Source organism: Ralstonia sp. TCR112 (assembly GCF_007997035.1).
GTDB classification, from domain to species: domain Bacteria; phylum Pseudomonadota; class Gammaproteobacteria; order Burkholderiales; family Burkholderiaceae; genus Ralstonia; species Ralstonia edaphi.
This window is the reverse complement of record NZ_VOSS01000049.1, coordinates 1-41,965: the sequence shown is the minus strand read 5'-3', so window position 1 is coordinate 41,965 and position 41,965 is coordinate 1. Positions and strand designations below refer to the sequence as shown.

41 protein-coding genes and 1 pseudogene are annotated in these 41,965 nt (G+C 60.2%); 22 read left to right on the top strand and 20 right to left on the bottom strand.

The window, feature by feature from the left end:
* Positions 1–65: 65 nt before the first annotated feature.
* From secF to queA, 5 genes are all read right to left on the bottom strand, one after another.
* Entirely contained in the window at positions 66–1,037 is a 972-nt protein-coding gene (gene secF / locus FUT88_RS14520) for a protein translocase subunit SecF (protein WP_147216132.1), read from the bottom strand.
* 78 nt (positions 1,038–1,115) lie between these two features.
* Positions 1,116–3,005 (bottom strand): protein translocase subunit SecD, encoded by a 1,890-nt coding sequence (gene secD / locus FUT88_RS14515; RefSeq protein WP_147216130.1) that lies wholly within the window; start codon positions 3,003–3,005, stop codon positions 1,116–1,118.
* A gap of 113 nt (positions 3,006–3,118) precedes the next feature.
* The gene (gene yajC / locus FUT88_RS14510; RefSeq protein ID WP_004632835.1) at positions 3,119–3,451 is read right to left on the bottom strand and encodes a preprotein translocase subunit YajC; all 333 of its coding nucleotides are present in this window, start codon (positions 3,449–3,451) and stop codon (positions 3,119–3,121) included.
* A gap of 105 nt (positions 3,452–3,556) precedes the next feature.
* The gene (gene tgt / locus FUT88_RS14505; RefSeq protein ID WP_147216127.1) at positions 3,557–4,708 is read right to left on the bottom strand and encodes a tRNA guanosine(34) transglycosylase Tgt; all 1,152 of its coding nucleotides are present in this window, start codon (positions 4,706–4,708) and stop codon (positions 3,557–3,559) included.
* A gap of 2 nt (positions 4,709–4,710) precedes the next feature.
* Positions 4,711–5,763: a tRNA preQ1(34) S-adenosylmethionine ribosyltransferase-isomerase QueA gene (gene queA, locus FUT88_RS14500; RefSeq protein ID WP_147216124.1), complete on the bottom strand. Its 1,053-nt coding sequence runs from the start codon at positions 5,761–5,763 to the stop codon at positions 4,711–4,713.
* A 132-nt stretch (positions 5,764–5,895) separates the two neighbouring features.
* On the opposite strand from queA, the gene recG reads away from it, so the two are divergent.
* Positions 5,896–8,043, top strand: coding sequence for an ATP-dependent DNA helicase RecG (gene recG / locus FUT88_RS14495; RefSeq protein ID WP_261797169.1), 2,148 nt, complete (start codon positions 5,896–5,898; stop codon positions 8,041–8,043).
* A gap of 140 nt (positions 8,044–8,183) precedes the next feature.
* On the opposite strand, the gene FUT88_RS14490 is transcribed toward recG, so the two are convergent.
* Positions 8,184–9,353: a metallophosphoesterase gene (locus FUT88_RS14490; RefSeq protein WP_147216120.1), complete on the bottom strand. Its 1,170-nt coding sequence runs from the start codon at positions 9,351–9,353 to the stop codon at positions 8,184–8,186.
* Positions 9,354–9,505: 152 nt separating this feature from the next.
* Here FUT88_RS14490 and FUT88_RS14485 point away from each other — a divergent pair, with 152 nt between their 5' ends.
* Both FUT88_RS14485 and FUT88_RS26235 read left to right on the top strand, forming a co-directional pair.
* Positions 9,506–10,444: a LysR substrate-binding domain-containing protein gene (locus tag FUT88_RS14485; protein WP_147216118.1), complete on the top strand. Its 939-nt coding sequence runs from the start codon at positions 9,506–9,508 to the stop codon at positions 10,442–10,444.
* Positions 10,445–10,677: 233 nt separating this feature from the next.
* Positions 10,678–10,845 (top strand): hypothetical protein, encoded by a 168-nt coding sequence (locus FUT88_RS26235; RefSeq protein ID WP_186829312.1) that lies wholly within the window; start codon positions 10,678–10,680, stop codon positions 10,843–10,845.
* 337 nt (positions 10,846–11,182) lie between these two features.
* Here the strand turns inward: FUT88_RS26235 and FUT88_RS14480 are convergent, their stop codons facing one another.
* Entirely contained in the window at positions 11,183–11,647 is a 465-nt protein-coding gene (locus FUT88_RS14480) for a hypothetical protein (RefSeq protein ID WP_124383260.1), read from the bottom strand.
* A gap of 728 nt (positions 11,648–12,375) precedes the next feature.
* Between FUT88_RS14480 and FUT88_RS14475 the strand changes: the two genes are divergently transcribed.
* Together FUT88_RS14475 and FUT88_RS14470 are read left to right on the top strand one after the other, a co-directional pair.
* Complete coding sequence (locus tag FUT88_RS14475; protein WP_147216116.1) at positions 12,376–12,660, top strand: hypothetical protein; 285 nt, start codon at positions 12,376–12,378, stop codon at positions 12,658–12,660.
* A gap of 105 nt (positions 12,661–12,765) precedes the next feature.
* The gene (locus FUT88_RS14470) at positions 12,766–13,626 is read left to right on the top strand and encodes a transglutaminase-like domain-containing protein (protein ID WP_147216114.1); all 861 of its coding nucleotides are present in this window, start codon (positions 12,766–12,768) and stop codon (positions 13,624–13,626) included.
* 17 nt (positions 13,627–13,643) lie between these two features.
* Here FUT88_RS14470 and FUT88_RS14465 read toward each other — a convergent pair whose 3' ends face one another.
* Complete coding sequence (locus FUT88_RS14465; protein WP_124383262.1) at positions 13,644–13,904, bottom strand: hypothetical protein; 261 nt, start codon at positions 13,902–13,904, stop codon at positions 13,644–13,646.
* Positions 13,905–14,331: 427 nt separating this feature from the next.
* On the opposite strand from FUT88_RS14465, the gene FUT88_RS14460 reads away from it, so the two are divergent.
* From FUT88_RS14460 to FUT88_RS27180, 4 genes are all read left to right on the top strand, one after another.
* On the top strand, positions 14,332–14,490 hold the full coding sequence (locus FUT88_RS14460) for a DUF3309 family protein (RefSeq protein WP_134927001.1): 159 nt from the start codon (positions 14,332–14,334) through the stop codon (positions 14,488–14,490).
* 60 nt (positions 14,491–14,550) lie between these two features.
* The gene (locus FUT88_RS14455; RefSeq protein ID WP_102066782.1) at positions 14,551–14,868 is read left to right on the top strand and encodes a hypothetical protein; all 318 of its coding nucleotides are present in this window, start codon (positions 14,551–14,553) and stop codon (positions 14,866–14,868) included.
* Between the two features lie 208 nt (positions 14,869–15,076).
* The gene (locus FUT88_RS14450; RefSeq protein WP_147216112.1) at positions 15,077–16,363 is read left to right on the top strand and encodes an NRAMP family divalent metal transporter; all 1,287 of its coding nucleotides are present in this window, start codon (positions 15,077–15,079) and stop codon (positions 16,361–16,363) included.
* A gap of 694 nt (positions 16,364–17,057) precedes the next feature.
* The gene (locus tag FUT88_RS27180) at positions 17,058–17,273 is read left to right on the top strand and encodes a glycine zipper 2TM domain-containing protein (protein WP_124383264.1); all 216 of its coding nucleotides are present in this window, start codon (positions 17,058–17,060) and stop codon (positions 17,271–17,273) included.
* Between the two features lie 69 nt (positions 17,274–17,342).
* On the opposite strand, the gene FUT88_RS14440 is transcribed toward FUT88_RS27180, so the two are convergent.
* The 4 genes from FUT88_RS14440 to FUT88_RS14420 form a co-directional block, all read right to left on the bottom strand.
* Positions 17,343–18,224 carry a slipin family protein gene (locus FUT88_RS14440; protein ID WP_147216110.1) on the bottom strand — a complete coding sequence of 294 codons (882 nt, stop codon included), beginning with the start codon at positions 18,222–18,224 and terminating at the stop codon, positions 17,343–17,345.
* A gap of 88 nt (positions 18,225–18,312) precedes the next feature.
* Positions 18,313–18,570, bottom strand: a complete 258-nt coding sequence (locus FUT88_RS14435; protein WP_124383265.1) for a hypothetical protein — start codon at positions 18,568–18,570, stop codon at positions 18,313–18,315.
* Positions 18,571–18,643: 73 nt separating this feature from the next.
* Positions 18,644–18,802, bottom strand: coding sequence for a DUF3309 family protein (locus FUT88_RS14430; protein WP_124383266.1), 159 nt, complete (start codon positions 18,800–18,802; stop codon positions 18,644–18,646).
* A 546-nt stretch (positions 18,803–19,348) separates the two neighbouring features.
* On the bottom strand, positions 19,349–19,939 hold the full coding sequence (locus FUT88_RS14420) for a YSC84-related protein (protein ID WP_147216106.1): 591 nt from the start codon (positions 19,937–19,939) through the stop codon (positions 19,349–19,351).
* Positions 19,940–20,308: 369 nt separating this feature from the next.
* Here FUT88_RS14420 and FUT88_RS14415 point away from each other — a divergent pair, with 369 nt between their 5' ends.
* Positions 20,309–20,491 (top strand): CsbD family protein, encoded by a 183-nt coding sequence (locus FUT88_RS14415; protein WP_147216104.1) that lies wholly within the window; start codon positions 20,309–20,311, stop codon positions 20,489–20,491.
* A gap of 44 nt (positions 20,492–20,535) precedes the next feature.
* Here the strand turns inward: FUT88_RS14415 and FUT88_RS14410 are convergent, their stop codons facing one another.
* The 4 genes from FUT88_RS14410 to FUT88_RS14395 all read right to left on the bottom strand — a co-directional run bounded on the left by FUT88_RS14410 (position 20,536) and on the right by FUT88_RS14395 (position 23,304).
* On the bottom strand, positions 20,536–21,255 hold the full coding sequence (locus FUT88_RS14410) for a Crp/Fnr family transcriptional regulator (protein WP_147216102.1): 720 nt from the start codon (positions 21,253–21,255) through the stop codon (positions 20,536–20,538).
* An 82-nt stretch (positions 21,256–21,337) separates the two neighbouring features.
* Positions 21,338–22,390 carry an AI-2E family transporter gene (locus tag FUT88_RS14405; protein ID WP_147216100.1) on the bottom strand — a complete coding sequence of 351 codons (1,053 nt, stop codon included), beginning with the start codon at positions 22,388–22,390 and terminating at the stop codon, positions 21,338–21,340.
* Between the two features lie 45 nt (positions 22,391–22,435).
* Complete coding sequence (locus FUT88_RS14400) at positions 22,436–22,957, bottom strand: hypothetical protein (protein WP_102066930.1); 522 nt, start codon at positions 22,955–22,957, stop codon at positions 22,436–22,438.
* Between the two features lie 86 nt (positions 22,958–23,043).
* Positions 23,044–23,304 (bottom strand): transcriptional regulator, encoded by a 261-nt coding sequence (locus FUT88_RS14395; RefSeq protein ID WP_147216098.1) that lies wholly within the window; start codon positions 23,302–23,304, stop codon positions 23,044–23,046.
* Positions 23,305–23,869: 565 nt separating this feature from the next.
* On the opposite strand from FUT88_RS14395, the gene FUT88_RS14390 reads away from it, so the two are divergent.
* Genes FUT88_RS14390 through FUT88_RS14375 form a run of 4 tightly spaced genes read left to right on the top strand, consistent with a single transcriptional unit; the run spans position 23,870 to position 28,408 of the window.
* Positions 23,870–24,517, top strand: a complete 648-nt coding sequence (locus FUT88_RS14390; RefSeq protein ID WP_147216096.1) for a TnsA endonuclease N-terminal domain-containing protein — start codon at positions 23,870–23,872, stop codon at positions 24,515–24,517.
* A gap of 3 nt (positions 24,518–24,520) precedes the next feature.
* Positions 24,521–26,443: a Mu transposase C-terminal domain-containing protein gene (locus tag FUT88_RS14385; protein ID WP_147216094.1), complete on the top strand. Its 1,923-nt coding sequence runs from the start codon at positions 24,521–24,523 to the stop codon at positions 26,441–26,443.
* Positions 26,436–27,341 carry a TniB family NTP-binding protein gene (locus FUT88_RS14380; RefSeq protein WP_147216092.1) on the top strand — a complete coding sequence of 302 codons (906 nt, stop codon included), beginning with the start codon at positions 26,436–26,438 and terminating at the stop codon, positions 27,339–27,341. Before FUT88_RS14385 ends, FUT88_RS14380 begins: the two co-directional genes overlap by 8 nt.
* Positions 27,338–28,408 carry a TniQ family protein gene (locus tag FUT88_RS14375; protein WP_147216090.1) on the top strand — a complete coding sequence of 357 codons (1,071 nt, stop codon included), beginning with the start codon at positions 27,338–27,340 and terminating at the stop codon, positions 28,406–28,408. Before FUT88_RS14380 ends, FUT88_RS14375 begins: the two co-directional genes overlap by 4 nt.
* On the opposite strand, the gene FUT88_RS14370 is transcribed toward FUT88_RS14375, so the two are convergent.
* Positions 28,367–29,827: a hypothetical protein gene (locus FUT88_RS14370; protein WP_261797168.1), complete on the bottom strand. Its 1,461-nt coding sequence runs from the start codon at positions 29,825–29,827 to the stop codon at positions 28,367–28,369. The two genes, FUT88_RS14375 and FUT88_RS14370, sit on opposite strands and share 42 nt — an antisense overlap.
* A gap of 312 nt (positions 29,828–30,139) precedes the next feature.
* Complete coding sequence (locus tag FUT88_RS14365) at positions 30,140–30,490, bottom strand: hypothetical protein (RefSeq protein ID WP_147216086.1); 351 nt, start codon at positions 30,488–30,490, stop codon at positions 30,140–30,142.
* Positions 30,491–30,916: 426 nt separating this feature from the next.
* On the opposite strand from FUT88_RS14365, the gene tcmP reads away from it, so the two are divergent.
* The 4 genes and pseudogenes from tcmP to FUT88_RS14345 all read left to right on the top strand — a co-directional run bounded on the left by tcmP (position 30,917) and on the right by FUT88_RS14345 (position 34,644).
* Complete coding sequence (gene tcmP / locus FUT88_RS14360; RefSeq protein ID WP_261797167.1) at positions 30,917–31,810, top strand: three-Cys-motif partner protein TcmP; 894 nt, start codon at positions 30,917–30,919, stop codon at positions 31,808–31,810.
* Between the two features lie 100 nt (positions 31,811–31,910).
* Positions 31,911–32,566, top strand: a pseudogene (locus FUT88_RS27175) (LexA family protein).
* The gene (locus FUT88_RS14350; RefSeq protein ID WP_147216084.1) at positions 32,544–33,302 is read left to right on the top strand and encodes a DUF5131 family protein; all 759 of its coding nucleotides are present in this window, start codon (positions 32,544–32,546) and stop codon (positions 33,300–33,302) included. The pseudogene FUT88_RS27175 and the gene FUT88_RS14350 overlap by 23 nt, the downstream one beginning before the upstream one ends.
* A gap of 79 nt (positions 33,303–33,381) precedes the next feature.
* Complete coding sequence (locus tag FUT88_RS14345) at positions 33,382–34,644, top strand: three-Cys-motif partner protein TcmP (protein WP_147216082.1); 1,263 nt, start codon at positions 33,382–33,384, stop codon at positions 34,642–34,644.
* Between the two features lie 34 nt (positions 34,645–34,678).
* Here FUT88_RS14345 and FUT88_RS14340 read toward each other — a convergent pair whose 3' ends face one another.
* Together FUT88_RS14340 and FUT88_RS14330 are read right to left on the bottom strand one after the other, a co-directional pair.
* Positions 34,679–35,455 carry a metallophosphoesterase gene (locus FUT88_RS14340; RefSeq protein WP_261797164.1) on the bottom strand — a complete coding sequence of 259 codons (777 nt, stop codon included), beginning with the start codon at positions 35,453–35,455 and terminating at the stop codon, positions 34,679–34,681.
* Positions 35,456–35,802: 347 nt separating this feature from the next.
* Positions 35,803–37,011, bottom strand: coding sequence for an AAA family ATPase (locus FUT88_RS14330; RefSeq protein ID WP_147216076.1), 1,209 nt, complete (start codon positions 37,009–37,011; stop codon positions 35,803–35,805).
* A 760-nt stretch (positions 37,012–37,771) separates the two neighbouring features.
* Here FUT88_RS14330 and FUT88_RS14325 point away from each other — a divergent pair.
* The 4 genes from FUT88_RS14325 (at position 37,772) to ubiA (ending at position 41,925) form a co-directional block, all read left to right on the top strand.
* The gene (locus FUT88_RS14325) at positions 37,772–38,014 is read left to right on the top strand and encodes a hypothetical protein (protein WP_147216074.1); all 243 of its coding nucleotides are present in this window, start codon (positions 37,772–37,774) and stop codon (positions 38,012–38,014) included.
* 174 nt (positions 38,015–38,188) lie between these two features.
* Entirely contained in the window at positions 38,189–38,689 is a 501-nt protein-coding gene (locus FUT88_RS14320) for a Dps family protein (RefSeq protein ID WP_147216072.1), read from the top strand.
* Positions 38,690–38,816: 127 nt separating this feature from the next.
* Complete coding sequence (katG, locus tag FUT88_RS14315; protein ID WP_147216070.1) at positions 38,817–40,982, top strand: catalase/peroxidase HPI; 2,166 nt, start codon at positions 38,817–38,819, stop codon at positions 40,980–40,982.
* A gap of 67 nt (positions 40,983–41,049) precedes the next feature.
* A complete protein-coding gene (gene ubiA / locus FUT88_RS14310) occupies positions 41,050–41,925 on the top strand; it encodes a 4-hydroxybenzoate octaprenyltransferase (RefSeq protein WP_147216068.1) in 876 nt (291 codons plus the stop codon).
* Positions 41,926–41,965 lie beyond the last annotated feature (40 nt).

Here is a 41,965-nt window from a genome sequence, read left to right as displayed (position 1 = left end):
CGCAATTGCGGGGCTTTTTTGTTGCCCGAAGAACGGAGTCGTCCGGGCAGCGCGGAGCAGGGTCTTCAGACCTGCGCGCCGAAGTTCGGATCGTCTTCCTTCGGACCACCGGCCTTTTTATCGGCCTTGACCAGATCTTCGCGTTTGACGCCCAGCCACATGCACAGCGCAGCGGCCACGAACACCGACGAGTAGATGCCGAACAGAATACCGATCGTCAGCGCCAGGGCGAAGTAGTGCAGCGTCGGACCGCCGAACACCAGCATCGACACCACCATCATTTCGGTCGAGCCGTGGGTGATGATCGTGCGCGAGATGGTGCTGGTAATCGCGTGATCAATCACCTCGTGCGTGTTCATCTTGCGGTACTTGCGGAACGCTTCGCGGATCCGGTCGAAAATCACCACGGATTCGTTGACCGAATAGCCCAGCACCGCGAGCACCCCTGCCAGCACCGACAGCGAGAACTCCCACTGGAAGAAGGCGAAGAAGCCCAGGATGATCACGACGTCGTGCAGGTTGGCGATCACGCCCGCCACGGCAAACTTCCATTCGAAGCGGATCGACAGGTAGATCACGATGCCGATCACCACGAACAGCAGCGCCAGCAGGCCATCCGTGGCGAGTTCCTTGCCGACCTGCGGGCCGACGAACTCAACGCGCTGGAGCTTGGCGTCGGGGTTCACGGCGGTCAGCGCCGTCATCACCTGTTGGCTCTGGACTGCCGAGGCGATGGGTTTGCCGTCCGGACCGTTCTTGAGCGGCAGGCGGATCATCACGTCGCGCGAGGTGCCGAAGTTCTGCACCTGGGCGTCGGCGTAGCCGAGCTTCTCAACGTCGCCGCGGATCTTCGGCAGATCGGCGGCCTGGGTGTAAGCGACTTCCATCACCGTACCGCCGGTGAACTCCACCGACAGGTGCAGTCCCTTGTGGAACAGGAAGAAGACAGCGGCGATAAACGTCAGGAACGACAGCGCGTTGAGGATCAACGCGTGCTTCATGAACGGAATGTCGCGGCGGATGCGGAAAAACTCCATGGTCTGCCCTTTGTGGCGGCCGCCCCTTCGTGTCGGGGCAGCGCCGGTTCTATGCGAGATTCGTTGTGGGAGGCGTGATTACTTGGCGGGCGATTCCGTGTTCGTATTGCCCGGCTTCCACACTTGGCCGATGGCGACGCTCTGCAGCTTCTTCTTGCGGCCGTACCAGAGGTTCACGAGACCGCGGTTGAAGAACACCGCCGAGAACATGGACGTGCCAATCCCCAGGCAGTGCACGATCGCGAAGCCGCGCACGGGGCCCGAGCCGAAGGCAATCAGCGCCAGACCAGCGATGAGCGTCGTCACGTTCGAATCGAGGATGGTCGCCCAGGCGCGGTCAAAGCCGGCGGAGATGGCCATCTGCGCCGAGGCGCCGTTGCGCAGCTCTTCACGCACGCGCTCGTTGATCAGCACGTTCGCGTCAATGGCCATACCGAGCGCCAGTGCGATAGCCGCAATGCCGGGCAGCGTGAGCGTGGCCTGCAGCATGGAGAGCAGCGCGATCAGCAGGAACACGTTCACGCCCAGCGCTGCCACCGAGAACGCACCGAACAGCATGTAGTACAGCACCATGAACACCGAGATGGCAAGGAAGCCGTACAGCGCCGAATCGAAGCCCTTCCTGATGTTGTCGGCACCCAGCGACGGGCCGATGGTGCGTTCTTCGATGATCTCCATCGGCGCGGCCAGCGAGCCTGCACGCAGCAGCAGCGCGAGGTCGGAAGCTGCCTCGGTCGAGCCCATGCCGGTGATCTGGAAGCGCGAGCCGAGTTCGGACTGGATGGTCGCCACCGTCAGCACTTCGCCCTTGCCCTTTTCAAAGAGCACGATGCCCATGCGCTTGCCGATGTTGTCACGCGAGACATCGCGCAGCATGCGGCCACCCTGGCCGTCGAGCGTGATGTCGACCGACGAATTGTGGTTCTGGTCGAAGCCTGCCGAGGCGCTCGTGATGCGGTCACCCGTGAAGATCACCTGCTTCTGCAGCAGAACGGGCGCGCTGCGGCCTTGCGTGAACAGCTCGTCGCCCAGCGGTACCGGGTCGCCGGCGCGCGGCACGAGCGGCGCGTTGGGATCGGCAAGGCGCGCTTCCAGCGTTGCCGTGCGGCCGATGATGTCCTTTGCCTTGGCCGTATCCTGCACGCCCGGCAATTGCACGACGATGCGGTCCGGGCCCTGCTGCTGGATCACCGGCTCAGCCACGCCGAGTTCGTTCACGCGGTTGTGCAGCGTGACGATGTTCTGCTTGACCGCGTTGTCCTGCACTTCCTTCATCGCGGCGGCGGTGAAGGTGCCGGTGAGCGTGGCGCCGTCGGCGCTCTTGTCGACGGTGTAGGCCAGTTCGCGCGTGGAGTCGGCCAGCAGCCCGCGGGCGCGATCGGCGTCGTCCGGGTTGGCGAACTTGATCGTGATTGTGTTGTTGTTGCGGTCGATGCCGCTGTGGCGGATGCCCTTGTCACGCAGCTGCGTACGGATGTCGCCAGCCAGCGAGTCGAGCTTTTTCGTCACGGCGCCGTTCATGTCGACCTGCAGCAGGAAGTGCACGCCACCGCGCAAATCCAGGCCCAGGAACATCGGCTTGGCAAAGAACGGTGCGCCGCTCAACCAGCGCGGCGAACCGGGAAGCAGGTTCAGCGCCACGATGTAGGTCGGGTCGGCCTGATCGGTGTTCAGGCCGCGGGCCAGCACGTCCTTGGCCTTGAGCTGCGTGTCGGTGTCGGCAAAGCGCACGCGCACGCTGGCGGAGGTGCCGTTGTTGTCGAAGAACACGCCGTCGGGCTGAATGCTGGCCGCAGCCAGCAGGCTCTCGACCTGCTTTTGCACGTTCAGGTCGACCTTGACGGTGGCCTTGCCAGAAGACACCTGCACGGCAGGGGCCTCGCCGAAGAAGTTCGGCAGCGTATAGAGGAACCCAATGGCAAGCGCCACCAGGATCACAATGTATTTCCAGAGCGGATAGCGATTCATCTTGGAATGCAGAGAGGCGACGCCTAGGGGCGCGGGCGCGGATTCTTAGAATAGGCGCTGCCTGGGGTGCCGGCGCCGGCGCAATCGTGCGCGGCGGCGCCGGGAGGGGCCGATTACAGCGCCTTGAGCGTGCCCTTGGGCAGCACGGTGGTCACGGCGCTCTTCTGGACAGTGATTTCGGTGTTGGCAGCGATTTCCACGGTGACGTACTGCTCAGCCACCTTGCTGACCTTGCCGAGAATGCCGCCGGCGGTGACGACTTCGTCGCCCTTGGCCAGGGCTTCGAGCATCGCCTTGGTTTCTTTCTGGCGCTTCATTTGCGGGCGGATCATGATGAACCACAGCACCACGAACATCAGGATGATCGGCAGGAAGCTCATCAGGCCACCCGCGGCACCACCAGCTGCCGGTGCAGTTTGCGCGTAAGCGTCGGAAATCAGGAACACGTCAGAACTCCGTAATGGTTCGTCAATCGGTCAAAAATCGGACCGGACATTCTACCATTGCGATGCTGCGGCAAATGGGCGCGCCCGGCGCCCTTCGAAGGCGGCTTACAGGGCCCCGCGCGCGCGGTCTGCGGCAAAGCGCGCCTGGAAGGCAGCAAAGCCGTGCGACTCGATGGCGGCGCGCATTTCGGCCATCAATTCCAGGTAGTAATACAGGTTGTGGATGGTGTTCAGGCGGGCACCCAGGATTTCGCCGACGCGCTGCAGGTGGTGCAGGTAGGCGCGCGAGAAATTGCTGCAGGTGTAGCAGCCGCAGGTCTCGTCCAGCGGGCGCGGATCGTTGCGGTGTACCGCGTTCTTGATCTTGATGTCGCCAAAGCGGGTGAAGAGCCAGCCGTTGCGCGCGTTGCGGGTCGGCATCACGCAGTCAAACATGTCGACGCCCGCGGCGACGCCTGCCACCAGATCTTCCGGCGTACCCACGCCCATCAGGTAATGCGGCTTGTTGGCCGGCAGACGCGGCGCCACGTGCTGCAGCACGCGCATCATGTCTTCCTTGGGCTCGCCGACCGACAGGCCGCCGATGGCGTAGCCGCCGAAACCCGCGCCGCCCGCATCGGCGTCAATGGCTTGCAAGCCGGCCAGCGATTCATCGCGCAGGTTCTCGAACATGCCGCCCTGGACGATAGCGAACAGCGCGTTGGGATTGTTCTCGCGCTCGAACTCGTTGCGAGAACGTTGCGCCCAGCGCAGGCTCATGCGCATGGAAGCGGCGGCTTCCGCTTCGGTGGCCGGGCGATCGCCAATCTTGTACGGCGTGCATTCGTCGAACTGCATGACGATGTCGGAGTTCAGCCGGCGCTGGATCTGCATCGAGATTTCGGGCGAGAGGAACAGCTTGTCGCCATTGATCGGCGATGCAAACGTCACGCCTTCTTCGGTGATCTTGCGCAGATCGCCCAGTGAAAACACCTGAAAACCGCCGGAATCGGTCAGAATGGGCTTATCCCAGCCATTGAAACCGTGCAGGCCTTTGTGCGCGTCCATCACTTCCAGGCCCGGGCGCAGCCACAGGTGGAACGTGTTGCCAAGGATGATCTGCGCGCCGATGTCTTTCAGCTCCGCCGGGGACATCGCCTTGACCGCGCCATAGGTGCCCACCGGCATGAAGATGGGCGTTTCGACCACGCCGTGGTTCAGGGTCATGCGGCCGCGTCGGGCGAGGCCATCGGTGGTGAGCAGTTCGTACTTGAGCATGGTCAGGCGGAAATGGAGTCTGGTTCAGCGCGGGTGAGCAGCATGGCGTCGCCGTAACTGAAGAAGCGGTAGCGCTGGGCGATGGCGTGCTGATACGCCTCACGGATGGCGCTCATGCCGGCAAACGCCGATACCAGCATCAGCAAGGTCGACTTGGGCAGGTGGAAGTTCGTCACCAGCAGGTCGACGGCGCGGAAACGGTAGCCGGGGGTGATGAAGATGTCGGTCTCGCCGCTGCAGGCATTGAGCGTGCCGTCCGGCTGCGCGGCCGACTCCAGCGCCCGCATCGATGTGGTGCCGACCGCGATGATGCGGCCGCCGGCCGCGCGCGTGGCGCGGATGGCTTCGGCCAGTTCAGCCGTAATTTCGTACCACTCGCTGTGCATGCGGTGCTCGGCGATGTTTTCCACGCGCACCGGCTGGAACGTGCCCGCACCGACGTGCAGCGTGAGAAAACCGCGCCGGATGCCCATGGCGTCCAGCTTTGCGAACAGCGCATCGTCGAAATGCAGGCCCGCCGTGGGTGCCGCGACGGCGCCCGGGTTGCGCGCATAGACAGTCTGGTAGCGCGTCTCGTCAAAGCTGTCCGGGTCGTGCTCGATGTAGGGCGGCAGCGGCAGGCGGCCGTATTGCTCGATCAGATCCAGCGCCGGCTGCGGGAAGCGCAGCGTGAAGAACGGCTCGGCGCGCGGTCCGACCGTCACGTCAAAGGCGTCGGCCAGGCGCAGCGTGGTGCCCTCGACGGGCGACTTGCTGGAGCGGATCTGCGCCAGCACCGTGTGTTCGTCCAGCAGGCGCTCGACGAGCACTTCCACCTTGCCGCCGCTGGCTTTGTGGCCAAAAAAGCGTGCCTTGATGACGCGCGTGTCGTTAAAGACCAGCAGGTCGCCGGGGCGCAGGTAGTCGACCAGGTCAGCAAACTGGCGGTCTTCAAAGTGCACGGCGTCATCCGCGGGGCGTACGGCCAGCAGGCGGCTCGCGGTGCGGTCGGGCAGGGCGGTTTGCGCGATCAGCTCGGGCGGCAGATCGAAATCGAAATCGGACAGCGTCAGCATGAAAAGTGGCGCAGACGTGGATTGCGCCAAGTGATGGTCGCGGGCGCCGGTACAATCGGGCGAAACCGCAAAGTTCGCCATTGTAAACGCCCTGTGCCGCCTCGCGCCCGTTCCGCCACTGATGCTGCTCCTATGCCCGACGCTGATACTGCGCCGGCGCCGAAGCCAAAACGCGCAACCGCGACGGACCAGCCTGCCAAGGCAGCGGCCAAGGCGGCCCGCCCCGCAGACAAACTCGCCAAGCTTGGCCTGCACCGCGACGTCGATCTCGTCCTGCATCTGCCGATGCGCTACGAGGATGAAACCACGCTGCTGACCATTGCCGAGGCCACAGCCCGCGCCAACACCGGGTGGGCTGCGCAGGTCGAGGGCACGGTCACGCGCAACGAAGTGGCGTTCCGGCCGCGCCGGCAGCTGGTCGTGCATATCGCCGATGACTCGGGCGAACTGGTTCTGCGTTTTCTGAATTTCTACGGCAGCCAGGTCAAGCAGATGGCCGAGGGCGTGCGCTTGCGCGTGCGCGGCGAAGTGCGCGGCGGCTTTTTCGGCGCCGAGATGGTGCACCCGACCGTGCGCGCCGTGGCGGACGATGAACCGCTGCCCGATCGCCTGACGCCGGTCTATCCGAGCACGGCGGGCGTCGCACAGGCTTATCTGCGCAAAGCGATCCTGAACGCGCTCACGCGCACGCCGCTGCCGGAAACGCTGCCGAACAGCCTCGTCACCGGCCCGCTCGCGCCGCTCAAGCTGATGACGCCGGCCGATGCCGTGCGCCTGCTGCATCAGCCGACGCCCGATGTCGATGAGCACAGCCTCGTCGAGCGCACGCACCCGGCGTGGCTGCGCATCAAGTTTGATGAGCTGCTCTCCCAGCAGCTCTCGCTCAAGCGTGCGCAGGCCGCGCGCCGCATGCGCAACGCGCCCGTCCTGCGCGGCAGCGGCAAGGATGGGCTGCTCGCGCGCTTCATGAAAGCGCTGCCGTTCAAGCTGACCGGCGCCCAGGCCCGCGTGTGGGAAGAGATTCGCGCCGACCTCGCGCACCCGTACCCGATGCAGCGGTTGCTGCAGGGCGACGTGGGCAGCGGCAAGACCGTCATCGCCGCGCTGGCGGCCTGCCAGGCCATCGATGCCGGCTGGCAGGCTGCGCTGATGGCGCCGACCGAACTGCTGGCCGAGCAGCACTATCGCAAGCTTTCTGCGTGGCTCGAACCGCTGGGCGTCGACATCGTCTGGCTGGCCGGCAGCCTCAAGCGCAAGCAGAAGGACGAGGCGGCCGCACGCGTGGCGGGCGGCACGGCGCAACTCGTGATCGGTACGCACGCGCTGATCCAGGATGCGGTCACGTTCGCGCGGCTGGGCCTGGCGGTGGTGGATGAGCAGCATCGCTTTGGCGTCGCGCAGCGCCTGGCTTTGCGCGGCAAGGCAAGCAACGGCGATGCACCTGCCGCCAACGCCCAGGTGCCGCACCAGCTGATGATGTCCGCCACGCCGATCCCGCGCACGCTCGCAATGACGTACTACGCCGACCTCGACGTCTCGGCGATCGACGAGTTGCCGCCCGGCCGTACGCCCATCGTCACCCGCCTGGTCAACGATGCGCGGCGCGACGAAGTGATTGAACGCATCTACGCCGCCGCACGCGAGGGGCGACAGGTCTACTGGGTTTGCCCGCTGATCGAGGAAAGCGAAGCGCTGCAACTGCAGACCGCCGTTGAAACCTTCGAGACGCTCTCGCAAAGTCTGCAAGGCCTAAAAGTGGGCCTTGTACACGGACGCCTGCCATCCGCCGAGAAGGCCGCCGTGATGAGCGCCTTCGCCGGCGGCGACCTGCACGTGCTGGTCGCCACCACCGTCATCGAAGTGGGTGTGGATGTGCCCAATGCCTCGCTGATGGTGATCGAGCACGCCGAGCGCTTTGGCCTTGCGCAGCTGCACCAGCTACGCGGGCGGGTGGGACGCGGCACTGCGGAATCGGTCTGTGTGCTGCTGTATCAGGCGCCGCTGTCGCCGACGGCCAAGCAGCGCCTGCAAACCATGCGCGAGACCACCGATGGTTTCGAAATCGCCCGGCGCGACCTGGAGATCCGCGGGCCCGGTGAATTCCTCGGCGCGCGGCAATCAGGCGAAGCGATGCTGCGTTTTGCCGATCTGAACCACGATGCGTGGCTCGTCGAATTTGCGCAGGGCGCTGCAGACGAGATGCTCGCGCGCTTTCCTGAAGCCGTGGACACCCACCTTAAGCGCTGGCTGGGCGAGCGCGAGCACTACCTGCGCGTCTAAGACCGGCGGCGCACGGCTTTTTAGTGCGCTAGCCGAGCCTGCTTGCGTAAGCGCTTGGCGGTATACACCGCACGATCGGCCTGGTCCATCAGTGCGGGGACCTCCGTCAACTGAACGTTTTCTTCGTCGGATATCAGTTCTCAGGTTTGGCCGACGGCCGGCTCCAGACGCAGCAGCGTGATTTCCGACGGCGCACCGAATCGCTTGGGCGGGCCCCAATATCCGGTGCCGCGGCTGGTGTAGATCCACAGGCGTCCCAGCCTGTGTAATCCCGCCGTAAAAGGCTGCTGCAGCGGGACAAAGAGGCTCCATGGCCAGAACTGGCCGCCATGGGTGTGCCCAGAAAGCTGCAGGTCGAAGCCGGCCTCCGCAGCGGCGGGAGCGGTGCGGGGTTGGTGCGCGAGCAGGACGGTCGGCGTCACCCCAGGCGGCGACCCTGCCAACGCCCGGGCCGGATCGCTCGTGTGCGCAGCGTCGAACTTGCCTGCGCTGAAATCGGTCACGCCCGCAATCACCAGCGGCGCGCCGTCGTGTTCCAGCACCGCATGCTCGTTCATCAAGACCCGCATGCCGAGCCGCTCGAACTCCGACACCCACGGTCCGACGCCCGAGTAGTACTCGTGATTGCCGGTCACCGCAAAAACGCCGTGCCTTGCCGACATGCCGGCAAGCGGCGCGATGTGTGGACGCAGCACTTCCACCTCGCCGTCCACCAGATCGCCCGTCACGGCAATCACATCGGGCTGCAATGCATTGAGCCGTTCGACCACGCCAGCCACATAGGCGCGCTTGATGGTGGGGCCGACATGCAGGTCGGTGATCTGCGCGATGGTGAAACCGTGCAGCGCCGCCGGCAGGCCTGCGATGGGCACCGTCACCCGCGCCACGCGCGGAATGCGGCGCGCGTTGATATAGCCGATCACGGTCACCAGCACGGTGAGGCCGACGACAAGCAGGGCCGAATCGTGGCGATAGGCGTGTGGAAGCACGATCAGCGCGATGTCGCGCAGCAGCGTCAGCACCAGCAGCGACGAGAACAGGCCCATCAGCAACGCGCCAAACCAGGTGACGCGGTCCGCCAGCGAGATGGGCCGGATCACGAAGCGCGCCGCCATCCCGGTAGGAATCATCACCGTCGATATGAGCAGAAAGATGATGCCCGCAGCCCAGCCGGTGCCATTCCAGCCCAGATCCGGCAGCAGCCGCCATCCGATGTAGAGGTGCAGCGCTGCCATCAGCGCCACGACCGTCGTCAGAAAGCGGCGCCTGCCGCGGGGCAGGGATCGGCTGCCGTTAGGTTCGTCACGCATGCTGGGGCGGCTCCTTTGGGTCTTGGTGAGACGTGTCCACGGAAGATGGGGTGACTGGCAGCGTTGTCAATGCCGGGCACCCGTTCGAAGCGCAAGCAACATCGCACGTCCCTTGGTAAAATCTATCGATATCCCCAAGCCGATTGATCGTCATGACGCTCACCGAACTCAAATACATCGTCGCCGTCGCCCGGGAACGCCACTTTGGGCGTGCCGCCGAGGCCTGCTTCGTCTCGCAACCGACGCTGTCGGTCGCCATCAAGAAGCTGGAAGACGAACTGGCCGTGCAGATCTTCGAGCGCGGCGCGTCGGAAGTGAGCGTCACGCCCGTCGGCGAGCAGATCGTCACCCAGGCGCAGCGCGTGCTCGAGCAGACGATGGCGATCCGCGAGATCGCCAAGCAGGGGATGGACCCGCTGGCCGGGCCGCTGCGGCTCGGGGTGATTTATACGATCGGCCCGTACTTGCTGCCGGCGCTGGTCAAGCAGATGATCGACACCGTCCCGCAGATGCCGCTGATGCTGCAGGAGAACTTCACCGTGCGGCTGGTGGAGCTGCTCAAGCAAGGCGAGATCGACTGCGCCATCATGGCCGAGCCGTTTCCCGAAGCCGGCCTCATGACGGTGCCGCTGTATGACGAGCCCTTTGTCGTGGCGGTGCCGCGCGGCCACGAGCTGGCGAAGGCGTCGTCGGTAGACCCGGAGGCGCTCAAGCAGCAGACCATGCTGCTGCTCGGCAACGGCCATTGCTTCCGCGACCACGTGCTGGGCGTGTGCCCGGAGCTGTCGCGCTTCTCGCAGAACGCAGACGGCATCCAGAAAACCTTCGAGGGTTCGTCGCTGGAAACGATCCGGCATATGGTGGCCAGCGGCGTGGGCATTACCGTGCTGCCGCGTACGTCGGTGCCGAACATGCAGCCCGCCGCCAATGATCTGCTGACGTACGTGCCATTTCAGGAGCCGGTGCCCGACCGCCGCGTTGTGCTGGCCTGGCGCAAGAGTTTCACCCGCATCGCCGCGATCGAAGCGGTGGCCAAGGCGGTCGCGCAATGCGACTGCCCGGCATCAAGCTGTTGCCGCCCACGCCGCTGATTCACTGATCCCCGAGCCCTGAGCGGGCCGTCTGTCGCCATAGCGAAGAAAATTAGAAAAAACGCTATCTTGCTTAGAGAAAATAGCGAAGTAAGTTAGAAAAAATAGCGAAGTTTGCTGAACTGGATGGCGTAGATCGTGTTGCGGTGTCAATGCTGGGCCATTCCGGCTTGCTTCGCTCGTGCTAGTACAGGCTTCGCGCTCGCGCCGGGACTCGACACTGGCAACCCTCCATGGCCGCCTGTAACCTAGCTCGACAAGCTTGGCAACGCGATATCCAAATGCATGCCGTGCTCGACATCAAGGATCACGCATGGCAAAGCCTGTATCACTTTACCGTTGGCTGCGCCATGATCGATCAACGCTTGTCGACGCTTGCTCCGTATGAGGTTCAGGCTTGACACGGATGTTCTGCTCCGGGAAAGCTCCGCCAATCCATCAGCTTTCGGACTCCGCTTGGCAAGGACACCGCAATCCAGGCTTCGGAACTCGTGTGGGTTGCGGGGGCAGAATTGTGGAGGCGCGTTGGCGCGCCACGCGCGACGCACCACATCCCGGCCTGTCAGAGCTTTCCAGGAGTCTGCGACTATGCATATGGCAGCGCCCCCAAGCCTCGGCCAGGCAAATCCACCACGGCGGGTGTATGGTCGCCTTGGCCTGCGGGCCAAATATTCGTGATGCTGTGTGTGTTGGCGTTGTAAGGGCCTAGCTCCACCACCATGGGCTGCGATCGAGCAGTCAGCCCGCAAAGGATTTCGCAAGGCACTCCACGATCAGATCGCGCAAAGAATTCGCAGTCAGGTCGCTCAGATCAAGGGTGATCTCAGAGGTTGACGCCGTTCCGCTACGGTTGGAAACCACCATGTGCACGTGAACTTTTTGGTCGAGCGCGTCGCCTATCAACGTGATCTTGGGGTATTGGTTGGCGTGCCCTGAGTCATACTCCTGTGCCTCCCTGCCGGCGGGAAAAACATGGAGCGTCGTGCTCAGTGCCGTCATTTCGACTTTGAAGCCATGGCCGCGTTTCTGCAGATGGGCGCCGATGTCTTCAAAGACGGGATGCGCTGTCTTCATTCGGAACGCCGCGAAATCGGTCCGAAATTTTTCCACTGCGATCTGCTTGTCGGCAGCGTCTTCCTTCTCTTCGGCCTTGCGCTTGTCGAACGCATTCATTGCTGCGTCAAGCTTGTCATAAGAGCTCATATTCGTCCCTCGCTAGGATGGGGATCTACACCGCGAGCCGGCTCAGGATTGTCCTGGACTGGACTGCCACATCGATCATGGGCGCTGACGCCATGGCGATGTTCCTATCATTGTAGGCATCGACACGCAAACACATTGTGCGCATCTCGACGCTGACCTCTTGCAATGGGTTGGCGCCGTGCCTCCCTCAATGGCACTGCCTGCTTCAGCGCGCAAACTCAGCGCACTGTTGCCCCGGTCGTATCCCAGCGCTGAATGCGATGCCAGAGGAAATGGATCCTTCCGGGATAGCGGCCCCTGCCCAGCCTGTGGCACGTCCATCATTGGGCGTGAAGCGATATTCGGAAAACCATCGCCGGTCACTACGCTGCGTCGTGCGCACTTCGAGTGCTCCGTTGGGCAGGTCAAGCGAGCTAATTATGGAGATCCTCGTTGCGGTCACCCTGGTATGCCGGAACGTGCCGGTTCACTGTTATTTGTGATTCCAACGTAGTTTGCTGGTGAGGACCTGTCGGCTCGGTACCGTACAGAAGTTGGTCGGTTGTTGGTCCCTTAGATCGAAGCTGTTGCACCGCCCCGTCATGCACAAACACATCGGAGCAGACCACGCGATCAATGCGTCTGCTGCCGTACCGACACCTTCCCAGCGATCAAGGATCTTGGTTCTTGGGACATTCGCGCGACACATGCCTATTGCCGCACGGGTGCCCCCTCCAACGGAGATCGCCATGGATGCCTATCCGACTTGCCAATACAAGGGGTACGACGTTTATCCCTTGATCTACCTGTTTGACCCGCCTCGGGAATGGCACGAGCGTCGTCCAGATCGGTCATACAGCGCCTCTGTGATGATCTGCCTCGAAGGCGCATTTCCGGATGCGGCGCATTCCCGTATTTTTCGCCTGAGCGGTGAACCATGGGAGAGCATCGGTACGGCCAAGCGTGCCGCCATGAAGGGCGCTGAAGAGATCATCAACGGCTTCGTTCCCGTTCAGTCCATGGCCTTCGCGTGATCGCCCACCAGTTTTTGGGCAACGGTCGGGACTCCGCGACGCGGCTATTCACCCATCACTTTTTTTCCAACAACCATGTGGCTCCGGGGGCTACAGGAGGGTCGTATGGTTCGCATGCGCTACTCAGTCCGCTTGGCCTATGAGGTACGTGATCCAACTGCGGATTTCATTTTTAATGTTCACGCCGCGAAGACGTCTCGCCAGACGATCGTCGCCGAGTCACTGCATCTGACGCCGGCGATGTCGACCGTGCCTCATACCGAACCGACCTTGCGCAATCGCCGTTTGCGTGTACGGGCGCCTCGGGGCAACTTCACCTTGACCTATGAAGCGACGGTGGACATAGAACACCTATTGACGCCCGCCGAACTGCTGCACGAAGTCCCTATTGCGGATTTACCGCTGTACGTTGTCCCATTCTTGACCCCTAGTCGCTATTGCGAGTCGGACCGGCTCATGGAGTTTGCGCAGCAGGAATTTGGCGGCTGCCAACGTGGCTATCCGCTGGTTATCCGGATTCGTGACTGGGTCTGTCGTTACGTGCGATTTGTACCGCAGTCAACGAGCGAGCGAACGTCTGCGGTCGGCACGCTCGTGGAGCGAAAGGGCGTGTGCCGCGACTATGCGCACTTGATGATTGCATTGTGCCGCGCGCTGAGCATACCGGCGCGCTTCGCAACCAGTCTCGACTATGGTGCCGATCCATCGCTGGGATTGCCTGACTTCCACGCCTTCGTGGAGGTTTTTCTGGGAAACCAATGGTATCTGGTCGACCCCTCGCAGGCGGCGGTGCCCATGGGGCTTCTGCGAATCGGTACCGGACGCGATGCGGCGGACGTGCCCATTGCCCTGGTGTTTGGTAACGTCAAATTGTCGCGGCCGATCGTGGAAGTTCAGGCCCTTGAGAACGCGGATCTGAAAACCAGCATGCCAATTGACACTGTCCAAGGAATCAGTACGTGGTGAGAGGTGGATGTGGCGACTTATCGCTCGTCCGTCGCGGGAGACTCCTCTTCTGGGCCGAGAATCACGTCTACTGCGGCGCGGCCTGCCAGTTCGCCAATCAGGTGCGCCCAGCGTCGAGAAAAAGGGCTGCCGTGGACCTTGATGCGCTTGCCTATCGCAGCGACACCAGGCGGCTTCATGGGGCCGTCGATGCTGAACCACAGATCGAACATGTCCTTCTGCGTCCCAATCAATTGCAGATGAATTTCGAAGCCTCGGTACTCGGTTGTACGGGTCATGCTGCGCCTCCATTCTTCGCTGCCGCCTCTGCAAGCGTAGTGCATCAAACGGGGAGAAATGACCGTTATTGCAACGGTCGTGCGCATCTTATGCGGCAAACCAGAATGGATCGTGCAGTTCGGAGCGCCAAGTAGGCCCAATCCAAGCGGTAGTTCGATCGCTTCCTGCCGGACGTTTAGGCAGCCTGAACTGCCTTCTTCCAGCTTGTCTCGGTTCTTCCCACCACGATCCTTTAAGCTTCCCGTCGGTAGGACGTTACGTACGGTACCGGACCGTCTTTACGCTCCCAAGCACTTACCCTGGATCAAGGTGGAACTACGTATTCTCAATGAGAGTTCTTGCGGCTCCGGGCTCGATTTGGCACTGGAAGCGTGTTGGACGCGGGTTCGCCAGGATGTGCACGGGAGCCTGCCAGAGGAGCGCGTCATGTCTGTCGGTGTCCTGCTACTTACCATCTTGGCTATCGCTCTCGTCGGGGCGATTCCGGTGTGGCCCTACAGCGCTGAGTGGACTTACGGGCCAAGCGGAGCCATTGGCGTTCTTGTTCTTTTCGTGCTCGTGCTGATGCTCACGGGGCAAATCTGAACGCGCGCGGCAGAGTTTCGTCAATGAGTTTCCAAAATAATCAGTTATGCGAGGGATGTCATGCCAGATACGAACGTAAGGCGTACTTTTCGAGGGCTCCCGTTGACCGCTGCCCAGGATGCCGAGATCCGTCATTACATCAAAGCCAAAACGCGGCGGCATGAACCGTGGGACACGCCAGAGTTGGAGGCCATGCTCAAAGACATGCTGACGCCTCCTATTGGTGCGCAAGAGGAGTCGGTGGAATTTCTGGAGCAAGCGAAGGCATCCGCAGAGCGTGCCGAATCTTCAGTGGACGAGGCAATGGACCCTACCGAGGCCTATGAGGAGCGAAACGCGGCCAAAGAAGCGGAGGCAATGAAAAGGCCACGGGGGTGAACCCTTTCGTCCCCAAGCCGGGCGCTTGCAGCGCTTCCTGTGCCTCCGGTGTTGCTTGCTGGTCTTGGATGCGCTTCTCTTCATTCAATGCGCAGACCAATGCACAGGGATGTTGCAGAACAGCTTTTGCGGACCCGCGATGCTTCTGGTCCTCGGTAGAGCGCTATGATCATCTCCAGCCGACCTTCGGTGAACAAGGACTCCCAGAATGGATGCCAGTGGACACCACCGGGTCAATCTTTATCGCACCTTGCGGGCGCGGTTGAGAGATCATCCCTTGTCCCGCGTTGGCCCTGGCCTCATCACCGGGGTGGCCGATGACGATCCGAGCGGGGTCGCGACCTATTCGCAGGCCGGCGCACAGTTTGGGTTGGACATGCTTTGGACGATGCCGCTCGCTTTCCCCTTGATGGCCGCGATTCAATCCATGTGCGCAAACATGGGACGTGTCACCGGAAAGGGGCTCGCCGCCAACATCAAGGATGTCTTCCCGCCGAGTGTGCTGCGCGGCGTCGTGCTGCTATTGCTGGTCGCAAACACACTGAATATCGCCGCAGACGTCGCGGCGATGGGCGAGGTCGCAGAACTTGTTTCCGGTGTCGACCGGCACCTCATGACGGCATTCGTCGTGTTTGGCACGCTGGCGCTGCAGATATTCGTTCCTTACCATCGTTACGTCTTCTTTCTGAAGTGGCTGACAGCTTCCTTGCTGGCCTACGCGGCCGTCTTGTTTACAGTGCATGTGCCGTGGGGCCAAGTTGCGCTGCATACGGTGTGGCCCCACTTCAAGCTCAACGCGAGCGCCGCATCCATGGTCGTCGCGGTCTTCGGGACCACTATCAGCCCCTATCTCTTCTTTTGGCAGGCTTCCGAGGAGGTTGAGGACATGCATGCGCGCCCATCGCTGAAACGCGATGGCGCCAAGGCTCGCACGGAGCTACGGCGCATCCGGTGGGACACGTGGAGCGGCATGCTTTATTCGAACGTGACCGCGTATTTCATCATCCTGGCGACAGGCGTGACCCTTCATGTGTCCGGCGTCACCGACATCACGACGGCGGCACAGGCCGCCAGTGCATTACGGCCGCTTGCAGGAGACTTTGCGTACCTGCTGTTCACCATCGGCATTTTGGGCGTCGGCCTCATCGGCGTACCCGTGCTGGCCGGCTCGGGCGCCTACGCGCTTTCCGAAACCATGGGTTGGAAGGAGGGGCTGGAACGCAAGGTAAGCGACGCACGTGGGTTCTACAGCATCATCGCGGTCAGCGTACTTGCAGGGCTTGCAATTCAGTACTCTCCGATCAGCCCGATGAAAGCGCTCTTTTGGAGCGCAGTCATCAATGGCGTGGTGGCGGTACCGCTGATGGTGGTCATCATCCTGCTGGTCTCGAAACCCGCTGTCATGGGGCCTTACACCGCAAGCCGACCCATGATCGTTCTGGGCTGGACCGCCACGGCGATCATGGGCGCTGCCGCCATGGCGATGTTCCTATGATACGAGTCGACACGTAGACACATTGTGAGCATGCCGATGTTGATCTCGTGCGGCGGTACCTCTCCCACAATGGCACTGCCTGCTTCAGCGGGTAAGCTCAGCGCATTGTTGCCCCAGTAGTATCCCCGCGCTGAATGCAAGACCAGAAGAAACGAATCCTTCCGGAATCGCAGCCTGTGCCCAAGCGGTGACACGTCCATTGTTGGGCGTAAAGCGATATTCAGAAAACCATCGCCTGTCACTACGCTGCGTCGTGCGTATTTCAAGCATTCCGTTTGACAGGCTAAGTGAACTGTTCATAGAGATCCTTGTTGCGATTCCCTCGGTATGCCGGGATGTGCCGGCTCACTGCAATTTGTGACTGCAGCGTAACGTGATGGGGGAGTCGCTGTCGGCCCGGTACCGTACAGAACTCGCTCTTTCTATTCCCTGCTCGAACCCGCGGCACCGCCGACAAGATGCGCGAACACAATCGAGCATCGAGCCCCGTGCATTTGCGTCTGCCGCCGTACCGACACCGTTGCTGTGACCGGGGATATTGATCCTTGAGGCATTCGCGCGACACCTACCTATTGCCGCAGGGGTGCCCTGATGGGCTGTACGCCGTTCATGGTCTGTACAGAAAATTCAAGTCTCGCGTCAGCGTTCTCTGCAACAAGATGCTTGGGGTGCGATCGAGACGGAGGTGCACAAAATGCGTAACGATCGAATAGCAGGACTGTGCGGCGCGATGGTGTTGATCGCGACGCTTGCGACTGGGTGTGCCGGGATGTCTCGACGCGGTACGGATACCGCAATCGGTGCGGGTGTCGGCGGTGTCGCCGGCGCAGTGCTGACAGGCGGGAGTGCCGTGGGAACAGTGGGTGGTGCAGTCGTTGGCGGGGTGGTGGGCAACCAAGTTGGCAAATAGGGCTTAGCTGCGACCATGGAAGCCGAACACGGCATTCCCACATCTGCGGGAATGCCGTGTTCCGTATCGCTACGCCACAGCTACCGCCGTCTTGATGGGCACGACAGGACTCACCGGCTCTGTACTGCTGGAAACCCCGAACGCGACCGCAACGGGATTCATGCTGTCGACCATCGACGTTGGCATCAAGATCGTCGCACCGCGCTCCTTAGTGGTCTCGTAGATGATGTTCATTGCGCGCAACTGCAGCGCTTGTGGATGCCCCTCGTACATGCCGGCAGCCTCGACAAACTTGGCTGCAATGGCCGCTTCGGCCGAGCCCAGAATGACGCGGGCTTGCTTTTCGCGTTCCGCCTGCGCTTGCCTGGACATCGCATCCTGGAGTGCCACGGGGATGGCCACGTCGCGCACCTCCACCGAGGATACGGTCACGCCCCATGCTGCAGTCTTCTCGCCGATCTCGGCGCGCAACTGCTCATCTGCCGCTTTGCGATCGGATAGCAATGCCGACAGCATCGAGGCCCCAATCATTTCACGCAACGACGTCTGCGCGACGCGGTCGATTGCCTGGCGATAGTCGGTAATGGCCAATGCGGCTTTCTGTGCGTCATGGACGTGCCAGAAGATGATCGCGTCAACGTTGACTGGCACGGTGTCTTTCGTCAATGCCTGCTCCGCATTGAATCCGGTAGTCTGGATGCGTTCATCTATGACTGCCGTCACGCTGTCGACAATCGGCAGGATCATGAACAACCCGGGCCCTTTTACGCTTTGCAGCTTGCCCGCACGCAAGATGACGAACTTCTGCCATGCGTTGGCCATCTTGAGTGTTGCGGCGAGCAGGATTGCGGCGATGGCAAACAGGGGCGCCAGCAGAACAGAGACGAATACGCCGGTGGCAGCCCCCAGGAACAGGAGAAGCACAACGAGGAATGCGGTGATGGGATTCATATAGGGCCTCGCAAGCGAATGAAGCTGCAACCGATGGCCTAAAGACACGCTCTTTAGGACCGGGGATCCGATATGCCCGACCCCCTACCTATCCGAAAACGCGTGACCGGATATCGTCCTCAAAATCGATGACCCATTCCGGGCCCAGTGCTCCGTCGTACTCGCGGGCAGTCTTGCCCATCCGTACAGTGATGCAGCGGTCTAGCGCCGCGCCGGCCGAGGCGCTCGAAAAATGCTCGACGGAGGACACGTCGAAGCCATCGGGCGCCAGGCCGTTTCGCAAGCAGACCTCACGAAATGCATCGCGCTCCACCTCCGGGAATTGGTGAATGGTTTGATCGAGCATCACGTTCTCCTCATGCTTGCGCTGTGCCGCCGCCTATGCTTCGGACCCCTTGGGGTGTACCGAAACATGCGCTTTAGAGTCGCCCCATGAGCAATAGCACGAGAACGATGAGCAGACCCAAGCCGAGCGCACCGCTTGGCGCGTAGCCCCAACCATTGCTGTAGGACCACCTTGGAAACGCCCCAACCACCAAAATGGCTAGGACGATTAGCAGTAGGATTCCGAGAGACATGATGTCCTCCTCGTTGAGTAGATTCCCCCCCACCCGTGTGCCCAACGCTGGGCGAAAAGCGCTCCACGGTTGTTTCATCATGAGGTTGACGCTCGCCTCTTCTTGATCGCTGTTCGTGGGGGCTGAGCGCGCCTCATCTCCTTAAAGGATAGATGGGAACGGGCTTGAAAACGGTCCGGTAGCGTACGCACTGGCACGCCAGATTGCGTACCTTGTGCCGTCGAAAAGCGATGATCACCCGGTAGCCAGCCGGGGCGTCGAGTGATGGCTCCCCTAGCGATGCTCATGATCTCTGGACTCCTCATGGTCACGTTCGTAGCCACCGTGGCGATTCCCCTCGTATCCGCCACGTTGGCCATTTTCATAGCCACCCTGTCGAGCGTCGTGGTAACCGCCATCAGGAACCCACAGGCAACCAGCCAACGAGGCGATCCAGATCCCCATGGCCGTATAGATAACCGCGCGCATGATGTCCTCCTGACAACGTAGCCCTACGATGAGGCGATGACACAAGCCGCACAGACGGCCGGCGGCCTCACTTTTTCGCTACAGCGATTTGAGCTTTGTGACCTTCGTGCCCTCTAGCGTCACGCCTGCCATCAATCCACTGTTTGTGAGCACGAATGCCTGGATTGGCCCAGTCGCGGTCGAGCTATCAACGGTGCCGTTTGTACCCACCTTCAGCACGGCAACCGACGCGTCACCACCCACGGACCAGCCCTCGCTATTGCGAAATCGGTCAAGCGAATCCTGGGTCATGAAGAGGAAGATGATGGCTTTCGATTGCGCGCCAATCTGCCATCCAATCGAAGCCGTTGTCGTGCTGTAGTACCCAGTCGTGCCGCCGCCGGCGCGCAGTGATCCTTCACCATACTGGCCACCGATGCCAAAACCGGCGGCAATGACCGATGGGAACACCAGTACGCCTCGGGCTTTGCCAACCAGTTCACGTGAGCCATTGGCAGCGGTATACAGGCGCGCAAGTGTCGAGTCGACGGCCGTATCGATCGTGTGTCGCTTGTCGGGTTGGTGCGCGGCTGCTTCCGATGCCCCGGTCGTTGTGCGGCCGGGCGTCATGAAACTGATTGTCGTAGCGACAGCCATCGTCGTCATTGCTACCAAACGGTCTTTCCGCATCTCTGTCTCCACCATGTCTCAAAGTACATTGAGCCTATGCGACGGCGGCGGCGGTGACGGTACGACAGCGTACCGAGACGTATGACTTGAGCAGAGGTTGTGAGGGAGGCGTCGTGCGCTACACGTCGGCAGTTTCGGTCCAACGTTGCTGATCAAGCGATTCGAAGCGGCAAGTGAGGGCGTCAACATGTCGCCTTCGTTCGCCGCCGTACAGACGGTATGCCGACGTTGGACTAAGAATGGTCATTCGTTGGACAGGGTCTTCGTCTGCGCAGGTCGCGTGGCAGTTTGGCGCTCCAAGCATGGCGCGGTTAAGACGTGATGTACCTGGCGATCAACGCAGGTGCCGAGTTTGGAAGGAGCGTTGTCATGAACAAGGATCAAGTGAAGGGCCGCATTGAAGAAGCGAAGGGAAAGATGAAGGAAGCCGTCGGTAAGGTCACCGGAAAAGACGCAACCGCAGCGAAAGGAAAGGTCCAACAGATTGCAGGAAAAGCGCAAGCCGCGTACGGCGACGCGAAGGAAGCTCTCAAGAAGCAGCGCAAGCCCTGAGCGACCGTTGCGGTCGCCACCGTTCAGGGACGACGGACCGACGATCAGAGCGCCTGAAGGTCTGGGAGCAGGCGGTCAAACTCCCGCTTGACCACGGCGTAGCATTCACAGACGCGGCCTTCTAGGCCTGGCCGGTCCAGCACTTCAATATTCCCGTGGCTATAGCGGATCAATCCGGCGGTCTGCAGCTTCAGCGCCGCCTCGGTGACGCCGGACCTGCGCACACCCAGCATGTTGGCGATCAGTTCCTGTGTCATGCGCAGCTCGTTGGACGGCAGGCGGTCCAGGCTCAGCAGCAGCCAACGACACAACTGCTGGTCGATCGAGTGGTGGCGATTGCAGACAGCCGTTTGCGCCATCTGCGTAATGAGTGCCTGGGTGTAGCGCAACAAAAGACGTTGCATGGCACCGGCGCGGGCGAACTCCTGTTTGAGGACGCGAGCGCTCAGGCGATACGCGGCTCCCGCGCTTTGAACCACTGCGCGGCTGGGCGTGGTTTCGCCGCCCATGAAGATGGCGATGCCGATCAGCCCTTCGTTCCCGACAATCGCGATTTCTCCTGACGAGCCGTTCTCCATGACATAGAGCAGGGACACGATGGCCGTGATGGGAAAGTAGACGTACTCAGGTCGGTCGCCCGATTCGTAGACAACTTGCCCCAGCGGCATGTCGACCAGGACAAGCTCTGGCGAGATTCTCGACCAGTCGTCAGGAGGAAGCACGGACAGCAGATGGTTCCGCTTCGGATTTGGTTGCGCCACCATGGCAGCCTCCTTTCCACTCGCCGTAGATTCGTATCCCAGCCATCAATGACTGTAGGGTTACAGAAACGATGGCTGCCGTGGGTCAACGCACCTCGTTGCCTAGGCTTTGTGCGGCCCACGCTCGTGACAGCACAATTTTAAGCGCGGCGATCACGGGTACCGACAAAAAAATGCCCGCAACCCCACCGAGTTGTTCGCCTGCGAGCAGCCCCACAATGACGAGGAGTGGACTGACCTTCACCCCCTCGCTCATCAGATAGGGGTTCAGCGCGTAGTCTTGGAACAGGCGGTAGGCGACGATGAATCCGATCAGCCAGAGCAAGTGCGGATACCCGCTAAAGCCGGCGACCGTGACTGTCGCCACCACCGCGGCCAACGGCCCAGCGAACGGAATGAACTCCAGCACTGCGGCCGTGGTTGCCAGCAGCAGCGCATAGGGCACACCCAGCAGGTAAAACGCGATGCTGTAGACAACCAGCGTGGCCAGCGATAACAGCAAGAGCGCCCGGACATAGCGAGACAGGAGCGTGTCCAAATCCTCAATGATGCCCGCCCACAGGCGCCTATCGGAAGAGCGTATCCACGAAAGCAGCGCGGCATGAATCGATGGCGCTTCGTTGATCATCAGAAAGCTCATGATGGGGATGAGCACGAGATAGACGAGATTGCTAGCCGCGTGCATGACACCCAATCCAACGCTGCGAACCAGCGGCATGGCCTGGTCTGAACTCGTCGAGAGTTGCTCACGTACGAATTCCAGGATGCGCGCACGCAATGGTTCCAGGAAGCTCGGCAGCGAAAGACGATCTGCCATGGTGCTGGTATCAAGCAACTTTGGGAGTTGATCGGCGAGCCTGCCCGCTTCGTCCTGGACCGTCACACCAAACACCGAGCCAGCGACGATCGCCACGACAACGACCAGGATGAAGACGATACCGATCGATACGCTACGTGGTACCTTGCGCGGCATGTGCCGTTCCAGTCGCTCGACCAGCGGGTACAGCAAGTAGCTGAAGAACACAGCGAACACCGTGACCATCAGCACGGAGGCAATCTTGTAGACGATCAGTACGGCAAGCGCGAATAAGAAAACTGTCCAGACAATTTTGCCGGCACGTGGGTCAAATCCGAGCATGACGATTCCTCCTTGTCGGGGCTGTAGCAAAGCGAACCCCGATCGTTAGATTTGGCTCACGTGCGTCGCAATGCTTACACTGATTTTAGTGATCACCGCGTGGACCTTCGTCAGCGTGTCTAAGAACTCGCTGAAATGCGCCGCGTCCATACGATGATGCGTCGCGATTGCATTGGCCAGTTGTTCTCTAAGCTGACGAATGTTGGCAAGCAATGCGATGACATCGCGCACGAGTTCAGGGGTACTGAGGTTGTGCAACTGAATTGCGGCGATCGCAGCTTCAAGCTCATCAATCGCGCGAATATCGAATGACCTTTCTCCTGTGGCGATCGCGCTGACGGCTTGCTTATCGGGCAGCTCGCTGATAACGCGTCGTACCAGCTCCTCTGCCGCCATGGCAATTTCGCTCACCGCTTTCGCCAATGTGCGCCTCTCCATTCGCCTTTCCGTGCGCTGAAGGAGCCAACCTGCCAGCCACGTTCCCGCAATCGCGACAATGATGGCGACTGCCTGTACCCACGCCGCTAGCGCGGGATGCTTTTCGATCCAATCCAGAAGGCTGCTCATGAGAGAGTTTTCGGTTCTTGACCCAAACGCAAACTGTCTCGTTTTCACGTGGGGTAGGTGGCCAGCGTCAAAACGGCATGCGAGACTCATTCCAACTGATTGAACGCGCCGGCTTCGATATCTTTCCTGAAATGCTGGACCCAATCGGCTCCATCGCCGAGTGGGTATTCCCTTGTAATTTTGGTTGATAGTCGGGTTACCGTCACGTAGCCCTGCAAACCGAGGTTCTCGTCGCCTTTTGGGTCAGTCGTATCTACTTCAAGAAGTTCGAAGTCATCTTCTGCCTGACCGTTGCGCTGCAAGGTTGCAAGAAATTCCCGTTGTTCATCCGGTTCGATCAGTCGCACGATTGGTACCTCATCTGTTCAAAAGGGGGGGAGTCCCAGAGCTTTTGGGTAGGTCATTAGGCGCCTTTCCATGCCGGCAGTCGTCCCGATGCTCGACTGCGCTTTCTCGATTGAACAGTTCGATCCGCCGTGTGTGTTTGTCAACCGCCCGCGAAAATTGTCGGACTGACCAGTGAAGTTGATGCAGTGGAGTGACCCGGCGACAAACGGTTGTCCAGACCGATGACGGGATGACGAAGGGGCACCTCCAGAGAGCCGCGCAGAGCCCATTTCGGCAGATCTTTCATCGCCGCTTGCTCAATTTATGCAACTTTCGCCGCTTGTTTGCACCATTTATAGGGCATTCATCGAAGCGATTCAGCCGTCTTGCTGATGCAGACCTGCCATGTTGGCTAGGCGCCAGCTTGCACCTGCAATGGCTTGACTGCCATATGCGCACTACATAAGCACCGTTGCCCGACCTAGACTGCAATGCGCTCATTACGTGAGCCCCTCGCGATGGAGGGTCGACAAGTCAGGGTGGGGAAAGCAAGATTCCACGGATGTGTGATTTTTGGAGCGCTTTATGCCGGTCCGCCGGATCCCCAAGAATTACCTGTTTGTCACTGGACGCCACGCCTCGCCGCACGCGGACGAGGTCTTCGAGTTCGAGTCGATCTTGGAAAAGGAGTACATGCTCATGTTGGACTCGGATCCTCACCTCGAATCGTACGACGTGCAGCCCGTCGAAATCCCATTGTCCCGAGGTCGAAGCTATGTCCCAGATCTGCTGGTGACATATCGCCCCACGTCTTCTGGAATCCAGCGACCGCCAGAGTTGGTGGAAATCAAAATTCAGGAGCACCTTGAGCGACACGCTGAGGAATACCAAGAGAAGTTTGCGGCGGCAGCAGCGTTTGCGGAAGAGCGAGGCTGGATCTTCATTACCCGAACAGAACTGGATATCAGGACGCCTCGTATCGAGAACCTGAAATTCTTGCACCGGTACCGTCATACGCCCGCTGACCCGGCTGCTGTTGAGCGCTTGCTTGAGGCGATGCGTCAGGTGGGCAGTCCAACAACGCCGCTTGCGTTGCTCGACAGCTTGACCGACAGGTTGGAGGTACGTGCAGTTTGGATTCCCGTGCTTTGGCATCTTGTCGCGCATGGCGCAATTCAAGCGGATCTGCAGGTTCCGCTGTCGGAAAGCACGCAGCTATCTCTACCGAGCTAGGCCATGGCAAGCAAGCCGTTAGCAAAGACGCCAACTGTTCTGCATATCAGGAAAGGCAGCAGCGTTAGTCATGATGGGCGGACGTACACAATTCTCCGCTATGCCGACTTGGACAAGGTTCTTGCACGCGAGGTGGCGTCAGGAGAGACGGTCATCCTGAACGTGGGGTCGCTTAAGACTCCGTTCAAAGGCAGTGACAACTCGCCCGAGCCCCGAGATCAGGTCGATCTCGAAGACGTATCGAACGACGCCTGGGAGATCGCGCAAAGCCGCCTGGATACCATTAGTCCCCTGCTTGACCGGAGACGGAATCGGACAAAGGCGGACTACGTTGCTGTGGCTGCTAACGCAGGCGTAAGTGTCCCGACGCTCTATAACTGGCTGAGTGCGTACTCAGATTCCGAACTGTTGTCTTCCCTGATACCGACGCCCAAGGACGGTGGCCGCGGGCGCAGTCGGCTCGCACCAGAAGTGAAGCTGATCTTGGACGACTACGTTCAAGAACAGTACCTGACCCAGCAAAGGCCCTCTGTAGCGAAGGCCGCCCGGGAGATCCGTCGCCGCTGCCACGTTGCGGAGCTCGATCCTCTTCCCGCTGTCTCGACCATCTACCGGCATCTAGGTTGGTTGGATGAACGGGAATCGCTTAAGCGCCGGGAGGGCCGCCGCGCCGCAGAGCAACGGTTTCGCGTGAACATCGGATCAATTCCGGATGCTGAGTACCCGCTCGCGATCGTTCAAGTCGATCACACCTTGTTGCCGGTCATCATCGTTGACGACAAGCACCGCAAGCCGATCGGTCGGGCGTGGATCACGTTGGCAATCGACGTCTTCAGTCGCGTTTGTTTGGGCATGTATCTGTCTTTGGATCCTCCTTCGGCGATGTCTGCAGGCATGTGCATTTCGCACGCCATCCTACCCAAGAGTGATTGGATGGCAAGGCAGGGTTGTGGCGATATCGAGTGGCCTTTCCATGGCCCCATGGATGTACTCCATATGGACAATGCCAAGGAATTCAGAGGCAAGATGCTGGCCGTCGCCACCCGGGAGTACCACATCGATATTCACCTACGGCCCGTAAAGCAGCCTCGCTATGGTGCACATATCGAGCGACTCATGGGGACCGTATCGGAGGAGTTGAAAGGGCTAAAGGGCGCAACCTTCGCGAACCCTCAACAGAAAGGGGAATACGATGCCGAGGGCAATGCCTGCATGACTTTCGACGAGCTGGAGAAGTGGCTCGTTCTTATGTTCGCCCGATATCACCGAGACGTGCACTCCGGCATTGGGACGACGCCAATGACCAAATGGCGTGAAGGCATTCTCGGCACGCGAGGAAAAATGGGGCGCGGAATACCGCCAATACTGACCGATGCTGAGAAGGTTCGCATCGACTTCATGCCCTATACCGAGCGAACGATACAGGGTGATGGCGTCAGAGAGAACGGAATTCACTACTTCCACGACGTTTTGCGGCCATGGGTGGGCGAGCGTGATCCAGACAACCCCAAGCGAGGCAAGCAGTTTCGGTTCCGCTATGACCCGCGCGACATGAGTGTGTTGTACTTCTTCGATACTGATCTCAAACGTTATCAGTCGATTCCCTACCGAGATTCGAGCTTGCCGCCGGCAAGTATTTGGGAAATCCGTGCGGCCAAGAGTGCAGCAAAGGCGGCGGGCATGAAGGACTACAGCGAGCGGGATTTGTTTGCGCTGATCGCACGACAGCGCGAACTAGAAGAGGCTGCGGCTGCGAAGACCAAGGCGGCGCGGCGCGCTGAGCAGCAACGCAAGCAGCAGGACAAGGCTCGCGCGCGGAAGTCTCAAGACCTGCCCCGGGCTTCGAAGGTGGAGCCTTCCAGATCCGCGCCGGCAATCCGGGGATACGACCCTGACGATATCCAACCGCTGAGCGACGATGAATAGCATGATGACTGAGTACGCTCATCTCAGTCCGGCGGCACAGAAGCATCTGGCGCTGCCGGACAAGGATCGGATTCGAGAGATCCTGACGGGCACCTGGCTACCCCTCGACCATGCGAAGACGACACTTCAGAAGCTGGAGGATTTGCTCGACTATCCAAAGGTGACGAGGATGCCGAGCTATCTCATCGTAGGCCCCTCATACAGCGGCAAGACGTCTATTCTTGAGCGGTTTCGCGGAGACCACCCTCCCGATTTGGACCCCAATAAGGAGGTAACTCGGTGTCCGGTGGTGATGGTCGACGCGCCACCGAAGCCCGAGCTGTCCGACTTCTATAGCCGGATCATGGATAGTCTGATGACGCCGTACAAGCCGACGGCTCCCGCCTATGAAAAGTACTCGCAGGTCAAACGTCTCTTTGGTGAGATGGATGTGCGCATCCTCATCATCGACGAGATTCACCACCTGATTGCCGGCGGCCTCACCAAGCAGCGCGAATTTCGCAATGCTCTCAAAACCCTGAGCAATGAGGCGAAGATCAGCATCGTCGCCTCAGGAATCGAAGAAGCCTACAACGCGTTCAACGCTGATCCGCAGATGTCGAGTCGATTCGTCCCGATCGAGATGCCCAGTTGGACGCCTGGCCGGCAGCTAGGGACGTTGCTGAAGACCCTAGAGCGCCGGACACCGCTGCGCAAGCCGTCAGGTCTGCATTACCCCGATATGATGCAGGCGATCTATGTGAAGAGCGAATCCACTCTTGGTGACATCTTCGACCTCGTGAAGGTGGCGGCGGTTGACGCCATTCGTTCCGGCGAGGAAGTGATTACCGAAAAGCAGCTCGATGCGTTGGATTGGGTGCCACCCTCTAAGCGCAAGACGTACAGGCGGAGGCTATGAAAGCGTGGTTATGTGCGAAGACGCAACTCTGGCCGATACGATACAAGCCCATACCCGGTGAGCTTCTTTCGAGCTGGATTGTGCGACTAGCGCATGGCCATGGAATGGGTGTGATGCCGTTCTGCAATGCGGCGCTCGGACCCACGGCTCTGGCGTTGACGATGGATATCGACCGACGCAGTCCCACCCCCCTTCTGGAAGCACTGGCGTTGCACACGGGGGCCCATCTGGAATCAGTGCATCAGGCCACGCTGCGTGTCTACGAGGGGACGCTTTACCCACAGTTTCACGTTGGGGGATTCCTCCCTTGGGTGATCGCCATCAATCTGCCGCGGAGTGCCCGGCTCGGTCCAGGTCTTCAGTTCTGCCCGTACTGTCTGAGGAGTGATCCGGTACCGTATTTCCGTCTCTGCTGGAGAGTTGCACTTCAAACCTTCTGTGAGCGGCACCAATGTTTGTTGCTTGATCGGTGCCCAAGCTGTGGCGCTTGCTTGTTTGTTCAGAGGGTCGATACAAACTGGTGTCATGCGGAAACCGACGGCATTTGCTATTGCCACAACTGCGACTTCGATCTCCGATTGGCGGAGGCGCCCGTCGTAGACGACCGCGGAAGTGGTTTCCTTCCCACGTTACAGCAGTTGACGCGCGACCTTTCTGTCGTGAACACAGTGGGTCCGCCAGGTTTGTTGGAGCGTCTACACGCTATGGCAGTGACGGTGTTGTCGGGCAAGGCCAAGCCGCGTCTCTGCAATTGCCTAGCGTGCCGCTTCGGCTACTCCGACTTGGAGATTGAGCAGGCCAGAAAACCGGCACTGGAACTGCAATCTGTGGTGACACGGCATGCGGTGCTGCTGTGGTCCCTCTGGCTTCTTCAATACGATCCCGATGCGCATGAGCGGCCGGTCAAGCCTGTCGCTCCACTACACCATCGGTTCATCAAAGGCATCTTGACGCAGCCCCGACTGGAGGCTGGTGTCCAGAGGCGTTGCGATTCGCTTGCAGAGCTGCCAATGGCAGATGGCAGCTCACCGCAGATACGCGATGGCCGCGTGGTACAGCTGCATTGAGATCCAAGAACGCAATTCGTCGGGAGCATTGACCTGGGTGTGCTCCAAGGCCATCACCTGATAATCGGTGCCGTTCTGGACCGAGATGAAGGCTTCCGTCGCCGCCTGAATCGCACGTTGAATCGCTTCGTCACCTTTGTTCTGCAAGGGGACGGCAAACGAAATAGGTGGGCTGGCTTCGTGAACCATGAGCAACGTGGATGCCTCCTTTGAAGAAACAGCGAAGGCGGCTACACGCTTCAGCCGGTGTTTGTCATCCGGAACCAGCAGATGTTCGTCCAGTACCCCGTCTTCGTCCGCGATCAGTGGCATCGGGACGGACCATCCATCATCACGGCTCGCCGTCAGGACTCGCACGGAGGCGTCGTCCAGTGTGGATAGCGCTTTGACGGCGTGTTCCAGGAATGCGGGTGGGTCTGGAACCTCGTTGTCGCCTTCGACGATCTGCGCTTCTCGGATGCGCTTCGTGGAGCCGGGTTCGCCGATCGCATGCTCACTGATCGGGTCACCGGACGAAGCGCTGGCTCGAGGCTTTTGTCCGGCAATGGCTCTGTCAGCGAAGACCCATTTGTCCTCCAGGTCGACGAACCGCCGATTGCTGCGCACGGGCATCGTAGCTGGAGCAAGCTGCGATGAAGGATCATGCTCCTCCAGGCTGATTTTGGAAGGTTCCTTGGTTCTCCGGGCTGGGGGTATGGCTTCCTGTGGTGGGGAATCGGGCGCCATGCTGGCACTGCGAGCTTTCTTTGTGCCCGTCACGCGGAATCGCAATGACTTGAAAGGGAACGGGTGCGAGCAACTCAGGAGCTGATAGACGAGGAACGTTCCTTTTGGGTCATTGCCTCGCGACAGCCATTTCCCAGAGGCTCGCAGTGTTGTCGTTCCTTCGAACGGAAATAGGGTCTGCGGATAGATCTCCTGGCGCGCCTGCGCGGCTTGTGCACAGGAGGCACCGATCTTTGCGGCCGCATGCCAGGCGAGTCGGCTTCCAGCGATTCGGGCGATGTCCTCGGCACTTGCGCGCGGAATACGATCGGCAAGTTGGAGCGTCATCCGGTTGTGCCGATCGATTGCCGGCATCCCTGTGTAGAGATGCTCTTTACGGAGTTGGGGTGAGAACAGCCGATTGAGGAGTTCGCTGGACGAGCCAAAGTAGAAGCGGATCAGCTCCATGCACGGTACGACAAGGAGCTTTCCGTCCGGTAGCGTGACCCGGACGCAATAGGAGTGCGTGTTTTCGCGATGTCCCGCATGCTCGTGGAGCGGCAGCATGAAAGTGCCGTCTTCGAAGCTCGATCCGGCTTTTACGAGTTCGCAGGTGTCTCGGCTGATCGCCAAATCTTCACAAAGCAACTCCTCGTCAGCCGCGCGGGATTCCAAGCCCTGCTCGCGCCACAGGTCACCAATGCGCAAGAGCATTGTGGTTCCGACTGAAACCCAGCATCGGGTTGCTTGCCTTTCGGCTTGGTGGAACGATAGGAGCGATAAGCGACCGGCCCCATCTTGGGCGTTGGCCTTGGATAGCGAGACCAGCACGGATGGATGCCGCCGCCGCAACATGCGATCGGGGAAGGCGATGGGGCCGAACCAGTCCACGCGCCAATGGTCCCCGCTCTTAGGAAACGCGTCTATACGAAGCATGCAACTCTGATTTTGTCGTCAAACCGTCGCCATGCACCGGAGCGCTGCCCAACTGCGACAGCCGCGCGCCCATGACGAATTGGCGATTGCTTACGCCCTGCTGTGACGGAAGTACAGGTACACCAGCCCAATTGGTGCAATGAAAACCGCGAAAGCCCAGCAAATCAACATCGTAGTGAACTTGGCAAACAGCATCACGATTGCATTCACAAAGAAGATGTTGTTGCCGAGGATGAAGCTCATGACGCCTTCGTACACGAACCTGGCGTATGGATAGAGGAACGTGTTGGCGATAAAAAATAGAACGACTGGGAAGGGAATCGGTTTTCCAGCGTGGCTTACAAAGAAGAAGAACGCGGGAAAGAGCAACCCGAACAGGAAGTGGCGGAAGTAGTAAGGACGAGATAGGCCACCGAAAGTCTTGGCGAAGATAGATTGCATTTTTTGTGTGGTTGGTCGGGTAAAAATGCCGATTCAAGTTGATCGCAGGGCAAGGCTCGGGTCGCAGTCAAACGCAATCGCGAGCGAGCCTGGATATCAATGAAACGACATCGATCGACCATGCTGCACCCTTCTCTAGTTGGGAAGCGCCACTTACGGGAAATCAGGTAGCTGCAATAGTGCGCACAAGCTGTGCGCTGGGCAGAAGTTGCAGAAGATGGCCTCAAGCGTTGAGGCAGCTTTCATCACCTTATGCATAGCACCGGAATTTCGCGTTTCTAATATCAGATATAAAGGATATTGTGACCGGATCTTCCTCTCCTTGTTATCGCATCGGTAATCGCTGCCTTTGCCGAGGTTTCCATACTAAGGTGGGGTGCACATTGGAATTTTTCGGCTTACATTTTTGAATGCGACACTGATCGCGTGGTCACTTCCAGCCCCATCATGCCTTTGAGAAAGCAATTGAACGCAGATAAGCTAGTTGACGAGTACCCAGATCCCTATCCTGAGTTGCCAGTCGAGCGTGGCCCGCATGGGCGTGGGGTTGGTAGGTGGGTCCCTGAAGAGAAGCACCTCTACCTCAAACAGTATATTCATGCCACGCGTAAGGCCCAGGCGAAGTTCAAGCAGCGGGTACTGATTGATCCATTCTGCGGTCCCGGTCGCATTCAAGTTGTAGGCGAATCCTTTACCCGCAGTGGCGGCTCGGTAGTGGCGTACCGTCAATCCGCCGCCTCTGGCGCGCCCTTCACACGTGTCCTGGTCGGCGACATCGATGCGGAGCGAGTGCGAGCAAATCAGTTGCGCCTTAGTGCCACCGGCGCCACTGTGCAGGGCTTCGTTGGGTCTGCGACTGACACAGTCGATGCCATGATCAAGGCAGTTCCGTTTGGAGCGCTTGCTTTGGCCTACATCGACCCTTACAACTTAGAACACTTGTCGTTCTCAATCATCGAGCGCCTATCCAAACTGCAGCACGTGGACTTCGCCATCCACTTCAGTCTGATGGATCTAACGCGCAACATTGATATGGAACTGGATTCGCAGCGGGATCGGTTTGACCATGCGCTGCCTGGCTGGAGGTCCAGGGTACCTACCGATATGTTGTCCAAGACAAGCTTGCCGGGGTGGTTCTTCAACGCATGGTGTGACGCGGTGCGGGACCTGGGTTTCAAGGTCAGTGTTCAGATGCCGAAGATTACCGATGGTAACGGGCGGATCATCTATCGAATGGTGTTCCTGTCCCGGCACGAGTTGCCAGACCGCATTTGGGATGACATTGCTCGCAGTCCCAACCTGAGCCTGTTCGATTCCTGATCGGGTGTCTATATCTGCTTCGTTGATCTGACGGGCGCGGCCACCGCCGCGTCCAATTATTTCTCTTGATTAGTGGACGATTGTCCACCAAAATAAAGAAATGGCTCGAACCAACAATGACCAGGCGCATTTGCGCCGACTTCGCGACACGTATGCGCAGATGGGGTGCGTGCCCTCGTACAGCCAGATCGCCAAAGCGCTCGGCTTTAAGGCGAAGAACGCAGCTTTCAAACTGACGCAGCGGCTGATTGCTTCCGGCCATCTGACTAAGTCTGTGGGCGGGCGCTTGGCGCCGGGCCCCGCCTTTTTCACGCTGGAGTTGAGCGACGATGAAGTGCGAGCAGGCTTTGGCGCGGATGGCAGCGCTACGGGCCTTGTGCAAGCCCAGGCTCTCGATCAACTGTTGATGGCGAAGCCTTCGAAGACCGTGCTGGTGAAGGTGCGCGGCGATTCAATGCTGAACGCAGGGATTCTGAGTGGCGACGTCGCGTGGTTGAGACGAGTTCGCAGGCTTTGACCGGCGACATCGTGGTGGCCGAAATCGACGGTAGCCAGACCATCAAGGAATTCAGGAATGATCGAGGTCAACCGCGCCTCGTATCGCACGGCATGGATGGCAAGACAGCGACTCCGGAGAAGACCCTGAACATCATCGGCGTCGTCAGGGGCATTGTCCGAAGCTATAGGCCGCAGCCGGCCGGTGGGACTAAGATAAAAAACAGGGAATATCTCGATGACAACCATCAGCAAGATTGAGTGGACTGAGCAAACTTGGAATCCGACAGTCGGGTGCACCAAGATCTCGCCCGGGTGCAAGCATTGCTATGCGGAGGCCATGGCCAAGCGGCTGAAAGCTATGGGGACGCCTGGCTATGAGAACGGTTTTGCGCTCACTCTTTTGCCGGAGCGCTTCAACGACCCGATCAAACGCAAGAAGCCGACAGTTTATTTTGTGAACTCCATGTCGGATCTGTTCCACGAGCGGGTGCCGGACGCGTATATCGACAAAGTATTCGAAGTCATCGCACAGACACCGCACCATACATATCAAATACTTACCAAACGAGCTGCTCGGATGGCGCGCTATTTCCGGAAGCGTTCCGTGCCGACGAATGCGTGGCTTGGAGTCTCTGTCGAGGACCGGAAGTACGGCGTTCCCCGTATTGACTACCTACGCCAAGTGCCCGCGACCATCCGGTTCCTATCAGTTGAACCGCTACTGGCCGATGTTGGTGAACTCGACTTGACGGACATTCATTGGGTGATCGTGGGTGGTGAGTCTGGCCCGAAGGCGCGCCCAATGAAGATGGAATGGGCAGAGGCCGTTCGGGCTCAATGTCAGGAGCAGGGAGTCGCCTTTTTCTTCAAGCAGTGGGGCGGATGGGGCGCAGACGGCAAAAAGCGGGCGAAGGCCGCCAACGGTCGCGAATTGAATGGCCGGACCTGGGACGAAATGCCGGTCACCGTCGTCGAGCGCGTGGCATCTACGTGAGAGGCATCGATGCGCCCTTGAGGCCGCGGGGGCAGATTGGCAGGCAGGGGTCACAAGAGCGCACCAAGCCTGCCACTCAATGCCACACTACAAATGGGTCTGGGGAAGTCCGCCACCGCAGCTTAAGCGGCATAGCGAGGTCAAGCATGCGCTCCTGCGCAACTATTTGGTCGACTATTTCCTGACGCTGGTGTCGCTGCCGCACCAGGACAAGATCCAACTGACCATCGTTGATGGTTTTTGTGGCGGGGGGCTCTATCTCAACGAGGATGGCCAGGAAGTTCCGGGCTCGCCTCTCGTCATTCTTGAAGCCATACGCGAGGCCGAGACGCTCCTGAATATTCGGCAAGAGCGTCGCAAGCCCATCCTGATCGACGTCGAACTCATCTGTGTTGACGCCAAAAAGAGCTCGTTGCACTACCTTGGTCGCTTGCTGGAAGAGCGCGGGTACGGAGCCGCACTCGCCAACGGTAAGGTGCGCTTGGTCAAAGGCCAATTTGCCGACCATTGCGGCGCGGCCATTCAGCGGTGCCATGATCGAAGCCCGCGTTCTGGGCGAGCATTGTTTGTTCTTGATCAGTACGGCTATTCCGGCGTGCCAATGCAGTGTTTGCGCGATATTTTTGCCAAGCTCAAGCACGCCGAGGTGATCCTCACCTTTTATATTGATGCGCTGATCAAGTACTTGAATGAGCGCAACCTTGCGGCCTTCCAAAAGGCCACAGGCGTCAGTACATCTGTGCGGGCATCCGAGCTCGACGAGATCAAGCAGTCGCCACGCTGGCGCGTACATCTCCAATCCTCGCTCTACCAGAATCTCACCAATCAATGCTCGGCCCAGTTTTACACGCCGTTCTTTATTCGCCCTGAGCGCGGGCACGGAGATTTCTGGTTGCTGCATCTCTCGCAGCACTGGAAAGCTCGGGATGTGATGGCCTCCACGCACTGGCAGCACAACAACCATTTCTCGCACTATGGGGACGCTGGGTTCCACATGTTTAGCACGGGCTACATCAGCAAGATCGACGATGAGCACAAGCTGCAGGCAGGATTCGATTTCGGCGAGGTGGCGGCAGCGGTGAGCAAGGAAACCATGCTCGAGCAGATCCCCGAGATGTTATTCGATGGCGCTGAGGGGATGACCTTCGAGCAGTTCTTCCTGAAGCTGATCAACACAACGCCTGCTACTCGCGAAATGGTGGAGGCCACCCTGTTAGAGCTTCACCAAGGCGGTGAGATCGTCGTGGTCGATGAATCCGGCGACCCGTCCAGGGCGCGCGTTAATCTGAAGGGCAATCATGTTCTGCGCTTGCCGTCGCAGCGCTCCTTCTTGTTTTCTTGAGGGCTTTAAGGCTTGCTGGACGACACCGGATGCTTTAGACCTGCAAGATCAGCCTCGGATCGAATGCGCTGTTTTCTGTGCTCCGCCCCTTGGGCGCATAGCCTCGCGGATTGCAGATGACCCGACATGCTCCGGCGCTGTAGTCAGAGCTCTCGTGCATATGGCCATGAATCCATAGATCGGCGAGTTGGATCACTTCATCCATGCGGCTGGCATACGCCGGCGTGAGCGGGTCATCTTGAAATTGCGGAGACACACTGCGCGCAGATGGAGCGTGATGACTGATAACTACCCGTCTGCGCCGCGAAGGGGTGGTCAACTCCTCGTCCAGCCATTCGCGTGCGACGACGTGCATCCGAGCCGTGTCCCGCGGTTGCAGCTTTCTGAACACCCCACGCGTTTCGAAGCGAATGGCTCCGGTGAAGTCAGTCATGCCCCGAGCAGCGTAGCTCTCGGCGGCACGCACTTCCTCTTCTGCACCACCGTACAGCGCGAAGTCTGTCCAGAGCGTGGCGCCCAGGAATTCCACGTCCCCGATCATGATCTTATCCATGTCGAGAAGGTGGACGTTCGGCGTCGCGGCACACGCCGCACGCAGATCTCGAAGCACTCGACTGTGCTCACCTTTGTAGAACTCGTGGTTGCCGGGCACGTAGATGACCGGCAGGCCGCGGCTCTGGGCTTCAATCCAAGGCATTCCGCGCTTGCCAAGATGAATGTCGCCGGCAAGCACGATCACGTCTACCTCGGTCGTGTCGATGTCGAGGGGGGAGAATTCGAGATGAAGGTCACTTAGAACGAGGAGATTCATGTTGTCCAGGAACGCCTGAGCTTGCTTCTTGAGGACTGTCGCCCGGTCCAGCGCCAACTTTCGATTGCTGGCTTGGTTGGCGCTGGATGTAAGCCGGTGCGATGCCTCGCTTTTCGAGGCGACGCACTGCCTTAGCCACTGCCGCGTTCGCACGTTCCAGGAATGTGCCGCTGGTCATGAATCGGCCGAGTTTGTCTGCCGCCATGGCTTGCTCCATTTGTCGTGCCCCAAGAGTACTCCCTCCACGCTTTCGCGGCCGAGCGTGCCGTTCAAAGGGGTGACCCTGCTCAGGCTGCCTTCCAGCAGCGCAAGTTGTTGGACATCAGCGGATTCAATGTCGCCACGCCCTAGGCTCGCTCGCCCGATTGGCCATCCGCTACGAAGCCGATCGTCAGCCGCGCAGCACGCCGCGGCACCTTGAGCACGGCGAAGGCCTTTCCTGATGCCATTGCTGTCGCAAACGCGTCCTGCACCAAGCGATGCGTTGCGCGCAGATCGACATCACTTCTCTCTGACAAGGCTTCTGCTGCACTGGCGTCCAGTTCAATGCGTTTGCCGGTAGCCCGCTGCAGCCGACGAACTTCCGCCAAGATGAGCTGCAGCCGTTGCTCGGGCTCGGGTGCCGGGATGTCGAATACCTCTACGCGGCTCAGTAGTGGCGGAGGCACAGCGTCGGGATCGTTCGCTGTCAGGACATAGATGATTCGGCTGGCGTCAAATGTCATGCGGAAAAACGCGTCTTGGAACGCGCTCGCTGTTCCCGACTCAAGTAGATCCAGCAGTACTGGCGTAACCGGGTAGCGGCCATCGCTGCCAATCTTGTCCACTTCGTCCAGGATAAGGACAGGTGTCGCCGACTTGCCGCTGGCAAGCATCTCAACAATCATCCCCGGCCGAGCGTGGTGCCAGGCGCTATCGCCGCCCGTCAGTTGGAAGCTTGCTTGGGCACTTCCAGCAGACCACTTTCGCATCGGCACATTCAAAATCTCCGCCAACTTCAACGCGAAATGCGTTTTGCCCACGCCAGGTTGCCCTGTCAGGAGGATCGGACGAACGCGAAAGTCCTTCGCCCGCATTGCGCCGATAAGCGTGAGATCAATCTTCAGCTTCTGAATTGGCTCGCGCAGGTTGCCGAACAACGTCTGGGCTGTTGCGAGCTTCTTCAGTGCCGAGCGGGTACGAGGCAGCGCGCGGTAGCCGTCATTGGTGCTGGCTTGCTCCAACAATGTCTGTGCGTAATCCCGCTGGTAGCGGTCGGCACCTCGCAAGTTCACGTTGGCGAGCGTTAGCGCCTCGGGCCCAAAGATAAGAACATGCCCGGGCTTGGCTCGACGAGGCGCAGGTGCGTGCGCCGCCGACGCAACTGTGGACGGTTCCTCAACTGAGAATCCAGGGATCTCCTCCTTGGGTTCATTGTCCTGCCGGGCGGCGGCAAGAGCCGAGCGCGTGTCCGAGGGGATAAGCAACCGCCATGTTGCGGCGCTGCGCAGTGCTGCGAGATCGCCTAAGGGCAAGAACCCAGGGGGATGCTCCGAGGAGTGCTCGGGAGCAGACATGATGATTCTCCATACGCGAACTGGCGGCATGTAGCCGCAGTTGTCGAACCGGACAATGCCGGGACCAATCGAGGCTGAGGATCAGCCGGCTATTCGCGTACGGGTTCGTTCGAGCGGAACGAACGCGAGGCTGCCCGAACCGGCCGCGTGGGTCGATTGGTGACGGTGAATGTCCTTGGCAGCCATGGAGAGGTGAGAGTGAGATTGCGCCGGTGTTGCTATGTTGCTCAACCCTACAACACCACGTGGTTTGGGGCTATCCGGCGAAGTATCGAGTCGCGGTGAAAGTTGTGGCCAGATGGCCGCGACGCGCGGATGCGTCGCATATCAAATTGTGCGCCGCATCATTTTTGGGAGCAGAGAAAACGCATGGAATGGCTATAGCAAAGGGTTTAATGGGAAATCCTGCCATTTCCAGCTTCGATATTTTCTAGTCTACTTCGATATTTTCTAATTTTCTTCGCTATGCCAACACCGTCACCCCATGACGGCCATAGCGCACGCCTAATTGATAGATAAAAACAATCAAATATACGATTCAATAGCGTAAAGATAGACTGTGTTCCATGGTGAGCGCATCGCTCACTGCAGATCACCGTGGAGCCCGTCATGTCCTGGTCGCTTGCCTCGAACACCGTTGCGACCGTGCTGGAATGGCTCGCTGCCTATGGCGAATCGCACTGACCTGACGGATGCACGAAGTTGCTCGCGCGAATGGTGTGGGCATCAGGAAGGCGCAGGGTCGCAAGGAGAAGAAAACATGGCAATGGTGCGGATGTTCGTTTCGGAGTGGCAGGGATTTGCGGGCACGGTGCGCGCCTCGCAGGCAGAGGTCCCGATGCTGTCGGGCATGCCAGGTAGTGCAGCGGGCGGCCGCGTTGCGCGTGTCGCAGAATCCGCCCGCCTGCAACGGAAGTGGGTGCGCAAGCAGATCGGTCTAACCATCGTGACAGCCGGCGCTATGATCGTGCTCCTGCACGGTATGGTGCAGCTCATGGTCTGATGATCGGCCTGATCTTCGGTTGTCATCCGTTCTGCGTTTCGTCACAGGACGATGCGACGATCGGAACTTGCTGTGCGAACGGCAACCGAAAGAAGGCTCGAACCACGCGTGGCCCGACGCTGAATGAGCGGAACGGCATCGCGTTTTTGCACACCACTTCATAGGGGAATCTAGATGGCAAAGAAGAACAACGGCGCGCCTGCCGCAGCCCAGATCAACATCGGCATTGCTGACAAGGACCGCAAGAAGATCGCCGACGGCCTGTCGCGCCTGCTGGCCGATACCTACTCGCTCTATCTGAAGACGCATTACTTCCACTGGAACGTCACCGGCCCGATGTTCAACACGCTGCATCTGATGTTCGAGACGCAGTACAACGAACTGTGGAATGCCGTCGACCCGGTGGCTGAGCGCATCCGCGCCCTGGGCTATCCGGCACCGGGCTCGTATTCGGAGTTCGCCAAGCTGTCGTCGATTCCGGAATCGAAGGGCGTTCCCGAGGCGATGGACATGGTGCGCGAACTGGTGGCCGGCCACGAAGCCGTGACGCGCACCGCCCGCAGCCTGTTCCCCGACGTCGACAAGGCCGCCGACGAACCGACCGCCGATCTGCTGACGCAACGCATGGACATTCACGAAAAGACCGCGTGGATGCTGCGTTCGCTCCTGGCTTAAGGCTGGCTTGACGGCCGTTCGCCACGTTTGCGACAGGCGTTTCGACAGCAGCGAATTGCGCCCCTCCCGCGAGCCCGTTGCGTTGCGGGTGGGGCGGCATCAACCCCATGACCTAAACGAGAGAATCATGACGACTGAAGCTAAATGCCCGTTTTCCGGCCATGCTCCCGCTGCTTCCCACGCCTTCGGTGGCGGTACGTCCAACAAGGACTGGTGGCCCAATCAACTGCGCGTTGATCTGCTGAACCAGCATTCCGAAAAGTCCGATCCGCTCGGGTCGAGCTTCAATTACCGCAAGTCGTTCAATGCGATCGACTACGACGCGCTCAAGGCCGATCTGCGCCGCCTGATGACGGATTCGCAAGACTGGTGGCCGGCAGACTTCGGCCACTACGGCCCGCAGTTCATCCGCATGGCATGGCACGCCGCCGGTACATACCGCACCGGCGATGGCCGAGGCGGTGCCGGGCGTGGCCAGCAACGTTTTGCCCCCCTTAACTCCTGGCCTGACAACGTCAACATCGACAAGTCGCGCCGCCTGCTGTGGCCGATCAAGCAGAAGTACGGCCAGGCCATCTCCTGGGCCGACCTGCTGATCCTGACCGGCAACGTTGCGCTTGAAACCATGGGCTTCCGCACGTTCGGCTTTGCCGCCGGCCGTGAAGACACGTGGGAACCGGACAATGACGTCTACTGGGGCAACGAGACCAAGTGGCTGGAAGCCACGCGGTATTCGGGCGAACGCAACCTCGCGAACCCGCTTGCCGCCGTACAGATGGGCCTGATCTATGTGAATCCGGAAGGCCCGGAACACGCCCATGGCGATCCACTGGCTGCTGCCAAGGACATCCGCGAGACCTTCGCCCGCATGGCGATGGACGATGAAGAAACCGTCGCGCTGATCGCCGGTGGTCACACCTTCGGCAAGACCCACGGTGCCGGTGCGGCAAGCCACGTTGGCGCCGATGTCGAAGCCGCGCCGCTGGAAGCGCAAGGCCTGGGCTGGGCCAGTACCTTTGGCACCGGCAAGGGCGCGGATGCGATCACCAGCGGGCTTGAAGTCACCTGGACGCAGACGCCCGCGCAATGGAGCAACTACTTCTTCGAGAACCTGTTCAAGTACGAATGGGTGCAGGAAAAGAGCCCCGCCGGCGCGCTGCAATGGGTCGCCAAAGACGCCGAGGCGATCATTCCGGGCCCGACGCCCGACTCGCCCAAGCGTAAGCCGACGATGCTGACGACCGACCTGTCGCTGCGTTTCGATCCGGCATACGAAAAGATTTCGCGCCGCTTCCTGGACAACCCGCAGGCGTTTGCCGAAGCCTTTGCCCGTGCGTGGTTCAAGCTCACGCACCGTGACCTCGGCCCGAAGTCGCGTTACCTCGGCCCCGAAGTGCCGCGTGAAGACCTGATCTGGCAAGACCCGCTGCCGGCGGCCACGCACAAGCCGACCGAAGCCGATATCGCCGACCTCAAGGCAAAGATTGCCGCTTCTGGCCTGTCGGCATCCGAACTGGTTGCCGTGGCGTGGGCGTCTGCCTCGACCTTCCGCGGGTCCGACAAGCGCGGCGGCGCCAACGGCGCGCGCATTCGCCTGGCGCCGCAGAACGATTGGGCGGTCAACCAGCCGGTGGCCGGCACGCTGGCCAAGCTGGAGGAAATTCAACGCGCCTCGGGCAAGGCTTCGCTGGCGGATGTGATTGTGCTGGCAGGCAGCGTCGGTATCGAGCTGGCTGCCAAGGCAGCCGGCACGACGATCACCGTGCCGTTCACGCCGGGCCGCGTCGATGCGACGGCCGAGCAGACCGATGCGGCGTCCTTCTCTGTGCTCGAGCCCGTGGCCGACGGTTTCCGCAATTACCAGAAGGCGCAGTTTGCGGTGCCGGCCGAAGTGCTGCTCCTGGACAAGGCTCAACTGCTGACGCTGACGGCGCCGGAGCTGACCGTGCTGATCGGTGGCCTGCGCGCCATCAACATCAACGCAGATGGCAGCCAGCACGGCGTCTTTACCAGCAGGCCAGGCGCGCTGACGAACGACTTCTTCGTCAACCTGCTCGACATGAACACCGAGTGGAAGCCTGCCGGCGACATCTACGAGGGCTATGACCGCAAGACGGGCGAGCGCAAGTGGACGGGCACGCGCGTCGATCTGGTGTTCGGTTCGAACTCGATCCTGCGTGCGCTGGCCGAGGTGTTCGGCAGCGCCGACGGCAAGGAGCGCTTCATCAGCGAGTTCGTGGCCGCATGGGTCAAGGTGATGAATCTCGACCGCTTCGATCTGGCCGCCGCCTAAGCTGCTTTCGGCGGGACTAAAATGGCGCCTTGCCTCGTGCAGGCGCCATTTTTCTTTGGTGATTTCCATGCAATCGTCCGCTGCCCAACCCAGCCGCCTCGTGCTCTACGCGCGCCTGATGCGGATGGACAAACCGATCGGCACGCTGCTGCTGCTGTGGCCGACGCTGTGGGCGCTATGGATGGCGGCTGACGGCCATCCGCCGCTGTCGCTGGTGGTGATTTTCACGGTCGGCACGTTCCTGATGCGCTCGGCCGGCTGCGCGGTCAACGACTGGGCCGATCGCGACTTCGACAAGCACGTCAAACGCACCAAGGAGCGGCCGATCACCGCGGGCCTGATCGCCCCGTGGGAGGCGCTGGCGGTTGCGGCGGTGCTCTCGCTCGTCGCCTTCGCACTGATCCTGCCGCTCAATGCGCTGACGAAGTGGATGTCGGTTGCCGCCATCGTGATTGCTGGCACGTATCCGTTCTTCAAGCGGTTCTTCGCGATTCCGCAGGCGTACCTCGGCATTGCGTTCGGGTTTGGGATTCCGATGGCGTCCGCCGCGGTGCAGGATCAAGTGCCGATGCTGGCGTGGCTGATGCTCGCCGGCAATGTGTTCTGGGCCGTCGCCTACGACACCGCGTATGCGATGGTCGACCGCGATGACGATTTGCTCATCGGCATCAAAACGTCGGCCATTACGTTCGGACGCTACGACGTGGCGGCGATCATGCTGTGCTACGTCGGCTTCTTCGGGATCATGGCCTGGGCTGGCCATGTGATGGCGCTAGGCGTGGCGTACTGGATTGGATTTGGCGCTGCCGTGGCGTTGTCGCTTTGGTATTACCCGATGCTGCAGACGCGGGATCGGATGAAGTGTTTTTTTGTTTTCCGGCATAACAATTGGTTGGGGGCTTGTTTGTTTGCTGGAGTGGTTGGGGGGTATTTGCTGCGCTAAGGGGTTTTTGGTGCATCCCCTTTTCGTACCCTGCCGGGCA

Excerpts from the sequence above, each read along its gene's own strand:
- secF (WP_147216132.1), bottom strand. The coding sequence starts at position 1,037 with ATGGAGTTTTTCCGCATCCGCCGCGACATTCCGTTCATGAAGCACGCG.
- secD (WP_147216130.1), bottom strand. The coding sequence starts at position 3,005 with ATGAATCGCTATCCGCTCTGGAAATACATTGTGATCCTGGTGGCGCTT.
- tgt (WP_147216127.1), bottom strand. The coding sequence starts at position 4,708 with ATGCTCAAGTACGAACTGCTCACCACCGATGGCCTCGCCCGACGCGGC.
- queA (WP_147216124.1), bottom strand. The coding sequence starts at position 5,763 with ATGCTGACGCTGTCCGATTTCGATTTCGATCTGCCGCCCGAGCTGATC.
- recG (WP_261797169.1), top strand. The coding sequence starts at position 5,896 with ATGCCCGACGCTGATACTGCGCCGGCGCCGAAGCCAAAACGCGCAACC.
- FUT88_RS14490 (WP_147216120.1), bottom strand. The coding sequence starts at position 9,353 with ATGCGTGACGAACCTAACGGCAGCCGATCCCTGCCCCGCGGCAGGCGC.
- FUT88_RS14485 (WP_147216118.1), top strand. The coding sequence starts at position 9,506 with ATGACGCTCACCGAACTCAAATACATCGTCGCCGTCGCCCGGGAACGC.
- FUT88_RS26235 (WP_186829312.1), top strand. The coding sequence starts at position 10,678 with ATGGCCGCCTGTAACCTAGCTCGACAAGCTTGGCAACGCGATATCCAA.
- FUT88_RS14480 (WP_124383260.1), bottom strand. The coding sequence starts at position 11,647 with ATGAGCTCTTATGACAAGCTTGACGCAGCAATGAATGCGTTCGACAAG.
- FUT88_RS14475 (WP_147216116.1), top strand. The coding sequence starts at position 12,376 with ATGGATGCCTATCCGACTTGCCAATACAAGGGGTACGACGTTTATCCC.
- FUT88_RS14470 (WP_147216114.1), top strand. The coding sequence starts at position 12,766 with ATGGTTCGCATGCGCTACTCAGTCCGCTTGGCCTATGAGGTACGTGAT.
- FUT88_RS14465 (WP_124383262.1), bottom strand. The coding sequence starts at position 13,904 with ATGACCCGTACAACCGAGTACCGAGGCTTCGAAATTCATCTGCAATTG.
- FUT88_RS14460 (WP_134927001.1), top strand. The coding sequence starts at position 14,332 with ATGTCTGTCGGTGTCCTGCTACTTACCATCTTGGCTATCGCTCTCGTC.
- FUT88_RS14455 (WP_102066782.1), top strand. The coding sequence starts at position 14,551 with ATGCCAGATACGAACGTAAGGCGTACTTTTCGAGGGCTCCCGTTGACC.
- FUT88_RS14450 (WP_147216112.1), top strand. The coding sequence starts at position 15,077 with ATGGATGCCAGTGGACACCACCGGGTCAATCTTTATCGCACCTTGCGG.
- FUT88_RS27180 (WP_124383264.1), top strand. The coding sequence starts at position 17,058 with ATGCGTAACGATCGAATAGCAGGACTGTGCGGCGCGATGGTGTTGATC.
- FUT88_RS14440 (WP_147216110.1), bottom strand. The coding sequence starts at position 18,224 with ATGAATCCCATCACCGCATTCCTCGTTGTGCTTCTCCTGTTCCTGGGG.
- FUT88_RS14435 (WP_124383265.1), bottom strand. The coding sequence starts at position 18,570 with ATGCTCGATCAAACCATTCACCAATTCCCGGAGGTGGAGCGCGATGCA.
- FUT88_RS14430 (WP_124383266.1), bottom strand. The coding sequence starts at position 18,802 with ATGTCTCTCGGAATCCTACTGCTAATCGTCCTAGCCATTTTGGTGGTT.
- FUT88_RS14420 (WP_147216106.1), bottom strand. The coding sequence starts at position 19,939 with ATGCGGAAAGACCGTTTGGTAGCAATGACGACGATGGCTGTCGCTACG.
- FUT88_RS14415 (WP_147216104.1), top strand. The coding sequence starts at position 20,309 with ATGAACAAGGATCAAGTGAAGGGCCGCATTGAAGAAGCGAAGGGAAAG.
- FUT88_RS14410 (WP_147216102.1), bottom strand. The coding sequence starts at position 21,255 with ATGGTGGCGCAACCAAATCCGAAGCGGAACCATCTGCTGTCCGTGCTT.
- FUT88_RS14405 (WP_147216100.1), bottom strand. The coding sequence starts at position 22,390 with ATGCTCGGATTTGACCCACGTGCCGGCAAAATTGTCTGGACAGTTTTC.
- FUT88_RS14400 (WP_102066930.1), bottom strand. The coding sequence starts at position 22,957 with ATGAGCAGCCTTCTGGATTGGATCGAAAAGCATCCCGCGCTAGCGGCG.
- FUT88_RS14390 (WP_147216096.1), top strand. The coding sequence starts at position 23,870 with ATGCCGGTCCGCCGGATCCCCAAGAATTACCTGTTTGTCACTGGACGC.
- FUT88_RS14385 (WP_147216094.1), top strand. The coding sequence starts at position 24,521 with ATGGCAAGCAAGCCGTTAGCAAAGACGCCAACTGTTCTGCATATCAGG.
- FUT88_RS14380 (WP_147216092.1), top strand. The coding sequence starts at position 26,436 with ATGAATAGCATGATGACTGAGTACGCTCATCTCAGTCCGGCGGCACAG.
- FUT88_RS14375 (WP_147216090.1), top strand. The coding sequence starts at position 27,338 with ATGAAAGCGTGGTTATGTGCGAAGACGCAACTCTGGCCGATACGATAC.
- FUT88_RS14370 (WP_261797168.1), bottom strand. The coding sequence starts at position 29,827 with ATGCTCTTGCGCATTGGTGACCTGTGGCGCGAGCAGGGCTTGGAATCC.
- FUT88_RS14365 (WP_147216086.1), bottom strand. The coding sequence starts at position 30,490 with ATGCAATCTATCTTCGCCAAGACTTTCGGTGGCCTATCTCGTCCTTAC.
- FUT88_RS14350 (WP_147216084.1), top strand. The coding sequence starts at position 32,544 with ATGACAACCATCAGCAAGATTGAGTGGACTGAGCAAACTTGGAATCCG.
- FUT88_RS14345 (WP_147216082.1), top strand. The coding sequence starts at position 33,382 with ATGCCACACTACAAATGGGTCTGGGGAAGTCCGCCACCGCAGCTTAAG.
- FUT88_RS14340 (WP_261797164.1), bottom strand. The coding sequence starts at position 35,455 with ATGAATCTCCTCGTTCTAAGTGACCTTCATCTCGAATTCTCCCCCCTC.
- FUT88_RS14330 (WP_147216076.1), bottom strand. The coding sequence starts at position 37,011 with ATGTCTGCTCCCGAGCACTCCTCGGAGCATCCCCCTGGGTTCTTGCCC.
- FUT88_RS14325 (WP_147216074.1), top strand. The coding sequence starts at position 37,772 with ATGGCAATGGTGCGGATGTTCGTTTCGGAGTGGCAGGGATTTGCGGGC.
- FUT88_RS14320 (WP_147216072.1), top strand. The coding sequence starts at position 38,189 with ATGGCAAAGAAGAACAACGGCGCGCCTGCCGCAGCCCAGATCAACATC.
- katG (WP_147216070.1), top strand. The coding sequence starts at position 38,817 with ATGACGACTGAAGCTAAATGCCCGTTTTCCGGCCATGCTCCCGCTGCT.
- ubiA (WP_147216068.1), top strand. The coding sequence starts at position 41,050 with ATGCAATCGTCCGCTGCCCAACCCAGCCGCCTCGTGCTCTACGCGCGC.